46 protein-coding genes (1 of these 46 cut by a window edge) are annotated in these 57671 nt (G+C 59.6%); 24 read left to right on the top strand and 22 right to left on the bottom strand.

The window, feature by feature from the left end:
* Nucleotides 1-90: 90 nt before the first annotated feature.
* Both ppgK and B145_RS0123705 read right to left on the bottom strand, forming a co-directional pair.
* Nucleotides 91-834 carry a polyphosphate--glucose phosphotransferase gene (gene ppgK, locus B145_RS0123710; protein WP_026259445.1) on the bottom strand — a complete coding sequence of 248 codons (744 nt, stop codon included), beginning with the start codon at nt 832-834 and terminating at the stop codon, nt 91-93.
* Nucleotides 835-951: 117 nt separating this feature from the next.
* The gene (locus B145_RS0123705; protein WP_018610761.1) at nt 952-1224 is read right to left on the bottom strand and encodes an oxidative damage protection protein; all 273 of its coding nucleotides are present in this window, start codon (nt 1222-1224) and stop codon (nt 952-954) included.
* Nucleotides 1225-1420: 196 nt separating this feature from the next.
* Here B145_RS0123705 and B145_RS0123700 point away from each other — a divergent pair, with 196 nt between their 5' ends.
* Nucleotides 1421-2905, top strand: coding sequence for a glycoside hydrolase family 13 protein (locus tag B145_RS0123700; RefSeq protein WP_018610760.1), 1485 nt, complete (start codon nt 1421-1423; stop codon nt 2903-2905).
* A gap of 44 nt (nt 2906-2949) precedes the next feature.
* Here B145_RS0123700 and B145_RS0123695 read toward each other — a convergent pair whose 3' ends face one another.
* Nucleotides 2950-3366: a hypothetical protein gene (locus tag B145_RS0123695; RefSeq protein ID WP_018610759.1), complete on the bottom strand. Its 417-nt coding sequence runs from the start codon at nt 3364-3366 to the stop codon at nt 2950-2952.
* A gap of 112 nt (nt 3367-3478) precedes the next feature.
* Here B145_RS0123695 and B145_RS0123690 point away from each other — a divergent pair, with 112 nt between their 5' ends.
* The gene (locus tag B145_RS0123690) at nt 3479-3874 is read left to right on the top strand and encodes a hypothetical protein (RefSeq protein ID WP_018610758.1); all 396 of its coding nucleotides are present in this window, start codon (nt 3479-3481) and stop codon (nt 3872-3874) included.
* Nucleotides 3875-3972: 98 nt separating this feature from the next.
* Here B145_RS0123690 and pyk read toward each other — a convergent pair whose 3' ends face one another.
* From pyk to B145_RS0123655, 6 genes are all read right to left on the bottom strand, one after another.
* Nucleotides 3973-5403 carry a pyruvate kinase gene (gene pyk, locus B145_RS0123685; protein ID WP_018610757.1) on the bottom strand — a complete coding sequence of 477 codons (1431 nt, stop codon included), beginning with the start codon at nt 5401-5403 and terminating at the stop codon, nt 3973-3975.
* Between the two features lie 214 nt (nt 5404-5617).
* Nucleotides 5618-6802: a phosphoglycerate kinase gene (locus tag B145_RS0123680; RefSeq protein WP_018610756.1), complete on the bottom strand. Its 1185-nt coding sequence runs from the start codon at nt 6800-6802 to the stop codon at nt 5618-5620.
* Nucleotides 6803-6895: 93 nt separating this feature from the next.
* A complete protein-coding gene (gap, locus tag B145_RS0123675; RefSeq protein ID WP_018610755.1) occupies nt 6896-7897 on the bottom strand; it encodes a type I glyceraldehyde-3-phosphate dehydrogenase in 1002 nt (333 codons plus the stop codon).
* 128 nt (nt 7898-8025) lie between these two features.
* Nucleotides 8026-10041 (bottom strand): transketolase, encoded by a 2016-nt coding sequence (gene tkt, locus B145_RS0123670; RefSeq protein ID WP_018610754.1) that lies wholly within the window; start codon nt 10039-10041, stop codon nt 8026-8028.
* A gap of 529 nt (nt 10042-10570) precedes the next feature.
* Nucleotides 10571-11452 carry a phosphoribulokinase gene (locus B145_RS0123660; RefSeq protein WP_018610752.1) on the bottom strand — a complete coding sequence of 294 codons (882 nt, stop codon included), beginning with the start codon at nt 11450-11452 and terminating at the stop codon, nt 10571-10573.
* Between the two features lie 11 nt (nt 11453-11463).
* Nucleotides 11464-12261 (bottom strand): inositol monophosphatase family protein, encoded by a 798-nt coding sequence (locus B145_RS0123655; protein WP_026259442.1) that lies wholly within the window; start codon nt 12259-12261, stop codon nt 11464-11466.
* Between the two features lie 203 nt (nt 12262-12464).
* Here B145_RS0123655 and B145_RS0123650 point away from each other — a divergent pair, with 203 nt between their 5' ends.
* The 4 genes from B145_RS0123650 (at nt 12465) to yacG (ending at nt 16592) form a co-directional block, all read left to right on the top strand.
* Nucleotides 12465-13187, top strand: a complete 723-nt coding sequence (locus B145_RS0123650) for a 16S rRNA (uracil(1498)-N(3))-methyltransferase (RefSeq protein WP_018610750.1) — start codon at nt 12465-12467, stop codon at nt 13185-13187.
* Between the two features lie 89 nt (nt 13188-13276).
* Nucleotides 13277-14596, top strand: a complete 1320-nt coding sequence (gene argA, locus B145_RS0123645) for an amino-acid N-acetyltransferase (RefSeq protein WP_033408070.1) — start codon at nt 13277-13279, stop codon at nt 14594-14596.
* Between the two features lie 15 nt (nt 14597-14611).
* Nucleotides 14612-16405 (top strand): sensor domain-containing diguanylate cyclase, encoded by a 1794-nt coding sequence (locus B145_RS27945; RefSeq protein WP_018610748.1) that lies wholly within the window; start codon nt 14612-14614, stop codon nt 16403-16405.
* A complete protein-coding gene (gene yacG / locus B145_RS0123635) occupies nt 16398-16592 on the top strand; it encodes a DNA gyrase inhibitor YacG (protein WP_018610747.1) in 195 nt (64 codons plus the stop codon). Before B145_RS27945 ends, yacG begins: the two co-directional genes overlap by 8 nt.
* A gap of 22 nt (nt 16593-16614) precedes the next feature.
* On the opposite strand, the gene B145_RS0123630 is transcribed toward yacG, so the two are convergent.
* The 3 genes from B145_RS0123630 to B145_RS0123620 are packed head-to-tail and all read right to left on the bottom strand — an operon-like array spanning nt 16615 to nt 19165.
* Nucleotides 16615-17556, bottom strand: a complete 942-nt coding sequence (locus B145_RS0123630) for a Nudix family hydrolase (RefSeq protein ID WP_018610746.1) — start codon at nt 17554-17556, stop codon at nt 16615-16617.
* Nucleotides 17557-17576: 20 nt separating this feature from the next.
* On the bottom strand, nt 17577-18293 hold the full coding sequence (locus tag B145_RS26890; RefSeq protein WP_033408064.1) for a M15 family metallopeptidase: 717 nt from the start codon (nt 18291-18293) through the stop codon (nt 17577-17579).
* Between the two features lie 5 nt (nt 18294-18298).
* Nucleotides 18299-19165, bottom strand: coding sequence for an ATP-binding protein (locus B145_RS0123620; RefSeq protein ID WP_018610744.1), 867 nt, complete (start codon nt 19163-19165; stop codon nt 18299-18301).
* A 91-nt stretch (nt 19166-19256) separates the two neighbouring features.
* On the opposite strand from B145_RS0123620, the gene mltA reads away from it, so the two are divergent.
* Nucleotides 19257-20543, top strand: coding sequence for a murein transglycosylase A (gene mltA, locus B145_RS0123615; protein WP_157288602.1), 1287 nt, complete (start codon nt 19257-19259; stop codon nt 20541-20543).
* 78 nt (nt 20544-20621) lie between these two features.
* On the opposite strand, the gene pulA is transcribed toward mltA, so the two are convergent.
* Nucleotides 20622-23771 (bottom strand): pullulanase-type alpha-1,6-glucosidase, encoded by a 3150-nt coding sequence (pulA, locus tag B145_RS0123610; RefSeq protein WP_169558571.1) that lies wholly within the window; start codon nt 23769-23771, stop codon nt 20622-20624.
* 895 nt (nt 23772-24666) lie between these two features.
* Here pulA and B145_RS0123605 point away from each other — a divergent pair.
* Together B145_RS0123605 and B145_RS0123600 are read left to right on the top strand one after the other, a co-directional pair.
* Entirely contained in the window at nt 24667-25728 is a 1062-nt protein-coding gene (locus B145_RS0123605; protein ID WP_018610737.1) for a hypothetical protein, read from the top strand.
* 242 nt (nt 25729-25970) lie between these two features.
* Nucleotides 25971-26453, top strand: coding sequence for a DUF2846 domain-containing protein (locus B145_RS0123600; RefSeq protein ID WP_018610735.1), 483 nt, complete (start codon nt 25971-25973; stop codon nt 26451-26453).
* A gap of 103 nt (nt 26454-26556) precedes the next feature.
* Here the strand turns inward: B145_RS0123600 and B145_RS0123595 are convergent, their stop codons facing one another.
* From B145_RS0123595 to B145_RS0123585, 3 genes are all read right to left on the bottom strand, one after another.
* Complete coding sequence (locus B145_RS0123595) at nt 26557-28437, bottom strand: methyl-accepting chemotaxis protein (protein ID WP_018610733.1); 1881 nt, start codon at nt 28435-28437, stop codon at nt 26557-26559.
* A gap of 241 nt (nt 28438-28678) precedes the next feature.
* Nucleotides 28679-29860, bottom strand: a complete 1182-nt coding sequence (locus B145_RS0123590; RefSeq protein ID WP_018610731.1) for an MFS transporter — start codon at nt 29858-29860, stop codon at nt 28679-28681.
* Between the two features lie 94 nt (nt 29861-29954).
* Nucleotides 29955-30650, bottom strand: coding sequence for a Crp/Fnr family transcriptional regulator (locus B145_RS0123585; RefSeq protein WP_018610730.1), 696 nt, complete (start codon nt 30648-30650; stop codon nt 29955-29957).
* A 56-nt stretch (nt 30651-30706) separates the two neighbouring features.
* Between B145_RS0123585 and earP the strand changes: the two genes are divergently transcribed.
* The 4 genes from earP (at nt 30707) to B145_RS27940 (ending at nt 34506) form a co-directional block, all read left to right on the top strand.
* Nucleotides 30707-31855 (top strand): elongation factor P maturation arginine rhamnosyltransferase EarP, encoded by a 1149-nt coding sequence (gene earP / locus B145_RS0123580; RefSeq protein WP_018610728.1) that lies wholly within the window; start codon nt 30707-30709, stop codon nt 31853-31855.
* Between the two features lie 50 nt (nt 31856-31905).
* A complete protein-coding gene (gene efp, locus B145_RS0123575; protein WP_026259438.1) occupies nt 31906-32463 on the top strand; it encodes an elongation factor P in 558 nt (185 codons plus the stop codon).
* A gap of 221 nt (nt 32464-32684) precedes the next feature.
* Nucleotides 32685-33029 carry a hypothetical protein gene (locus B145_RS26885; RefSeq protein WP_018610724.1) on the top strand — a complete coding sequence of 115 codons (345 nt, stop codon included), beginning with the start codon at nt 32685-32687 and terminating at the stop codon, nt 33027-33029.
* Nucleotides 33030-33090: 61 nt separating this feature from the next.
* Complete coding sequence (locus tag B145_RS27940; protein ID WP_245541912.1) at nt 33091-34506, top strand: serine/threonine protein kinase; 1416 nt, start codon at nt 33091-33093, stop codon at nt 34504-34506.
* Nucleotides 34507-34518: 12 nt separating this feature from the next.
* Here the strand turns inward: B145_RS27940 and B145_RS0123560 are convergent, their stop codons facing one another.
* The gene (locus tag B145_RS0123560; RefSeq protein WP_018610721.1) at nt 34519-34755 is read right to left on the bottom strand and encodes a hypothetical protein; all 237 of its coding nucleotides are present in this window, start codon (nt 34753-34755) and stop codon (nt 34519-34521) included.
* Nucleotides 34756-34822: 67 nt separating this feature from the next.
* On the opposite strand from B145_RS0123560, the gene uvrA reads away from it, so the two are divergent.
* From uvrA to B145_RS0123525, 7 genes are all read left to right on the top strand, one after another.
* On the top strand, nt 34823-40456 hold the full coding sequence (gene uvrA, locus B145_RS0123555; RefSeq protein WP_018610720.1) for an excinuclease ABC subunit UvrA: 5634 nt from the start codon (nt 34823-34825) through the stop codon (nt 40454-40456).
* Nucleotides 40457-40597: 141 nt separating this feature from the next.
* Nucleotides 40598-41422, top strand: a complete 825-nt coding sequence (locus B145_RS0123550) for a BPSS1780 family membrane protein (protein ID WP_018610719.1) — start codon at nt 40598-40600, stop codon at nt 41420-41422.
* Nucleotides 41422-42198, top strand: a complete 777-nt coding sequence (locus tag B145_RS0123545) for a BPSS1780 family membrane protein (RefSeq protein ID WP_018610718.1) — start codon at nt 41422-41424, stop codon at nt 42196-42198. The genes B145_RS0123550 and B145_RS0123545 overlap by 1 nt, the downstream gene beginning before the upstream one ends.
* Nucleotides 42188-42847, top strand: coding sequence for a nicotinate-nucleotide adenylyltransferase (nadD, locus tag B145_RS0123540; protein WP_026259437.1), 660 nt, complete (start codon nt 42188-42190; stop codon nt 42845-42847). The genes B145_RS0123545 and nadD overlap by 11 nt, the downstream gene beginning before the upstream one ends.
* A 15-nt stretch (nt 42848-42862) precedes the next feature.
* Nucleotides 42863-43237, top strand: coding sequence for a ribosome silencing factor (gene rsfS, locus B145_RS0123535; RefSeq protein WP_018610716.1), 375 nt, complete (start codon nt 42863-42865; stop codon nt 43235-43237).
* Nucleotides 43234-43704, top strand: a complete 471-nt coding sequence (rlmH, locus tag B145_RS0123530; protein ID WP_026259436.1) for a 23S rRNA (pseudouridine(1915)-N(3))-methyltransferase RlmH — start codon at nt 43234-43236, stop codon at nt 43702-43704. The genes rsfS and rlmH overlap by 4 nt, the downstream gene beginning before the upstream one ends.
* Before the next feature lie 6 nt (nt 43705-43710).
* A complete protein-coding gene (locus B145_RS0123525; RefSeq protein WP_018610714.1) occupies nt 43711-44328 on the top strand; it encodes a Maf family protein in 618 nt (205 codons plus the stop codon).
* A gap of 7 nt (nt 44329-44335) precedes the next feature.
* Here B145_RS0123525 and B145_RS0123520 read toward each other — a convergent pair whose 3' ends face one another.
* From B145_RS0123520 to ubiB, 3 genes are all read right to left on the bottom strand, one after another.
* On the bottom strand, nt 44336-45427 hold the full coding sequence (locus B145_RS0123520; protein WP_018610713.1) for a VanZ family protein: 1092 nt from the start codon (nt 45425-45427) through the stop codon (nt 44336-44338).
* 54 nt (nt 45428-45481) lie between these two features.
* On the bottom strand, nt 45482-47011 hold the full coding sequence (locus tag B145_RS0123515) for a high affinity choline transporter 1 (protein WP_018610712.1): 1530 nt from the start codon (nt 47009-47011) through the stop codon (nt 45482-45484).
* Nucleotides 47012-47165: 154 nt separating this feature from the next.
* Nucleotides 47166-48728: a ubiquinone biosynthesis regulatory protein kinase UbiB gene (ubiB, locus tag B145_RS26875; RefSeq protein WP_051082656.1), complete on the bottom strand. Its 1563-nt coding sequence runs from the start codon at nt 48726-48728 to the stop codon at nt 47166-47168.
* A 160-nt stretch (nt 48729-48888) separates the two neighbouring features.
* On the opposite strand from ubiB, the gene hemE reads away from it, so the two are divergent.
* The 4 genes from hemE (at nt 48889) to B145_RS26870 (ending at nt 54711) form a co-directional block, all read left to right on the top strand.
* The gene (hemE, locus tag B145_RS0123505) at nt 48889-49965 is read left to right on the top strand and encodes a uroporphyrinogen decarboxylase (RefSeq protein WP_026259434.1); all 1077 of its coding nucleotides are present in this window, start codon (nt 48889-48891) and stop codon (nt 49963-49965) included.
* A 360-nt stretch (nt 49966-50325) separates the two neighbouring features.
* Entirely contained in the window at nt 50326-52512 is a 2187-nt protein-coding gene (locus B145_RS0123500; RefSeq protein WP_018610709.1) for a primosomal protein N', read from the top strand.
* Between the two features lie 301 nt (nt 52513-52813).
* A complete protein-coding gene (locus B145_RS0123495; protein WP_245541911.1) occupies nt 52814-53851 on the top strand; it encodes an asparaginase in 1038 nt (345 codons plus the stop codon).
* Between the two features lie 200 nt (nt 53852-54051).
* Entirely contained in the window at nt 54052-54711 is a 660-nt protein-coding gene (locus B145_RS26870; RefSeq protein WP_018610707.1) for a hypothetical protein, read from the top strand.
* A 48-nt stretch (nt 54712-54759) separates the two neighbouring features.
* Here the strand turns inward: B145_RS26870 and B145_RS0123485 are convergent, their stop codons facing one another.
* A complete protein-coding gene (locus B145_RS0123485; protein ID WP_018610706.1) occupies nt 54760-57114 on the bottom strand; it encodes a protein kinase domain-containing protein in 2355 nt (784 codons plus the stop codon).
* Nucleotides 57115-57119: 5 nt separating this feature from the next.
* Nucleotides 57120-57671, bottom strand: the 3' portion of a protein-coding gene (locus B145_RS0123480; protein WP_018610705.1) for a 4Fe-4S single cluster domain-containing protein. It continues 105 nt past the right edge of the window; the window shows 552 of its 657 coding nt (coding positions 106-657); its start codon lies off the right edge, out of view; it ends in the stop codon at nt 57120-57122.

The following is a 57671-nucleotide window of genomic DNA, read 5'->3' as shown; positions in this document are numbered from 1 at the left end:
CCGGCTATGAAAGCGCTGATTTTAAAGCAAAGTGACCACGCCCACAGGATAAATTATGGGTAAGCGTTGCCAAACCAGCGCTGGGAACACTCATCCCAACTGGCTTTGTGCATACAGTGCGGCCCCAACAATCCCTGCCTGATTGAGAAATTTGGCGGGCACCACCGGCGCCTTGATGGTGATCTGGGAGGCAAATTTCTCCATCTTCGAGCTTGCGCCACCGCCCAGGATGACCAAGTCCGGCCAGAGCAGGGCTTCCATCGCGCACAGGTAATGGTTGAAGCGGGTGCCCCACTGTTTCCACTTGAGGGCATCGGCATCCCGGGCGGCTTCCGAGGCAAAGCGCTCGGCCTCGATGCCGTTATCCAGGTAGATGTGCCCCAGCTCGGTGTTGGGCAGCAACTGGCCATTGGTAAACAAAGCAGTCCCCAGGCCCGTGCCAATCGTTACGATCAGGACCACGCCGTGGTGATCCTTGCCAGCACCAAAACGCATCTCGGCCAGGCCCGCCACATCGGCATCATTGGCTACATACACCGGGCAACCCGTTTGGGTAGAGAACAACTCGGAGACCGAGGTGCCGATAAACGCCTTGTCGATATTCGCAGCCGTGCGGGCAATCCCGTGCTGGATCGCGGCCGGAAAGCCGATTCCGATGGGCCCTGTCCAGCCATGCTGGCGGGCCAGTTCCTTGATGGTCAGCCCTACCGCCTCAGGCGTGGCGGGCTGCGGGGTTTCAATGCGGATGCGCTCGCTGACGAGATTCCCGCTGGTGGTGTCAACAATTGCCCCTTTGATGCCGGAGCCACCTACGTCAACGCCCAAAATGTTCACTTCATGCTCCCTGTGGCAACAGGCCTTCATCCCTGGTGGGCGACTGCCACACAATGGGGATGTGCCTTGTGATTGGATCTGATTTCATCTACTACGGCTGTAGCCGGGGCGCTTGCCTCAGGCGGAGGGCGGAACGTAGCCGCTGGCTGCCTCAGCACCTTCGCCGAAGAAGTGGCGTTCCAATTGCTCCGTCAGGTACTGGCGGGCTTTCGGGTCCATCAGATTCAGGCGGTTTTCATTGATCAACATGGTCTGGTGGCGAATCCATTGTTGCCATGCCTCCTTGGAGACGTTTTCCCAGATCTTCTTGCCCAGCGCGCCGGGCAGTGGTGGCAGATCGAGACCTTCGGCTTCGATACCGAGCTTGATGCATTTCACCATACGGGCCATGAATGTATTCCTAGTGCAAACTTGTTGGGAGTCTGTAATTGTAGGGGCTGGCGCGCTAAAGCAACAGAGCCGCAAGATGTCGATAGGGGAAAGTGGTTACTGCAAAAGTGCCCTAACAGGCTGGAATTGTTTGACTGTAAGCGGTTACAATGTGCTAAATGAGGTTTGAAACCGTATTTTCAGATAGCGAGAAATCATGGATCGTCGTGCCGAGGTGGTGTATCAAATCTTCCCTGAGCGCTTTGCCATCGGTGCTCCCCACACCAGTGCCAGCAAGCTGGCGCTGCCCATGTATCAAGCCAAGGGTAACGCTACGCGGGCCTGGCATGAGATGCCCGCCATGCGCCCGAAGGAGGCCCGCGACCGTGGCCATATCTTCTACGGCGGTGATCTGGCCGGGGTGATCGATAAACTCGATTACCTGCAGGATTTGGGGGTGACCACCCTGTACTTCACGCCGATCTTCAAGGCGCCCTCCAATCACAAATACGATGCGGTCGATTTCTTTACCGTTGACCCCATGTTTGGGGACGAGAAAACCCTGCGCCGCCTGATTGCCGAGCTGGATCGCCGGGGGATGGGGCTGATCCTGGATGCCGTACTCAACCATGTGAATTATCGTAACCCCTGGTTCCTGGCGGCCAAGCGCGGTGAGCTGCCCTATAAGGACTGGTTCAGCTTCGATGCCAAAGGGCGGCACGAATGCTGGTGGGGGAACGAGTATCTGGCCGAATTGAATCTCGAAAACGAGGCTTTGCAAGACATCCTCTTCAAAGGCCCCAAGAGTTTCCTCGCGCACTATCTGGAGATGGGCATCAAAGGCTGGCGCTTCGATACTGCGCAGGACCTGGGCCTGAAAACCGCTTGCCGGATTCATGACGCTATCATCCCGCGCTTTCCCGAATCCCAATTGCTGGGTGAGCTGATTACCTACGCCGGTGGCTGGCTGGATGGCAGCGGCTTTACCGGCATGATGAACTACTACTTCCGCGAAGCCATGCTGGCTTGGCTGGCGGGCGACATCAGCCACCGTCAGGCGGCGATGGCTATGCAGGACTACTACCAGGGCTATGGGCATGAAGGCGCGCTCAAATCCTGGCTGATGCTCTCTAGTCACGACACCATGCGGCTACGCACGGCGATTCCCGACCCCAAGCTGCGCCAACTGGCGATTGCTGCGCAATTCACCTTGCCGGGCATTCCGCTGATCTACTATGGCGAAGAGAATGGCATGGAAGGCGCGGACGACCCGGATTGCCGCCGCGCCATGATTTGGGATGAGGCCCAATGGGAAGTGCCCATGCGCGAATTTGTGCGCAAGATGGTTGAGCTGCGCCACGCGCTGCCCGCCCTGCAACACGGGAGCCTGACCATGCTGAGCGACCGCCAGGATAGTAACGCCCTGATCTTTGTGCGCCAAACAGATGTATTGGGGGAATTTGTTTTTGTGGTCATCAACCTGAGCCGCAAGCCGCTCAAGGAACTGGTGTTCGTCCCCTGCCCGCACCTATACAGCAGCGTGCCTTTGCGTGATCTGATGGACCCCGAGCGTGAAGCGGTGAAGATGGGCGGCGGCTGCGTCTGGCTCGAAGCGCCAGCCAGCGGCGTGGCGGTGTATGCGCCATTTGAGCCGTATGACAATTACCGTTTCTTCAAACCCCGCAATCAGGCAGGCGTTTGAGTTGGGTGGTATTGGGGGGCAGGGCGCCCCCTATTTTCACGGCCCTAGAAATGGCTACTGGTGTTGCGTAGCGAACGCAAAAACAGCCCCAGTCCACCCACGCACAGCACCAGGATCACCAGCAGATCAAATAATGACATCGCTCGTAGCGAGAACTGGATGTTTGACAGCACGCCAAAGATGATCGCCACCAACGCGCCTACAAACAGCAGCCAGCCCAAAGGATTGCGAGCATTGTAGAACACCATGCCGACGCCAAAGACCAGGGGAATCAGTAGCATGCCACTGGTGATGCTCATCCCGCCCATGGCTGACGCGTAATAGAGGGGCGCCCCCAGCGAGAAGGGAATGTAGATCATGATCGAGTGCAAGAGCAGATAGAAGCCCCCACACATCATCACAAGCCCCAGAAGAAAGCTGCCCACCCCGCCAGAAGTGCCGCCCGCTCCGGTGATTTTCATGGTTTCTCTCCAAGTCTGTTTGGGCAAAGTGTAACCCAGATGCCTTTATCCATGCCCCACCCCGCGCGGATCAGTAAAATTGCAGGCAGGTTTTCAGCTTGAAAGACAAAAAATGAGCAAAATCCCGATGCGGCGCATTGTGGTGGATGAGCAGACTTACCTGTGGCGCCGCCGTCACCACCATGCCGAATCTCCCGAGGGCGCCATGTGTGAGGAGATTTTGACCCTCTATGCACAGGGCTTTGGCAAAAGCGCCTTGCGCCTCGTCTTCAAGGGCGATGCAGAGTGGGGCGCGGGGGATTTTGACGCCGGGGTGATCTACGCCCGCCATGGTACGCTGAGCTACAACCTCAACCGCCCCGCCGTGGTCGCCGCCCTGATCCGCTACATGCTCCAGCAAGGCTGGCTGCCGCAACGCGAACGCACGCCACGCATTGAGGCACAGGCGATTCCTTTGCTGGAACTGTCACGCGCACCACTGGAAAGAGTGTCCGTTCGCAGAAGCTGATCTGTGCTGGGCGCAGGAAATACAAAAAGGGCCGCCCGAAGGCAGCCCTTTTCAATACTGCATCAGGCGCACAAGGCGCCAGATAGCGAACGCGAATATCAGTTCTGGCCGATACGCACGATCTTCAGGCTGTTGGTGCCGCCAGATTGGCCGAGCGGTTCGCCCACGGTGATTACCACGACGTCGCCCGGTTGCACCAGCTTGTTGCGCAGCAGGGTCATTTCTGCTTCGCGCATCAGGTGTTCGCGGTCATCGGTGATGCGGGGCATCATGATCGGGTGCACTTCGCGGTACAGGGCTACCTTGCTGACGGTCTCAGGCAGCGAGGTCAGGGCGTAGATAGGAATACCGGAGCGCATGCGGCTCATCCACAGTGCGGTGGAGCCGGATTCGGTCAGGGCGACGATGGCCTTGGCGCCCATGTGGTGGGCGGAGAACAAGGCAGCCATGGCGATGGACTGATCGATACGGGTGAAGGTGCGGTGCAGGAAATCCTGTTGCAGCGTGACCGGGTAGGACTTCTCGGCTTCTTCACAAACGCGGGCCATGGTTTCCACCACTTCAACCGGGTACTTGCCAGCAGCAGTTTCGGCGGAGAGCATCACGGCGTCGGTGCCGTCGAGCACGGCGTTGGCCACGTCGGACACTTCGGCACGGGTGGGCACCGGGCTGGTGATCATCGATTCCATCATCTGGGTGGCGGTGATCACAAGCTTGTTGGCTTCGCGGGAAGCGCGAATCATCTTCTTCTGCAGTGCGGGCACAGCGGCTTCGCCCACTTCAACAGCCAAGTCACCCCGGGCGACCATCAGGCCGTCGGAAGCTTCCAGGATTTCGCGCAGGGTGTTCGGTTCAACCGCTTCGGTACGTTCGATCTTGGCGATCGTCTGTGCATCGCTACCGGCAGCGCGCAACAGGGTGCGGGCCATGTACATGTCGGCAGCGGTCTTGGGGAAGGAGACGGCGACGTATTCGATGCCGATGGCGGCAGCGGTCTTGATGTCTTCCATGTCCTTGGCGGTGAGCGCCGGAGCGGTGAGGCCGCCACCCTTCTGGTTGATGCCCTTGTTGTTCGACAGCTCGCCGCCGAAACGCACGCGGGTGTGGATTTCCGCTCCGATCACCTTTTCAACGTCCAGCACGATGGCGCCGTCGTTGAGCAGCAGGATGGTGCCGGGCTTCACATCGCGGGGCAGATCCTTGTAGTCCAGGCCGACACGTTCGTCGTTACCCAGTTCGCATGCTGCGTCCAGAATGAAGGCTTGGCCTTTTTCCAGGAAGGTTTTGCCGTTGGCAAACTTGCCGACGCGGATCTTCGGGCCTTGCAGGTCGGCCAGGATGGCGACGGGCTTGCCGACGCGCTTGGCGGCTTCACGCACCATCTGGGCGCGGGCCATGTGGTCTTCGGCCTTGCCGTGCGAGAAGTTCAGGCGGACAACATCAACCCCTGCGCGGATCATGCGTTCCAGGGTTTCGGGATCGTTTGAGGACGGTCCCAGGGTTGCCACGATCTTGGTATGGCGTTGCATAAATACTCCTTCAATGGGTGCTGTAATAGCGGGATCAGGTTCGACTACCGGCGTGGATACTGGCGCAGTGTTCTTGGCACTGGCAGGTGCACGTCGGGTTGCCGTAGTTTTTTTCGAGGGCTGTTTTGCAGCCTGGCCTTCAGACTTTTTCATCGGGCGTGAGCAGGAAAGTAAAAGAGAAATCGGAGTGTCTGTTGGCCGAGTGTCATAGGGATCAATTGTCAGCTCGTTTGCATAATGCGTCGACCGCTGGCAGGGTCTTGCCTTCCAGGAATTCCAAGAAGGCGCCACCGGCGGTCGAGATATAGCTGATCTTGTGGGCCACGCCGAACTTGGCAATGGCCGCAATGGTGTCACCACCACCCGCCAGCGACATGGCATGCGACTGGGCAATGGCTTCGCTGAGTGCCTTGGTGCCGTGGGCAAAGTGGTCGAATTCAAAGACCCCCATTGGCCCATTCCAAACGATGGTCTTGGCGGTCTTGAGTTGCGTGGTCAGCGCCTTGGCCGTCTCTGGCCCAATGTCCAGGATCATCTCATCATCGGCCACCGCGTCTGCGGCCTTGGTGATGGCGGGTGCGTGGGCGGAAAATTCCTTGGCGACCACCACATCGGTGGGCAGTGGCACGGAGGCGCCACGGGCCGCCATCTTTTCAATGATGCGGCGGGCTTCCGGCACCAGATCAGCCTCAACCAGGGATTTGCCGACATTCAGACCGGCTGCCAGCATGAAGGTGTTGGCGATGCCGCCGCCGACGATCAATTGATCGACCTTGTCAGACAGGCTGTCCAGAATGGTGAGCTTGGTCGAAACCTTGGAGCCCCCCACGACAGCCACCAACGGGTGTTGCGGCTCAAGCAGCGCTTGGGACAGTGCTTCCAGCTCTGCGGCGAGCAGGGGGCCGGCGCAGGCGATCGGTGCGGCCAGTGCTAATGCGTGAGTGGTGGCCTCGGTACGGTGCGAGGTGGCGAAAGCGTCATTGACATACACATCGCAGAGCTTGGCCATGCGTTCGGCCAGCTCCGGGCTGTCTTTCTTTTCGCCTACATTGACCCGGCAGTTTTCCAGCACGGCGACTTCGCCGGGTTTGACCTCAAATCGGCCGTCGACCCAATTCTGGATCAGACGCACGGGTTTGTTCAGGAGTTCGGCCAGACGCGCGGCCATGGGGGCCAACGTGTCTTCGCGTTGAAAATCACCTTCGGTGGGGCGTCCCAGATGCGAGGTCACCAGCACCGCCGCGCCCTTTTCCAGCGCCAGCTTGATGCAGGGAACCGAAGCACGAATGCGGGTATCGTCGGTGATGGCACCGGAGTCATCTTGCGGCACGTTCAGGTCGGCGCGGATGAAAACACGTTTGCCTTTGACGTCCAGCTCGGTCAGTTTCTTGAATCGCATGGTTGCCATCGAAAGTGAAAAAACAGGTGGAACAAACGAAAAACCGGCGGGCTGCGCCGGAAAAACCGTGCAGCCCGCCGACTCAGCCAAAAACTACTTGGCGATAACGCGAACCATCTCCAGAACCTTGTTGGAGTAGCCCCATTCGTTGTCGTACCAGGACACCAGCTTGACGAAGGTGCCGTCCAGAGCGATACCGGCTTCAGCATCGAACACGGAGGTTTGAGCTTCGCCACGGAAATCGGTGGAAACCACCTTGTCAGCGGTGTAGCCCAGCACGCCCTTCATCGGGCCTTCGGAAGCGGCCTTGACGGCAGCGCAGATCTGCTCGTAGCTGGCTTCCTTGTTCAGTTCAACGGTCAGGTCAACCACGGACACGTCAGAAGTCGGCACGCGGAAGGCCATACCGGTCAGCTTCTTGTTCAGTTCGGGGATAACCTTGCCCACTGCCTTGGCAGCACCGGTGGAAGACGGGATGATGTTTTCCAGGATGCCACGACCACCGCGCCAATCCTTGTTGGACGGGCCGTCAACGGTCTTCTGGGTGGCGGTAGCAGCGTGCACCGTGGTCATCAGGCCGCGCTTGATGCCGAAGGTGTCGTTGATGACCTTGGCCAGAGGAGCCAGACAGTTGGTGGTGCAGGAAGCGTTGGAGATGATGGTTTGACCAGCGTAGGTCTTGTCGTTCACGCCGTAGACGAACATCGGGGTGTCGTCCTTGGAGGGAGCGGACATGATCACCTTCTTGGCGCCAGCAGCGATGTGCTTTTCTGCGGTTTCCTTGGTCAGGAACAGGCCGGTGGATTCGACGACGATATCAGCGCCGACTTCGTTCCACTTCAGCTCTGCCGGATCCTTGACGGCGGTCAGGCGGATCTTCTTGCCGTTGATGATCAGGGTGTTGCCTTCAACTGCCACGGTGCCCTTGAAGCGGCCATGCACGGAGTCGTAGGTCAGCATGTATGCCAGGTAGTCCGGCTCCAGCAGGTCATTGATACCAACGATTTCGATGTCGTTGGAGAAGTTTTGCACAGCTGCGCGGAACACCATACGGCCGATGCGGCCGAAGCCGTTAATACCGACTTTGATTGCCATTTGTTAATACTCCATTTATCAAAGGGTTAAAAAATCCACCTTCAACGCGTGCCGCCAATTACGCGAGCTTCACCTGACCGGGGGAAAGCCAGATACGCGGGAACGAATCAACAGTAAAACCTAGAATCCTAGAGCAGCCGCGTGACAACTTCGACTACCTTCTCGGGCGTAAACCCGAAATGCTTGAACAGCGCGCCGCCGGGGCCGGATTCGCCAAAGCGGTCCAGGCCGATCACGGCACCCTTGCCACCCACGTACTTGTACCAGGCATCCGACACACCCGCCTCAATGGCCACACGCGGCAGATCGCCACCCAGCACTTCGGCGCGATAGGCAGCATCCTGCTGATCAAACAGGCGGTTGCAGGGCATCGAGACCACACGTACCGGCACGCCGGTTTCCGCCAGCTGCTTTTGCGCAGCCAGGGCTGCACCCACTTCGGAGCCGGTGGCGATCAGCACGGCACGGGCTGCACCCACTGCTTCAGACACAATGTAGCCACCCTTGCGGATCTTTGCCAGATGCGAATCATCGCGTTGTACCACGGCGAGGTTCTGGCGGGTGAGAATCAATGCGGAGGGGCCATCTTTGCGCTCAATGGCGTTGATCCAGGCCACCGCCGTTTCAGCCGGGTCGCAGGGGCGCCAGACGTGCAGATTCGGGATCAGGCGCAGCGAAGCGGTGTGCTCAATCGGCTGGTGGGTCGGGCCGTCTTCACCCACACCGATGGAGTCGTGTGTGAACACCATGACCTGACGCACGCCCATCAAAGAAGCCATGCGGATTGCGGAACGGCAGTAGTCCGAGAACACCAGGAAGGTCGAGGTGTAGGGGATGTAGCCACCGTGCAGGGCAATGCCATTGGCGATGGACACTTCGGCAAACTCCCGCACGCCGTAGTTGATGTAGTTGGCGTCCGCTACGCCGGGCAAAAATTCCTTGGTGCCACTCCAGTGGGTCAGGTTCGAGCCAGCCAAGTCAGCGGAACCGCCGAGCAGCTCGGGCAGGGAACCCGCCAGTGCCTGGATGGATTGTTGCGAAGCCTTGCGGGTAGCCACGCTATCGGTACGGACGATGGCCGCCTTTTCAAAGGCTGCGGCAGCCTGCTTGAAGGATTCGGGCAGTTCGCCCGACAGGCGACGCTTGAGTTCGGCCGCCAGTTCCGGGAAAGCCTTGGCGTAAGCTGCAAAGGCATTGTTCCACGCGGTTTCGGCGGAGGCGCCAGCAGCCTTGGCATTCCACGCGGCGTAGATGTCAGCGGGAACTTCAAACGAAGCATGCTCCCAGCCAATGGCCTTGCGCACACCCGCGATTTCGTCCGCACCCAACGGGGCGCCGTGGGAGTCACACGTGCCAGCCTTGGTTGGCGCGCCCTTGCCGATGGTGGTACGGCAGATGATCAGTGCCGGACGTTGCGTATCGGCAATCGCTTCCTTCGTGGCGGCTTCCAGTGCGGCAGCGTTATGGCCATCAATCGGGCCGATCACTTGCCAGCCGTAGGCTTCAAAGCGTTTCTTGGTGTCGTCGGTGAACCAGCCGGTGACGTGACCATCAATGGAGATGCCGTTATCGTCGTAATAGGCGGTCAGCTTGCCAAGCTTCCAGGTGCCCGCCAGCGAAGAGACTTCGTGGCTGATGCCTTCCATTAGGCAGCCATCGCCCAGGAAGACCCAGGTGCGGTGATCCACCACATCGTGGCCGGGGCGGTTGAATTTTGCGGCGAGCATCTGCTCAGCGAGCGCAAAACCAACGGCATTGGCCAAACCCTGGCCCAGTGGCCCGGTAGTGGTGTCCACGCCGGGGGTCATGCCGACTTCGGGGTGGCCGGGGGTCTTGGAGCCAAGCTGGCGGAAATTCTTGAGTTCTTCGATCGGCAGATCGTAGCCGGTCAGGTGCAGCAGCGCGTACAGCAGCATGGAGCCGTGGCCGTTGGAGAGCACGAAGCGGTCACGGTTGGCCCACAGTGGGTTGGCTGGGTTGTGGCGCAGGTGATGGCGCCATACCACTTCGGCGATTTCGGTCATGCCCAACGGCATGCCGGGGTGGCCGGAATTGGCTTTTTGCACTGCATCCATCACCAAGGCGCGCAGGGCGTTGGTGACGGGGGTGTAGATCGCGGAGTCGTCTTTTTGCGTATTCTGCATGGTAGTCGCGGGCTGGCGCCTTGATGTTTGTTAGGACAAGGTTGCAATTATCTCGCAAAACCCGTCAGAGAGCGACTCATGAAATCAGTCTCATGATTGCTCTGTTCCTATCATCTCAAGATTCGCAATCAAATATTACTATTGCGAAGGGCTAAACGTGCTTGACGGAGCGCAAGAAAGCCTCGCCAAATTACATTTTGCCGGCCTGTGCCTCCTTTCGAAACCCTGAGAACATCACGCTTGGCACCAAATTTGTGCCAAGCGGGCTATGCGAATTGGTTTTTTTGGACTTTGTCTGACCAAGCATGGACTGCATTATGGTCGAAACTGCTTTATTTCACGATGCGGTAAAGCCTGTATTTTGATTTAAAATCGAACTAATTTGTTTTGTGTGCAATAGCACAATTCAATGAAGCCATAAGAGTGGCTTCTGGATTGGTTTTCAAGGTTGCTATATTGAAAATTGCTGCAATGCAGAATTGTGTATTTACAACGCTGCTGGGGCAAAAAACCGGGTATCTGCCTCTCTTTATGCCTGCAAGGCTTGGCGCCGACGTTCAACCAGCCCCGTGATCAAGGGGGTGAGGATGACCTGGAAGGCCATGTCGCGGTACGCGCCGGGCACCACCAGGGTGTTGATCCGACTCATCCAGGCGCCGGGCAGGGTGGCCAGCAGGTAGGGGAAGTCCACCTGATGCGGTTCGCGGAAGTGGATCACCACCAGGGTCTCGTCATCCGTTGGGATACCGTGGGCGGAAAAAGGATTGGCCGTGTCGACAACCGGCACGCGCTGGAAGTTGATATGGGTGCGTGAGAACTGCGGCACCATGTAGTGCACGTAGTCATCCATGCGATGCAGGATGATCTCGGTGACTGCCTGTTGCGAATAGCCCCGCTCCTGGGTATCGCGGATGGTTTTCTGAATCCATTCCAGGTTGATGGTGGGCACTACGCCAATCAGCAGATCCACGTGCCGGGTCAGATCCACTTCGCTGGAGATCACGCCGCCGTGCAAGCCTTCGTAGAACAGCAGGTCCGTATCGGAGGGCAGGGGCTTCCAGTCGGTGAAGGTGCCCGAGGGGCGACCGTGGAGCGCCGCCGTTGCGTCATCGTGCAGATAGTGACGCGACTGGCCCGAGCCCCGGGCCGCGTATTCGCAGAACAGAGCCTCCAACTCGACGAACAGATTGGCTTCCGGCCCGAAATGGCTGGGTGCGCGTATGCCTTGTTGTTCGGCCTGGGCGATGACCTGCCGCATGGCTGCGCGGTCGTAGCGGTGGAAGGCGTCCCCTTCCACGTAGGCGGCACGGATCTTTTCGCGCTGGAAAATCCAGTCAAAGGTTCGTGAGACGGTTGTTGTCCCGGCGCCCGATGAGCCGGTGACAGCAATGATGGGGTGGAGTACCGACACGGCCTGTCTGCTCAGCGGTGCGATTGCAGCCAAGCCAGCCACTCTGCGTAGAGCACCGGGTTGGAGGCCAGTACCACGGCGCGTTTGGGCAGCGGGGCGGCCACCAGCGGCCCACCATCGAGCACGCCATAGGCGCCCCCGGCTTCTTCCAGGATCAGGCGTCCAGCCGCGTAATCCCACAGGGCTTGGCCGCCGTGCAGGTAGATATCCAGCCGACCTGCTGCTACAAAGCACCATTCCAGGGCGCTGGAGCCGAAATTGCGCTGTGAATAGTAGGGTGGGCGAGTGATCAATTCGGTCGCCAGCCGGTCGGAAATCCGTTTGAAATCAATGCCTGCCACCGATAGTCTGAGTTGCGGGCTGGAGGGACGCAGTGGCAGGCGCCGTCCATTGAGCCAGGCGCCACAGCCACGGGCAGCGTAGAAGGCTTCGTCCGTGGTGGGGTTGTAGATCACACCATACTGGGTCTCGCCCTCCACCATGTAGGCAACCGACACGGCAAACAACGGCACGCCGTTGGCAAAGTTGGTCGTGCCATCAATCGGGTCGATGCACCAGATTCCCTGCCCACCTGTCTCCCAGCACGCGAGTTGCTCCTGAGTACTCATTTCCTCGCTTAGTATGGGCGCCTCTTCCAGTTCTGGCAGTTTCTCCAGCAGGGCCTGCTGGGACGCCAGATCAGCCTGGGTGAGCGAGCTTCCATCGGTCTTGTGCTCGCGGACGGCGTTGAGGAAATACGGCATGATCGCATCACGGGCAACGTCACGGATGATCGATTCGAGCGCGCGGGCACGGGCAAGCAGCGGCATGATGGATGTCCAGGGCAAGAGGGGTGTCCCAATGATAGAGCCTTCGCCCATCTGCAGGCTAGTGGCTTGACCAGATCGCCTTTTTGGGAGGCCCATTGTGCTGCTCGAAAGTGCAAAGTGCTCAAATTACTGAAACCTCCATTTACAATAATCCCCATCCTCGGATAGGGTGTTCCGTTTGCTACCTGGGATATCCTGTCACCATGCCTTCCCGTTTCTATTGTCCCCCACCGCTGAGTGCGCCTGCACAGTTGCCCTTGCCTGGCGAGGTCGCCCACCATGCGTTGCGTGTACTGCGCCTGCGTTATGGTGAAACCGTCATCCTGTTCGACGGTGTGGGGGGCGAGTTCGTGGGGGAATTGGTGGAGCTGGATGGCCAGCCGGGGGTCGCATTAAGCGCACAGCTGGAGGTGCAGCGTGAAGCACCGCTTGCCATCACCCTGGTGCAAGCCCTGGCCGTGGCTGACAAGATGGATTGGATTGTGCAAAAGGCGGTGGAACTGGGGGCGGTGGCGATACAGCCGATCGAAGCCGAGCGCTCCGTGTTGAAGCTCACGGGGGATCGTGCCGCCAAACGCGTGGCGCACTGGCGGCAGATTGCGGTGGGTGCTGCCGAGCAGTGCGGGCGTAGCCAGTTGAGTGCGGTGGGCGAGGTGGAACGCCTGTCCCGCTGGCTGGCACAGCCTTTTGCCGGAGAACGTTGGATACTGGCGCCAGAAGGCGGGGCGCGGCTCTCAAGCATGCCTCGGCCAAGTGCGCCGGTTGCATTATTGATCGGGCCGGAAGGCGGGTGGAGCGAAGCCGAGCTTGCCCAGGCCCAGGCGGCAGGGTGTAAGCCTGTGGCGTTGGGCCCCCGCATCCTGCGCACCGAAACGGCGGGGATGGCGGCAATGGCCGCGATGATGGCCCTTTGGGGCGATTTTTGAACTTTTGAGTCGGGCCCTATGGGCCAAAGAAAGAGATGAGCAATAAGGAAAGCCGGGTATTCAGCGAGAATCTGTCCGCCGCCGTCCGCATGGGCGACGAAGAGGCCATCCGTTTCGTCGATTGGGTGCGCGATGCCGCGCCCTACTTCCATACCTTTCGCGGCAAGACTTTCGTGCTGGCCTTCGGCGGCGAAGTTGCACAGGGTGAGCGGATGGAAGACCTCTGCCATGACTGCAACCTGTTGGCCGCGCTGGGCGTGCGACTGGTGCTAGTGCATGGCTCACGCCCGCAGATCGAGGCCGAGGTCGCCCGCCGTGGCCTGCAATCGCACTACCACCGTGGCTTGCGGGTGACGGATGCGCGGGCGCTGGAATGCGTCAAGGCCGCAGTCGGGGTGACGCGTATCGAGATCGAGGCGCGGCTCTCGCAGGGTCTGCCCAACACGCCGATGGCGGGTGCCTTCATGCGTGTGACCGGGGGCAACTTCATCACAGCCCGTTCAATTGGCGTGGTCGATGGCATCGACTATCAATTCACAGGTACGGTGCGGCGGGTGATTGCCGATGAAATCGCGGCGGACCTGGATCAGCAAAACGTGGTGCTGATCTCCAACCTGGGGGTGTCGCCCGCCGGGGAAATTTTCAATCTGGCTATGGAAGAAGTGGCCGAGCAGGTCGCCATCGCGCTCAATGCCGAAAAGCTCATCTACCTGTGCGATGCACCGGGGCTCCTGGATGGGCATGGCCGTCTGATTGACGCCATCACCGCCGAAGAGGCTGAACGCATGTTCAACGCCGGGGTGGGGCTCACGGAAGACCTGCACCTCTTCCTGCCGCGTGCCATCAAGGCCGTGCGCAACGGCGTGGCCCGCGCCCACTTGATTGACCGGGACAAGGACGGCGCCCTGCTGCTCGAATTCTTCACCCGCCAGGGGGTGGGTACCATGGTGGCGCGCGATCCGCTGCATCGGCTGCGGCAGGCCTCGACCGAAGATGTCGGGGCGCTGCTGCAACTGCTCGCGCCCTTGGAGGCCGATGGCACCCTGGTGCGGCGTGGGCGTGAGCTGATTGAAATGGAGATCGGACGCTTCACGCTGGTGGACCACGACGGCGTAGTGGTGGGCTGTGCGGCGCTCTACCCCTTCCCTGAAGATGGCATGGCCGAGATGGCCTGTCTGGTGGTCAACCCCGAATACCGGCGCGCCGGGTTGGGGGAACGCCTGTTGCAACATATTGCCAGTGAGGCACGCACACGCGGTTTCAAGGAACTCTTCGTGCTGACGACCCGCACCGAAGACTGGTTCCGTGAGCGTGGCTTCCGCGAAGAATCCATGGAAGCCCTGCCCGAGCGCAAACGCGACCTGTACAACTTTCAACGTCGTTCCAAGGTGTTCATCAAGACTTTATAGGAGACCTCTACTGCTGTGCGACTCCGCGCCCAACTCTCCGAACCCAGTGGCGTATTGCGTGCCTGGCTGATCCGCCGGAGCATGTATGCACTGCTGTGTGGGGTGTTGGCGGGGGTGGTGTGCTGGGCGACAGCGTATTTCCAACTTGGGCTCGCCTGGGAGTTGAGTGGAGCGCTGTTTGTCTGCCTGTCCGTCGTGGTCGTGATCCATGCCGGGTTTGCAATGGGCAAACGCACCTCGACTGCCATCATGACGCGCTTTGCCACCCAGGTGGAAGACTGCGCCCAGGGGTGGAATGCCCTGCACATCCCGCGCATGGGTTGGGCGCCTTACGACCGCATGGCCGAGGCTGTTGAAGCCCTGGCCGCCTACCGTCTGCAAGGCTACGAAGACACCTGTGCGGCCTTGCAGCGTTACCGGCAGTTGGCCGACGAGGCGCCGGGCCTGGAAGTATTCCTTGATCTCAATGGCATGGTGCAGTGGATGAATGCCATGGGCACGCATCGCCTGAATGCGGGTGGCAAGGCACCCCAAAGCATTCAGGGCTTGCTTGAGGATTGGGTGCATCCCAAGGATCGTGCGACCTTGCTTGAGCACATCGACAAAGCCATCCAGGGCGTGGTGCGTGAGCGCATCGAGGTACGCCTGATGCAGGCGGACAATAGCTTCTTCTGGGGGCAATGCCGCCTGATGCCCCGGCTTGACCCCGCCGGGCAGGTTGCCGGGGTGCGCCTGTCGGTGCAGGACATCCAAAGCCGTAAAGACGCTGAAACCCGCCTCATTGAAATGGTGGCCGCCCTGCAACGCACCCAGGCACTCAAAGAGCATTATCTTGGCCGCAGCAATGACGAGCGAATGCGCCTGTCGGCCCTGCTGGATATTGTGCGATTTGGCATCCTGTTCATCGACCGCGATCACCGGATCATGTACATCAATCAAGCCGCTGCGCTGACGCTGAATCTGAATAATCGCAAGGAAGTTGTCGGCATGCGCGATGACGTGCTGCTTGAGCTGAGCAAAGACCTGCGCGTGAATGATGAGGCCTATCGTGAGCATCTGGCAGCCGTCATGCAGCAGAACCACCGAAGTGAGCCGTATGACATACAGCTTTTTGACGGACGGGTGATCCGGGAACAATCCTCCCCCGTGGCGGGTTCAGACGACAGCCACCCCATCGGGCGGGTGTGGATTTTCGAAGATGTGACCGAAACCCTGAAAAACCAGCGTCACCTGACTGAAATGGCTGAATGCGATCCCTTGACGGGCCTGCTCAATCGGCGGCGTTTTCGGCATGAACTTGGGCGCCATATTGCGGAGTCCTTGCGGCGCGGAACCAGTCTGGCGCTGGTCAGTTTCGATTTTGATGGCTTCAAGAACATCAATGATCGCTTTGGTCATCAGGCTGGCGACGAAGTGCTGATCCGCGTCCCCCAGGCTTTGCAGGCGGTGATCCGGCGCAATGAATTATTCTTCCGCCTCGGCGGCGACGAGTTTGCCATCCTGGTCCCACATGCTCAGCGTGAGAGCGTGCAGCGGCTGGCCCAACGCATCATTGAAAAAGCCAGCCAGATTGAATTCGTTTTTGCCGAGATGCCTGTGCGAATCACCTTGAGCCTGGGTGTCGCATTTGTCCCCGATCACTCCAGTGATGCAGAGGAACTCGTGATTGCCGCAGATCGTGCCTTGTATCATGCCAAGGCAAATGGTAAAAACTGCTGGCACATGGCTGAAGAGCGCGGCTGGAATCCGGTGGATTCCAGCATGGAACTTCTGCTGCTGGATAAATATTCTGGAAATCGTAATGACTAAGCAGACTGTGCGGGTTGTAGCCTGCCCGCAATGCGGCACCAATGTTGAATGGCGCCCGGAGAGCCGGTATCGGCCATTTTGTTCGGAACGCTGCAAGCTGATCGATATCGGCGCCTGGGCCAGCGAAACCTACCGGGTTGCCGGGCAGGAGGAACCGCTGTCAGACGAGGTGCCCGAGCAGCACTGAAGCATTCTGGGTGGCGCCGCCTTCAGGTGCCTTGCCACGCACCTTGGATCATCGCAAGCCCGTGTGCCCCCCGTTCGCGGGCCGAAATCATGTCATTGGAATTAAGTCCGCCAATGAGTAGTACCGGGATGGGGAGCTGGGCCATCAGTCGGGCCGCTTCATCCCACCCGAGCCCTGGGCGCCCAGGGTGTGAGGCGGTTTCCTTGACATTCCCCAGCAGGGCGTAGTCCAGGCCGAGTTTGGCCGCGTGCTCAAGTTCCGCACGGGTGTGGCAGGACGCCCCCACCCATTCAAAATCCGGCCTGCTCTGGCAGCCCGCCAAAATCCGGGCAGAAAGATGTATGCCGCTGGCGTTCATCTGTCTGGCATGCTCTGGGGTGGTGTTGAGCACTGCGATGGCTCCGGCATTCTGGCAACGCGCCAGCGCCTCGCGGATGAATGTGTCGTGTTCAGCCTCCGGCAAGCCGCTTTCTCGGATCTGGACTAATTTCAGCCCGGCTGCCAGGGCCGTGTCCAGCGCGGCAAGCTGGGCCGCAGTGCCGATGCGCCAAGCATGGGTCACGGCCATGCAACGCGGCAGGCTCAGCGCCTTGAGAATCGGGCCGTTCGCAGGCAGCATGGGCGACACACTGCTTGCCCCCGCCTGTTGCCAGATCAGCGCGCTATGCACATGGTCTCTGGGCTCGCCGCGCCATTGTGGCACCTCGAAAAAATGCAGGCTCACATGGGCGTGTTCGTATTCATGCTCGCGGGTCAGCCAGGGCCAAGCGGCATCCACGGTGATGCCCAATTCCTCTTCCAGCTCACGGATCAGCGCGTCTCTCGGGGTTTCGCCAGCTTCCACCTTGCCACCAGGAAATTCCCAGTAACCGGGGTAGAAAGTATCCGGGGCACGCTGGCCGAGTAGGAATGTGCCGTCTGGCCGGGTGATGACGGCAGCGGCAACGTGAACGATTTTTCTCATCTTTTGGGGCTCAAAAATTTTCAGATTGTCGGTGGGGCGGGCAAGGCAAACGCTGGCGAAGCGACCCGGCAGACATGGCGGGCGTAGATGCTCTCCAGCTTGGCAAGAATGGCCTCCTTGCCTGCCAGATCGGCGCCGGTGATGCATTCGCGCAGCACATCAGGGCTCAGTGCGGCCAGCGCAGGGACTGACAAGGGTGCCCACGACAGATGCCAGGGCTCCGGGTGCACGCCACCGCGTTCGATATCGTAGGGGCGAAAGAAACCGAAGCGGGCCATGTTCGCGTCCAGCCAAGCTGTGAGCGCTGCAAAGATGCCATCAGAGGCGTATTCCGATGGAATGAGTTGCAGCTCGTAGTCCGATGGCATGGCTGCGCGGTCATAGATGTCAAACTCGCAACCCCAGTGGTGGCGGCTGGCGCCGGGCAGTGCCGACCACTCCAGAATGGTTTCCACCAATGCATCCGGGGCGAGGCAGGCGTGGTCTATCGGCCGGCACTGTGCGTCCAGCAATATCCGTTCGCCATGCCATTTGCGTTGCCAGATGCGGGCCTGATCCTCAAAGCTGCGGTAGGCGCTGGCGATGGCAAGCTCAATGCCCTCTGCATGGGCAGCCGCCTTGAGTGCGAGCAAGGCTTCGCCCGCCTGGGCATGGGCCAGGAAATGGCTGCCATCCGGCAGCACGAATTCCTGCACATGGCTGCGGCTGCGCCCGGTCAGGGCCTGTGCGTCAAGCATCTGATTCACAAACTGGCCCTGCCTGCGTAATCGCGGGCGAACTGCCACGCGACCCGGCCATTGCGTGAGCCGCGCGAGAGCGCCCATTGCAGCGCTTCGGTGCGGATCGTCTCCCAGTCTTGCAGCGCGACGCCAAACTCCTGCAGCCAGTGCTGCACGATGGCCAGATATTCATCCTGGCTGAAGGGGTAGAAGCTCACCCACAGGCCAAAGCGTTCCGACAAGGAAATCTTTTCTTCCACTGCCTCGGCGGGATGAACCTCTTCGCCCACATGCTTGGTGCGGGCATTTTCCTCGAAGTATTCCGGCAGCAGGTGGCGGCGGTTGGAGGTGGCGTAGATCAGCACATTGTCGGGCACGGCGGCAAAGCTGCCATCCAGCACGCTCTTGAGGGCCTTGTAGCTCAGTTCTCCTTCGTCGAAGGAGAGATCGTCGCAGAACAGGATGAAGCGTTCCTCACGTGCGGCAACCAGATCCACGATATGGGGCAAGTCAATCAGATCACTCTTGTCGACTTCGATCACCCGCAAGCCTTCTGCTGCGTATTCGGTCAATAGCGCCCGGATCAGTGAGCTTTTGCCCGTGCCGCGCGCACCCGTCAGCAACACATTGTTGGCGCGCTGGCCGCGCAAAAATTGCAGCGTATTGATCTGCACGCGGCTCTTCTGGTTGTCGATATCCTGCAGGTCGGCAAGGTGAATGGTTTGCAGGTGGTGGATCGGTTCCAGCCAGCCGCGACCCTGGCGGGTACGCCAGCGGTGGGCTACGGCGTTCCAGTCTGGCGCAGGCGGGGCAGGGGGCAGATTGGCTTCCACGCGGGCCAGAAGACGCTCGGCACGGTCGATCAGGTGTTCGAACTCGGACAAACTCATCAGTAAAATCCTTGTCGCAATCGGGCAAATTGCCCGCTGCCTGACAGTATACTTTCGCTCTTAGGGTTTCGACCAAGAGAGAATGAGCGAAATGGACCAAATCAATTCGCGTCAGGCATGGCGCCCAAGTGTGTTGTGTGCGATGGGGGTGGCGCTTGCGCTGATGTTGGGCGGCTGTGTCACCACCCAGGTGACAGAAACACCCACAGCGCCCACTGCGGTGGGAACGGACAAACCCTGCCCTGTCACACCCGTCTGTCCGGCCTGCCCCAAGTGCCCCGGCACGCCGGAGGCGGGCGCGTCGCAACCGGCTGCGGCCCCGTTTCGTGAAGCCGCCTGGACAGACCTGCCCGATTGGCAGCGTGATGAGCTGAATCAGGCCTTCCCCGGCATGCTGGCTTCCTGCAAGGCCATGCGTCAGCCGGAGGTCAAGGCGGCCTGGATCGGGTTTTGCGAAGCAGCCCAGGCTCTGGGGCCCAAGCCTGCCAGCGCGCAGGTGCGTAGTTTGTTTGAACAGTGGCTCGCGCCCTGGCAGATCGTCAATCCCGATGGCAGCATTGAGGGGATGATGACCGGCTATTACGAGCCTCTGATCCGTGCCAGCCGCTGGAAAAGCGCCAAGTTTTCCGTGCCGGTGTTCGGTGTGCCCGATGATCTGCTCAATATCGACATGAGCGAGGTCTACCCGGAAACCAAGTCGATGCGCCTGCGTGGGCGCCTTGAAGGTCGCAAGGTGCTGCCGTATTGGTCGCGCGCGCAGATTGATGCGCAGGGCGAGCATTTCCCGGCCAAGGTCCTGGTCTGGACCGCAGACCCGCTGGAACTACTATTCCTGCAGGTGCAGGGCTCCGGGCAGGCCGAGCTGTCGGACGGCAGCCGCGTCCGCCTTGCCTATGCCGATCAGAATGGCCACCCCTACAAGTCGATTGGCCGCTGGCTGGCGGACAAGGGGGAAATGCGCGCCGATCAGGCCAGCATGCAGGGCATCCAGAACTGGGTACATGCCAATCCGGCGCGCCTGAATGAATTGCTCAACGCCAACCCCAGCTATGTGTTTTTCCGTGAAGAGGCAGCCAACAACGAGGGGCCGAAAGGCTCTTTGGGGGTGCCGCTGATGGCAGGCCGGGCAGTGGCGGTTGATCCGCGTACCGTACCCTTGGGGGCGGCGCTGTTCCTGGCAACCACACGGCCCGATGGCGCCCCGATGAACCGCCTTGTGATGGCGCAGGATACCGGCGGGGCGATCCGTGGCCGGGTGCGGGCCGACTTTTTCTGGGGCTTTGGCCCTGAGGCCGGGGCGCAAGCCGGGCGGATGCGCTCGCAAGGCAAGCTCTGGCTGCTCTGGCCCAAGGGCGCCAATCTGCCCAAGGGCGAGTGAAAAAACGCCGCCGGAATCGCAGATTCGGGCGGCGCAATGGAGACTCCGGTGAGCCCTAAAGCTCACCGGGATGAAACGCTAGTTCTGCACAAAAACAGCCGTGGTGCGTGCCGGTACGCTGAAGGTGCCAGTGCCAGCGGTGAATGTCGCGGTCTTGACAACAGCATCATGCCCCGCTGACTGCACCGGATGCAGCGCCACCGTGCCCGCGCCCGCAAAGGCTGGCAGCTTGTAGCTCTGGGCGGCGCTGTTGGCGTTGATCAGAACGATGATGTTCTTGTACTTCTGATCACCACAACCGGCTGCCCCTGATATCTGCATGACAATCAAGCCGTGCACCTGGCCGATGTTCTGGTCAGGGAAGCTCACGCATTGCTTGACGGTTTGCGTGGTCTTCAGGCGGAACATGCTGGTGTCCTTGCGCAGTTTGAGGAAATCTTCAAATGCCGCTTCACTGTTGGCAATATCCGCCACGCTCGGCGCATTGATCTGGGCGAGCGCTGCGCTGGCCACCGTGGTGTTGCTCCAGGTGCCGACAGCTTCGATTGGCAGGCCAACCGCCCAATTATTGCTGGCTCCCGTCCAGTCGATGCGGTTGAAGTAATCGCCGGAGTTATAGCTGTTGCCATCTGCCGACTTGGAGCGCAGGAACTCGTCACCCGCATGGAAGAAAGGCACGCCTTGCGCCAGCGCAACCGTAGATAGCCCCACCACATGGGCGCGGGCACGGTCTGCCGTACTGGTGGCCACCGGGTGCTTGTACTGGCTGATGTCCCACAGGGTTTCGTTGTCATGCACCGAAACGTAGGCAATATTGTCTTGCGGGACAATGGCATAACCCGCCGGGCTGCCGAAGTAATCCACGCCAGCGCCGGTGGTGCTGGCGTTAAGCGGGAAGTCCGCCAGATTGCCTGCCAGCGAAACACTGATGCGGTTCTGGATCGGCCAGGCTGCATCCTTGCTGCTGCCATCGCAGGTTGCCGTGTTGGTGATGCCGTTGAGCAAGGCGCCGCTACCGTAGCACAGACCCGAGATAAAGCCCTGATTGGCCACCAGTGAATTGCCACTATCGAATGGCCCGCCGCCGCGTACTGCGTCGCGCAGGCGATCGTTGAAGGTGCCAATCCCTGTGCCCGCCATGGCAGATTGTTGCGCGCCAGCGAAGCTCAGGTTCTGCTGCGACCAGCCTTCGCCATACATCAGGAAGGCGGGTGAGTTGCTGGTGCGTCGCCCATCGGCCAGTGCCACGCCATTGAGCATGCTTTGGGCATCAGTCATGGCTTGCTTGGGAATCAGGCCCATGATGTCGAAGCGGAAGCCATCTACCTTGTACTGGTTGGCCCACACCTTGAGGGTGTCTTGCATCAGTTTGTTCATCATAGTGTTTTCGGTGGCGGTATCCGAACAGCATGATGCGTTGCGTACCGAGCCGCTGGCATCCAGGCGCTGGTAGTATCCTGGAACAATCTTGTCGAGCACCGAATTCTTGTCCTGCCCGCTGGATGTTGTATGGTTATAGACCACATCCATCACCACGCGCAGGCCAATGGCATGCAGCCCCTGCACCATCTGGCGGAATTCGCGCACGCGGGCCAGCCCGTCATCCGGGTTGCTCGAATAGCTGCCAGCGGGAGCCCCGTAGTGGCGCGGATCGTAGCCCCAGTTGAAGCAGTCGGTTTCTGCGGCGGCAGCGGCAGCCGTGGCTGCAGCCAGATCGGCACCGGTAGAAGCCGGAATGCTGGGGTTGGCACAAGTGCTGTCATTGACGCTGGAAAAATCGAAGGCGGGCATGATGTGCACATGGGTCAGCCCTGCGGTGGCGAGTGCCTGCAGATGCTTCATGCCATTGGTGACGCCTGCGTTGGCAGCGGCAAAAGCGCCAAACTTGCCGCGCTGGGCGCTGACTACGCTGCTGTCATTGGCCGAGAAATCCCGCACATGCAATTCATACAGGCTGCTGTCGACCGGGTCGAGCATAGCTGGCAAACCGCTTGCCACATGGCTGGCCCAGCCGCTGGGAGCGGTGGTGGCGTCTGCAAGGTTGATGACCATGCCGCGCACGCCATTGGCATTGAGCGAGAGTGCATAGGGGTCACTCACGTCCGTGTTCGTCACCAATGCACCTGCGCCACTATTGGCCGCACGGCTGTAGACCTGCACCGTGTAGGTGTAATAGGCGCTGTTGGTCCAACTGGCGTCCGCTGCGGTATAGCTCCACACGCCAGAGGCCGCATCATGCTGCATGGTGTAGGTGCTGGGCGTGGTGGCCGTGGCGCTGGCATACACATTCAGCGTGACGGATTTTGCCGTGGGTGCCCACAGGCGGAAGGTCGGTACGTCACTGGCATTGAAGCTCAGCCCCATGGTCTGGGTGCTGGCTGCACTGCCATAGAGTGCATCCAATACCGGGGCGAGTTGTACCTGCGTGCCATCAACAACCTTGCCTGCGCTGTCCGAGGCCAGTACCGCCACCTCATCGGTGAGCAGGCTCTGTACCGTGGACGTGCTGACCGAGGCGGGTAGCGTCAGTACAACAGCATTGCTCGCGTATTGCGGGAACTTGCTCGCCAGATTGCTGGGCAGCGCGCTGGCAACAGTCAGCGCCAGGCTGGCATCTGCATTGGCCACTCCGCTGCTGGTGGCGGCCAGAGTTCCCTGAGCCGAGTAAGCCAGCGAATAGGTGTTGCCCGCGCTCGCCCCCGGCCAGACCAGCGTGCTGGCATCCAGCCAGATCGCCTTGGCCGAGCCCAGGTTCACCGCACCCGGCAGGGTGGTGTAGGCCGTGCAATCGTTGGCCTTGAACCACACTTCCTGGCCGACCGTGGCGATGTTGCTGGCAAAGCTGACGTTCTGGTCACTGCCGCAATTTTTGTTGCCCGCACCATCGGTGAGGAGGAAAGACATGGCCGTCTGTGCCTTGTCGACCGGCATGTCGACATAGACGCCGTAGCTGTCTTTGCTATTGAAGGGCGTATTGGCGGGCCAACTCGGCGTGCTCAGGGTGGAGCCTTGCCAGGAATAAACGCCCCAGCCCGTGTAGGCGCCATCCGGGCGGGCGTAGTGCACCCGCAGGGTGAGCGCTGCTACCGAACTGCCCGTATTGGAAGGTGTCGTAGAAGAAGAGTCACTTCCCCCACCTCCACCACCGCAGCCTGCCAAGAGCAGTACCGCTGCGCCAACCATACCCCAGTGCATGCACTGGCGTTGAATGCCACGTGTGAATTGCATGATCTCAACCATCCTCCTTTTTGGGGCGCCCAGTGGAATACCGGACGCCGTGGAACCACCTGGAGCCTTGGGCTCTTCTGTCTGCGACCCGCAACCTCTTTACGGAGGTGTAAGGCCAGTCTGCTTGTGGTTTGATCCTGGATGCTTTTGTCAGGTCGGCGAGCTTACGGTGCTGACACAACAAATTTTTATTATTCAGATACTTATTGTTTGTAATCGGTTACAAAGTCACCCTCTCTTCAGTTCCTCATGCACACGTCACTGCACTTTTGGCCTTCGCTTCTTGGCATTATAAGGAACAAAAAAAAGCGAATCCAGGTGCAAGGTGTGCCAGGGGAGACTGGAGAAAGGGTAGTTGTGTAAGCGGTTACAGTTTAGTTTTACGCCAATGCTTATGCAAGAGACTTACGTATAGGGAGATATCCTGATCTGCCATGCCGCACGCCCAGAAAAACGGAAAATCTGGCGGCCGTGTGGGAGTGTTTTAATACCCTCGCTCCGCGCCTTGATGACTTACGAGGTGTTGATGGAGCAAGGAAGGACTGAGATTGGTTACGAGCGGACGGTCAATGACGGGAGACGAAAGCGGCCATTCGTAGGGGCTGCAGGGAACTATTAGCGCAGCGTCAATTCACGAAGTGAATGGCACCGGAGGCTTTGGGCTTATCCTCGTAATAGACGGCATGGTAATTGGGTTGTCCATGTGGCGCAGTTCGCTTCGCTCAGAGCGCCCTACTTCTTGGGTGATGCCACGATTGCGCCGTACGTGGTGCGTCAGATGGAGTGGTTATGCCAATCGAATTACATGTAAAGATATGTTACTATCCCCACTCTGCGAATAGGCCATGACGCACAGCGCTGGCCCACGTCGAGCCCGTCTTTCACTGGAGTTGAGATGCGATTCATCTTTTCTGTGCTTGGCCTGCTGCTGCTTGTCTCCGGTTGCGCAACCGCACCGATCCCCTTGGCGCCACAATCCGAAGCATTGCTCAAAGGCAAGCAAATCAAGCTTGTGGAACACAAAAAGGAAGAGATGGCCTTCAGCACGCTGACCCCAGGTGGCGCAGCCTTCGGCATGATCGGTGCTGCCATATCGTCCAACAACGGCAAGCAGGCCATTGCGAAGTTCGGTCTGCTCGATCCAGCAGCCGAAATCGCTCAAGGGCTCGCCCAGGGCCTCGCAAACCGATATTCCGCGCGCATTGCCACAGATCTCATTCCGCTGGGGGAGTTGAACCCGGAGGAGCTCGCTCGCAAGCAAAGCGCCGATACGCTCTTGCTGGATGTCGGCCCCAGCGGCACGATGGTCGTCTATTACCCGACCAACTGGGGCAAATACCGCGTGATGTATGGCGTCCCCGTCAAACTGTTTGAGGGCAAGAGTGGTCAGATCCTCGCCCAGGGTAGTTGCAGTTATGTGCCGGACGATCTGCCCCACGCCCCTTCATATGACGAATTATTCGGTGGGCAAGGTGAAGTTCTGAAAGCCCACATCAAGACCGGCCAGACCATTTGCGACAGCAAGATCCGTAAGGAATTGTTCCGTCTCCCGGCACAGCCCGATGTCGCGGCGCAAGCCTTACCCATGGCTGTGCCCACTGCACCGGTGCGAGTCCCCAGCGCAATGGCCGCACAGCTGCTTCTGGTGACGCCACAAAACGGCTACGCGCAAATCAACGAGATCGACAAGTTCCCGATGAGCGCAAAATACCGGAGCAGCTACGAGGCCTATTTGGCCAGCCCCAAGCAAACCAAGATGCTCGTCGCAGGTTCAAAGGGGGGCTTCTACTCCACCAAAAATGCATCGTTGGAACAAGCCCACGCCCTCTTTGACCGCTGCCTTGCCCAACACCCGGAATGCTGGGTGTACGCACTGAACGACGAAGTAGTCTGGAGTGAGGATAAGGCTTTGCGGATCAGCCGCGACAAACTCAAGCCGCTGACCAGCCAACCCTGACCCAGCCACGTAGTGTGGGTTGGCTTTATCAACCCGCGAGGGTAGGCAAATCGCCAACAAGAAAATGCACGGGTTACGGTTTCGCCTAACCCTCCCTACACGGCTGGGTCGAGCGTGCCATGTTAGGGAGCACGCGCCAATGTTATTCAGCAAAACAGCCCCCTATAACAAGTTAGGCTGACCGACTCTGTCGGTCCATAGTTTTCGTTCACGACTGTTTATAGATACCTAGGGGGTTATGCATGCGTTTCTTGCAAAAAATTTGTGTTTTCCTTGCTGCACTAGCCATTACAGGCTGCGTAAGCGTTCCACCACAAATTCAAGGAACGAAAGCCACGTCGAAACAAGATTCATATGCCAAGACATTTCCAAAGCGCGCGGACAAAGCGACTGTTTACATCTATCGAGCCAACTACGTTGGCAAGATATTTTTCCTAACCGTTAGCGCAAATGACATTCAAGTGGGGGGTATTCCAGGCTATGGTTTTTTTGCACTTGAGTTGCCCTCTGGCAGCTATACACTAAAAACGAAAGCAGACAAAGATGCGGAGCTAAAGATCGATGTCGCAGCTGGGAATAGCTATTACATTTGGCTTGATATGTCATTTGGTATGCTGATGGGGAACCCAGATTTTAGGATTGTGAATGAGAAGGAAGCGCAACCCGTCATTCTGGATGAATGTTCAATGGTGACGTCTTCCACATTCCCTAATGTTGCACCTTAATGCCTCCACGCTAGCCCGGTAGATACCGTCTTGCTTTAAATAAAAAATGCCCGCCAATTCGGCGGGCATTTTTACATCTACGGTCCAGCCTCGGTTGGGGCTTTTAGAGTTTGAAACGCGCCACCAATCCACGCAGCATGTCGGCTGCTGCATTCAGTTCGGCGACGGTGCCCGCGACCGACTGGATGGCCTGATCCGTTTCCATCGCGGCGCGGTTGCCCAGTTCTGCGGCCTTGGCCATCTCGGAGGTGGCGGCGGATTGCTCGCGGGTGGCGTCGGCAATGTCGCGGATGGCTTGAACCACGCGGTCGATCTGTTGCTGGATGCTGCTCATGCGGTCGGCCACGCGGTGAGAATCTGCCACGCCGGAGGCCACTGATTCGCGCGTATGCTCCATGCCTGCGATGGCTTGGGTGATGTCGCTGTCGGTCTGACCGATCAGGTCGGCGATTTCCACGGTGGCTTTGCCGGTGCGTTCGGCGAGCTTGCGTACTTCATCGGCCACCACGGCAAAACCGCGCCCCTGTTCGCCTGCGCGGGCGGCTTCGATGGCGGCGTTCAGGGCCAGCAGATTGGTCTGGTCGGCAATATCCTTGATCACGCCGACGATGCTGTTGATCTGCCCGGAGCGTTTGCCGAGTGCCCCCAGCGTGTCGGCCAGTTGCCCGACCTTGGTGGAGATGCCGTCAATGCCCTTTGCGAGCGCGGCCACTTCGACGGCGGAGGTGGTGGATACTTCGCCGCTTTCGTGTGCGATGGCCTCAGCATCCTTGGCGCTGTCGGCGATCACGTTGATGCTCACGGTGATCTCTTCGATGGTGGCGGCCGTTGCTGCAGACACATCGGCTTGCTTGCGCGAGTCATCCGAGATGAGCTTCATGACCCGTGACAGATTGCCGACGTTGCCACCCAATTCCTCCGATTTGCCGCGTACTTCGCTGAACATGTCACGCAGGCTGACTACAAAGCGGTTGAAGGCGTGAGCCGTCAGCCCGACTTCGTCCTTGGCCTGGATCGACAGGCGATGAGTCAGATCACCATCGCCGGAGGCTATTTCGTTGAGTGCGTCGTGCAGGCGCCGCAGGTTGGCCAGCAGGCGCGTCAGCCCCACATTGGCGACCAACACTGCGATGCCGCCCAGGATCAGGCCGGTCGCCAGTAGGGTCAGGATCATGTGGTTGAGCGGGGCCAGGATGCGCTCACGATCTACCACGGTGCCCAGCAGCCATTCCGAGCCGGGGACCGGCATCACGGAGACGAAACTGGTGCGGCCATTGACGGTGGCTTCCTGCACGGTGTCTTCTTTGGCAAGTTGTTGCAGGCGGTCGGCATTGAGGCCGGGCATGATTTCGTCGACGGCCTTGAGGGTTGATTCCGCTGCCGGGTGGGCGACGATTTTGCCGTCCCGGGTGACGAGGAAGGCGTAGCCATCGGCACGCAGCTTGATGGCTTGAATCTGGGCGATAACGTCTTCCAGGGTTACATCCCCACCGACAACGCCTTGCACTTCACCGTTGATGATGACGGGCGAGCCAAAGGTGACCCCCAGCTTTTTGGTGCTGGCGAACACATAAGGGGCGACCAGAGTGCTGGCTTTTTCACCCGCTGCCTTGGCATACCAGGGGCGGGAGGCGGGTACATAACCTTCGGGCGGTTTTTTGTCCGGGTTGTTGTAGATCATACGTTGATCGGCAAAACCGGCGAAGGTCTGCTCAAATCCGCCTGCATCCTTGGCTACCCCTAAAGCGGGCAGGATGTCCGGTTGGGTAGCCACCCGGCTGGCGACTGCATCCACTGCACTGCGCTTGGCCTGCACCCAGCGTGCCAGGGCTGCATCGTTGCCGATGATGGTTGCCTTGATTTCATTGCGCACGCCGCTGATGATTTCATTGCTCATGTTGTGATAGGCCACAGCAGAGAGCAATACGATCGAGAGCGCCAGCAGTGCGACGACGAACAGTAGCAACTTTCGTTTGAGATTCATTGCGTTCTTTCTTTGTGATATCAGAATTCGGTTGCCATGCCGATGTTATGCACAGGGCCGTGCAGAAGCGCCGCCTTAATGTGGGCATAGCCGAGCTGCTTGGTAAAACCAAGTGACAAAACGTCTATTCGGCCTTACAGGCAGGGAACTTGAGCAGTTTATGTGCCTGCTATTGCAAACATGCGTAGATATGTGTGAACCAAAATACAGGCGCTGGTCGCGCAGTGTCTGTGCCTGGATGTCACGAAGCCTTCAGGCTCAGGCGGAATCCCTTGCGGGCTTGCCAACTCGATAGTGCGGTGATGCTGCCAATGGTTACAAACACAGGTAGCGCACCGAACATGCCCGCTACTGCACCATAGATTGAGGGGCCTGCCAGCCCCATGCTGTTGCCCATCATGGCGCGCAGGCCCGCACCCTCTCCGGCCTTGTCGGCGGGCATGGCACGGTAGATCAGGCTCAATATGCTGGGTTGCCCCACCCCGGCCGCCAAGCCCAGAATCAGCCCCAGGGTCGCGTGAACATAGCCATTCACAGCAAAGGGCAACAGCAGGAAGACCGTGGTGGTGGTAGCAAAGGCAAAGCTGAGCATCCGCCATTCCGGCAGATGACGCGACAACCAGGGCAGCAGGGCGCGCACAGCAAAGGTGCCGACGGCAAAGCAGGAGAGAATCAAGCCGATGGTGGTCGCCGAGAAGCCGCGTTCCTGACCTAATACCGGAGTCATGAACGAGAAGCCGTCGTAAGACATCGAGACCACCATCGCCAGCAGATAGATGCGAAGCAGGCGCGGGTCGGAGAACACCATCTTGACCACGCTATCCCCATTCCGCCGGGCGCCTTTGTGTCCGCCCACACCACCCGGCACATCCACGCAGAACGAGGTGATGAGGCTGCAGACTACAATCAGGGCCAGCGTGGTATAGGCGGCACGAAAGCCAAAATGGTCGATCACGATCCCGGCAATCGATGGCCCTGCCACGGCAGAGACCGAGTTCCCCATCTGCAGCCAGCCGATCATGCCCACGCGTTCGTTTTCCTGCGCAAAAGGCATGAGCCCAACGGCCACATTGGCCGCCAGCATATAGCTGCCAAAACCGAAGCCCCCGACTGCGGCAGCCAGCAAAACCGTGGTTATATGCGGAAAGACGACCGGCAGGAGCAAGCCTGCGATCATGATGATCTGGCTGGTGCGCATCACCCGGCGCGGCCCCACCTTGTCGATCCACCTGCCCATGTGCAGCGAAAGTATTGCGGGCAACAGGCTGTAAGCGCTATAGGCGACCCCGGCCAGTGTTTCTGAGCCTTGTTGCTTGAGTGCGAAGAGGGAGGCCGCCACCCGCCCGCCGCCCATCGTGACGTGGGCGAGGATCGATACGGCGATGAGCGAGAAAACCTGGATCTGGTTGCGTGAGAGCTGCATGCCCGGATTTTAACATTGTCAGACAACTAATGGTGTGTCGGCATGTATCTTTATGAGGGCGAATCATCTGCAAAAACAGGTGCTTGCCGATATATCAGGCGTCAAAATCACGCAGTTTGGCGACATCGGGCACGCGGATCGTCTTACCTTCCACTTCCAGCAGGTCGTGACTGCTGAGGTTATGCAAAATGCGTGAAAAGGTTTCAGGCGTGACTGACAGGCGGGACGCCAGCACCTGTTTGCTGATCGGCAGGTCAATCTCCAGCGAGCCTTGCGCCAGCCCGCCGTCGCCCGCTTCGCGCAGCAGGTAGCCGATCAGGCGTTGGGTGGAGGAGCGCAGCGCGTAGCCCTCCACATCCTGTACCAGCGTGTGCAGGCGCATTGACAGGCCCGCCAGCATCTTGCGGGCGAACAACTTGTTATTGTCGATCAGATCTTGCACTGGTTCGCGTGGGATAAACAGCACCAGGGAATCGGTAAGCGCCTCGGCGGTGACGGGGAAGGGGCGCTCCAAGAACATCACCGCTTCGCCAAAGCTCATGTGCGCGGGAATCAGTTCCAGCACCTTCTCGTTGCCATTGGGCGCGCTGACCGCCAGCTTGATCTGCCCATGCACCACCACATAGAAACCAGTACAGGGCGAGCCCTGGCGGAACAGAACCTCACCACGGGCCAAGCGGTGTTCGCCTGCGGCCGCGGCGATCAGATCAAGCGAGTCGGCATCGACGGCGGCAAACAGCGGCAGGCGACCAAGCAGGCCACGGATATCGGCTTTGAGTTGTTTTTCCATTGCGGTGCAAGTGCTGCGAAAATGAAGGGGTAACCCACATTCTGGCTAAAGTATTCATGTCCGTCACGCGCTGCGATATTTTCTGCAAAGTCATCGATAACTATGGGGATATCGGGGTGTGCTGGCGCCTGGCCCGGCAACTGGCCGGAGAGCATGGGCTCGCGGTACGCCTGTGGGTGGATGATCTGGCAAGCTTCCAGCGTTTGGCGCCTGCCATTGATCCGCAGCGGGGTGAGCAGATGCTTGCCGGGGTTAGCGTGTGCCCTTGGGATGTGCGTACTGCGGTGGCCCAGCCTGCCGAGATCGTGATTGAGGCGTTTGCCTGCGATCCGCCCGACGCCTACATTGCCGCCATGGCCGCACTGCCTCGCAAGCCCGCGTGGATCAATCTTGAATACCTCAGTGCCGAAGACTGGGTGGAGGGCTGCCATGCCATGCCTTCGCCACACCCCCGCCTACCACTCACGCGCCACTTCTTCTTCCCCGGTTTTACGCCGCGTACCGGGGGGCTGTTGCGCGAAGCGGCCTTATTGCCGCGTCTGCAAGCGTTTCGGGCGGATGCGCAGGCGCAGGCCGGGTTTTGGCGCAAGCTGGGGGTGCCGTCTCCCGCCACGGAGGCACTGAAAGTTTCTTTGTTCGCCTATGAGAATGCTGCGGTAGGCGACTTGCTGACGGCCTGGAGCCAGGGAGATCGGGAGATATTCTGTGCCTTGCCCGAAGGGCGCATTCTGCCCCAGGTGCGGGCATGGGCACAGGGGCTGCCATCGGGGGCAGGTGGACCTGTTTGGCACAGCGGCAGGCTGACTGTCGCTGTACTTCCCTTTATGCCCCAGGACGACTACGACCTGCTGTTGGCCGCGTGTGACCTGAACTTTGTGCGGGGCGAGGATTCCTTTGTGCGTGCGCAGTGGGCGGCCCATCCCTTCGTCTGGCACATCTACCAGCAGGAGGATGCGGCCCATCTGCCCAAGCTGGCCGCATTCCTGGGGCACTACACCCGGCGTATGGATGAGGCCAGCCGCCAAGCCCTGGACGCGTTTTGGCAAGCCTGGGAGGGGGGGCAAGGGGCCGCACAGGCTTGGCCGGATCTGCTTGCCGCGTTGCCAGATTTGCAGGCCGCCGCCGAGGCATGGCAGAAATATCTTGAAGAAAATGGTGATTTGGCTGCCAAGCTGCTGATTTTTTGCGAGGATTTGTTAGAATGATCGGCTTTGTAAACTTGTAAGGCGCTCGTGGGCGCCGCTTAGGGTGTCCTATGAAAACCGCTCAAGAACTCCGCTCTGGTAATGTCGTGATGGTCGGCGCTGAAGCGCTGGTGGTGCAAAAGGCTGAATACAGCAAGGGTGGCCGTAACGCTGCTGTGGTCAAGATGAAGTTCAAGAACCTGCTCACCGGCGCCGGTTCCGAATTCGTCTACAAGGCTGACGACAAGTTTGAACTCGTCCAGCTCGACCGTAAGGAAGTGACCTACTCCTACTTCGCCGATCCCATGTATGTGTTCATGGATGCTGACTACAATCAGTATGAGATCGAAGCTGAAAACATGACCGATGCGCTCAAGTACCTGGAAGATGGCTTGGTGTGCGAAGTTGTGTTCTATAACGAAAAGGCCATCTCGGTTGAATTGCCCAACTCCGTGGTGCGTGAAGTGATCTACACCGAACCCGCTGTGAAGGGCGATACCTCTGGCAAGGTGATGAAGCCTGCCCGTCTGGCCACCGGCTTCGAACTGCCTGTGCCGGCTTTCGTTGAAATCGGCGACAAGATCGAAATCGACACGCGTACCGACGAATATCGCAACCGCGTGAAGTAATTTACGTGCATCAAGGGGCCTGGTTTTTTAACCACGTGACCCAAATGATTGTTACGTCTGTCTGTCAAAAAGGGGCCTGTGGGCTCCTTTTTGCTATTGTGATGTCGAATTGCCTGAGTAATTAAATAAATAAAGAAAAGCGTGAAATTTTGTGATATCCGGTGGGGCTGTCTTGAGGTATCGTTATGCACACATTTTTTCGCATTCTTATAGGAAGTCTGATGCTGTCAGGGCTGTGCGTCACTCCGGTGATGGCACAGACGGCTGACGCCCAGGAAGAGACCACCCCGGCCAGCTCATCCAGCAATGTGGTCGAGGAAGTTGGCGATGGCGTCAAAACCGCTAGCAGTGCCGTGGCAGGGGCAGCAAAAACTGTTGCGCATGGCGCCGTGGATGCCGCCAAGGATGTAGCGACCGTGGCCAAGAAGGTCTACCGCGGCGCGGCCCGGGCAGGCCGGGCTGTGGGCCATAAAGCCGCCGAAGTCGGCAAGGATGCCGGGCACAAGGCAGCGGAAATCGGTCGTGAAACAGGTCAGAAAGCCAAAGAGGCTTTTGGTGGCAAATAACCGCTATTTGGGAGTATAGGGTGGGGTGCAATGTTGAGAAGTCTGCAAGGAGATGGCTGTCGTGACCAATAGCGCCACACAGGCGGATATCGCTCCGTTGCATGCGCACACCACCCCGCACACGCCCAATGCGTTGCCAATTGGCGCCCGCATGGGTGAATTCGAGATCGTCGGCCTGATCGGCGAAGGTGGCTTCGGCATTGTCTATCTTGCCTATGACCATTCGCTGCATCGTCAGGTCGCGCTCAAGGAATACATCCCGGTCAGTCTGGCCGGGCGTAACCCGGATGGCTCCGTCTCGGTGCGTACGCCCGAATACGAGGAAGCCTTTGCCGCCGGGCGTTCCAGCTTTGTGAATGAAGCCCGCCTGCTGGCGCAGTTTGATCACCCCGCACTGGTGAAGGTATTCCGTTTCTGGCAGGCCAATGGCACGGCCTACATGGTCATGCCCTACTACGTGGGCAAGACCCTGCGCCAAGTGATGCAGGAGCGCCCCACGCTGGATGAAACGTGGATCAAGCGCTTTCTCTCCCCCGTACTGGATGCGCTGGAAGTCATCCACCGTGAGAACTGCTTCCACCGTGACATTTCGCCAGACAATATCATTGTGTTGCCCAACGACCGCCCTGTGCTGCTGGATTTTGGCGCTGCACGCCGGGTGATCAGCGGCCTGACCCAGACGCAATCTTTGACGGTGTTCGTCAAGCACAGTTATGCGCCCGTTGAGCAATACGGTGAAGTGCCGAATCTGAACCAGGGCGCGTGGACCGATATCTACACCCTGGGGGTGATGCTGTACTTCATGATCACCCGTAAGCTGCCGCCCCCTTCGGTCAGCCGGGTGGTGGAAGACCGCTATGAGCCGCTGGTGACTGTGGCCGCTGGGCGCTACAGCGAGGCATTCCTGAGCGGTGTGGATCTATGCCTGCGGGTGCGCCCCGAGCAGCGTCCGCAGAACATCTCGGAAATGCGTCTGCTGCTGGGTATTCGCAGCAAGCGCAGCAAATCTTCCCGGCACAGCTCTCGTGAGAGCCACGATACAGACTCTCAGGCAACAAAGACGTCCTCCGGCAAGCACGACAGTCCCTTGAGTCGTTTGGCCTCCCAGCGCATGCCGCTGGGGGCGGCGCTGGGGGTCGTGCTGGTTCTGGTGGGGGTTGCCTACTATGTCGGGATGCATGTGTCGGAGTCTGATGAGGCCGCTCTGCAGCCCGGCGTGGCTGCATCGCAAGCTGTTGTGACAACATCTTCTCATCCCGTGGTGGCTGAAAGCGCGCCCGTCGTGGTGGCACCTGCAACCACCAGCACACCTGCTGCCAAACCGGTCAGCAAGCCCTCTACGAAGTCGTCGGGCTCACACGCGAGCAAGCGGGAAAGCAACGACGGTGTTGCCGGTGCGGCCAAGCACATCACCAAGGGGGCCAAAACCATGGTCAATGGGGTGACGAACTGGGCCAAACGCACGTTTGGCAAATAGGCCGGAGCCGGGTCAATCTAGCAGTTCGCTCTCCAGCTTTGCCAATTCATCGGCCACGGTGCCACGGTGGTCAAAGTCGCGCTGGGCACGGCTGTACCAGTGCCGGGCGTTGTCCAGATCGTTCTCCTCAATGTGCACAATGCCATGAAGCCATGCGCCCAGCAGCGAATCGTCTGCCTGTACCTGTTGATGGACTTCCTCCCACTGGCCACGTCGGGCAAATGTCAGCAGAGATCGAAGATTCACCATTGTGGTCTCCTCCAAAGGGTCGGTTCCTGAGACAATTCTGGCACAACACAGACAGATTGCTCTCCCCATGTCACATCCCTACATCCGTATCCGTGGCGCACGCCAGAACAACCTCAAGAATCTGAGCCTGGACATCCCGACCGGTGAGCTGGTCGTGGTCACAGGGCCTTCCGGCTCGGGTAAAAGTTCGCTGGTTTTCGACACGCTCTATGCCGAAGGCCAGCGTCGCTACGTGGAAACTTTTTCGCCCTATGCGCGGCAGTTTCTCGATCGCATGGATAAACCGCAGGTCGACGCCATCGAAGGCGTGCCGCCTGCGATTGCCATCGACCAGACCAACCCGGTGCGCACCTCGCGCAGCACCGTGGGGACGATGACGGAGATCAACGACCACCTCAAGCTGCTGTTTGCCCGTTGCGCCAAGCTCTACTGCCACAAATGCGGGCAGGAAGTGCGACGGGATACGCCCGCGAGCATCGCTCAGGCCATCCATACGCGGGCGGATCAGGCAAGTGATCCGCGTCTGCAGGTACAGGCCGCGATTGCGATTCCCGATAATTTCAGCGAAGAGGAAGTCCGCGCTGCGCTCCAGGCTCAGGGTTATACCCGCGTTGAAGCCGAGCCCAGCAAAGCCAAAAGCCTCATCGTCACGGTCGACCGCTTCCGCGCCGGAAATGTGGAAGAGGCCCGTTTGCAGGAGGCGCTTGAAGCCGCCTTGCGGCTGGGCAACGGGCAGGTGCGTGTGCAGGCCGAGGAGGCGCAATGGCGTTTCTCGGCGGATTTTCACTGTGCGGATTGCGATATTCATTACTCCGATCCGATGCCTGCGCATTTCTCCTTCAATAGTGCGGTCGGTGCCTGCGAGGATTGCCGGGGCTTTGGCCGGGTGATCGGGGTGGATGCCGGGCTGGTGATCCCCGACGAATCCAAAACCCTGGCTGAAGGCGCCATCAAGCCGTGGCAGACGGAAAGCTACCGCGAATGTCTGGACGATCTGGTCAAGCAAGCCAAACGCCAGGGCGTGGCCATGGATGTGCCGTGGCGCGATCTGCCGGAAGAACACCGGCATTGGGTGTTTGAGGGCGACCCGCGCTGGGTGAGCTGGGAAAAGAGCGGTACGCGCTATTGGTATGGCGTGCGGCACTTCTTTGACTGGCTGGAAACCAAAGCCTACAAGATGCACATCCGTGTGCTGCTCTCCCGCTACCGCGCCTATACGCCTTGCAAAACCTGCGAAGGCGCACGCCTGAAAATGGAATCCCTGCTCTGGCGGGTCGGCAAGGAAACGCCTTTGCCCGCCGGGCAGCGTTTCCGCCCGCGTGGCATGCGCATGCCAGAGGCATCGTTCAAGGCACTGCCGGGGCTGAATCTGCATGAAGTGATGTTGCTGCCGATTGAGCGCCTGCGCGAATTTATCATGCAAATGGAATTGCCTGCGCCACTGGATCAGGCCACCGATTTGCTGATGGGCGAACTCAAAAGCCGCCTCGGTTATCTGTGCGATGTGGGGCTGGGTTATCTGACCCTGGATCGGCAAAGCCGCACCCTCTCCGGCGGTGAAGTGCAGCGGATCAACCTGACCACTGCTTTGGGGACTTCGCTGGTCAAAACTCTGTTCGTGCTGGATGAGCCTTCCATCGGCCTGCATCCGCGTGACATGGCACGCATCAATGGCGTGATGCGGCGTCTGCGCGATGCAGGCAACTCGCTTGTGGTGGTGGAGCACGACCCGGCTGTCATGTTTGCGGCCGATCACATTCTGGACATCGGCCCCGGCCCCGGCAAACAGGGTGGGGAAATCGTGTTCTGGGGCACGCCGGACGAGTTACGCGAACGGGATGACACTCTGACGGCGCGCTACCTTAGCGGTTCGATGCGTGTTGATGCTGGCTTGAAGCGGCGTGAGGTTGCCAAGGGAACGTCCCGCCTGAGCCTCTTGGGCGCCCGTCAGCACAATCTGCGGGATGTGGATTTGCAGTTGCCGCTGCATCGTTTTGTGGCGCTGACTGGGGTATCTGGATCGGGTAAGAGTACCTTGATTCAGGATGTGCTATACCCCGCCTTGCAAAAGCATTTCGGCGAGCCGACTGAAGCACCAGGCAGCTATCGCAGCCTTAAAGGCATTGACGGATTAACTGGCGTGGTGATGGTCGATCAGTCACCCATCGGTAAAACTGCGCGCTCCAATCCCGCGAGTTATGTCGGCGCTTGGGACGCCATCCGCAAGCGTTTCGCTGCCGTGCCGGAAGCCGCCCAGCGTGGCTATACTGCGGGCACATTCTCCTTTAACGCAGGCGATGGCCGCTGCCCGACCTGTGGGGGCTCAGGCTTTGAGCATGTGGAGATGCAGTTCCTCTCCGACGTGTATCTGCGCTGCCCGGATTGCGATGGTAAGCGCTTCCGCCCCGAAGTGCTGGAAGTGCGCCTGCGCGGCAAATCCGTGGCGGATATGCTGGAGATGACCGTGCGCGAAGCGCTCGACTTCTTCGCAGGCGAAGTTGATCTGGCGCGCGCGCTGCAACCCCTGGTGGATGTGGGGCTAGATTACCTCACCCTCGGTCAGCCGGTGCCTACCTTGTCGGGGGGCGAGGCGCAGCGCCTCAAACTCGCCGGGCATCTGGCCGCCACGGCAGAAAAGCTCGGTCGCAAAGCCAGCAAGGCGGGAAAAGACAGGCCTGCGGATTCGCTGCTGTTCCTGTTCGATGAGCCCACCACCGGGCTGCACTTTGACGATGTGGCCAAGTTGCTGCGGGCGCTGTCGAGACTGGTGGATGCCGGGCATTCGGTACTGGTAATTGAGCATAATCTGGATGTCATTGCAGCAGCGGACTGGGTGATTGACCTGGGGCCGGAAGGGGGGGATGCAGGCGGGCAGATCGTGGTGCAAGGCACTCCTGAAGAGGTGATGGCTTGTGCGCCCTCGTATACCGGGGTGGCCCTGGCCGAATACCTCAAGGCGATTGGCAAGCCCGCCAAACGCAGCAAGAAATCCGCTGCCCTGCAGGTGGCGGAAGCCCGCGTCAAATATCGCCCGGTCAACGATGTGGTGAGCATCGTGCGGGCGCGCGAGCACAACCTCAAGAATGTATCGGTGGATATCCCGCACAATCGCTTTACCGTGATAACAGGGGTATCGGGTTCCGGTAAAAGTACATTGGCATTTGATATCCTGTTTGCCGAAGGGCAGCGGCGCTATCTTGAATCGCTCAATGCCTATGCCCGTCAATTTGTGCAGCCTGCCGCCAAGCCGGATGTGGATGCGATTTTCGGCATTCCACCCACCGTCGCCATTGAGCAGCGTACCAGCCGGGGTGGTCGCAAGAGTACGGTGGGCACGCTCACCGAAGTGCATCATTTCCTGCGCCTGCTGTTCGTCAAGCTCGGTACGCAATATTGCCCGGATCACCACATCGCCATCGAGCCGCAAAGCGCCGACGCCATTGCAGCCCGCATCCTGCGCGATTGGAAGGGCAAGGAAGTGACCTTGGCATCCCCCTTGATTGTGGGGCGCAAGGGCTTGTATACCGATCTTGCCAAGTGGGCGGCCAGCAAAGGCTATAGCCATTTGCGCGTGGATGGCGAACTGATCGCCACCAAGCCCTGGCCGCGTCTGGACCGATTCAAGGAACACAACATTGATTTGCCGGTGGCAACACTCAAGCCTAATCCGCGTGAAGAAGCCAAGCTGCGTGATGCGATTGGCGTGGCGCTGGAACATGGCAAGGGGGTATTGCATCTGGTTGATGCGGCGGGCGAGGTGATCGTGTTCTCCACGCTACGGGCTTGCCCAACTTGCGGCGAGAGCTTCCCGGAACTTGACCCGCGCCTGTTCTCCTACAACTCCAAGCATGGTTGGTGTGAGGAATGCTGCGGCACTGGGGTGAAGCTGGCGAACTGGCTCAAAGACCCCGAACTCGATCAGACCGAGATGGAATTTGCCGGGCTGAATTACGAGCAGAACGACGAAGATGCCCACGAGGAAACCTGCCCGACATGCGCAGGCTTGCGCCTGAATCCGACTGCGCTGGCGGTGCAATTTAAAACGCATAACATCGCGGAATACAGTGCGCTGTCGGTGGGCGACATGCTTGACTGGGTACGCAAGCTCAAACTCAAAGGGCGTGAGGGCGAGATCGGGCGTGATATTCTTGCCGAGTTGGAAGGACGTTTATCCTTCCTGCATGATGTGGGCTTGACCTATTTGACCCTGGATCGCGCCGCACCCACGCTCTCGGGCGGTGAGGCGCAACGGATTCGCTTGGCCTCGCAGCTCGGCACCAATCTGCGTGGTGTGTGTTACGTGCTGGATGAACCTTCCATCGGCCTGCATCCCCGCGACAACCAGATGTTGCTCGATACCCTGCATGCCTTGCAGGAAAAAGGTAACACCGTGGTGGTCGTGGAGCATGACGAAGACACGATCCGCCGTGCCGATCATGTGATTGACCTCGGCCCCGGCGCGGGGACGCGTGGCGGGCTGATCGTGGCCCAAGGCACGGCAGCCCAGTTGGCGAAAGTGAAGGAATCCATCACCGGGCGTTGCCTGCGTAATCCGCTGCGCCACCCTGTGCAGCCGCCGCGCCTCGTGGATGCGCAAACCCCGGCGATTGTGGTCAAGGGGGCGGATCTGCATAACCTCAAGCAACTGGAAGCCCGCCTGCCGTTGGGCCGTCTGACAGTCGTGACCGGGGTGTCCGGCTCCGGTAAATCGACGCTCGCGCGGGATGTGCTGCATGCCAGCCTCAGGCGGCTGGTGCATGCTGAAAATGCCCCGGCTGAAACGGGCAAAACCAAAGCGGCACGCGCAACCGGCACGGTTCGTAAAACCGGTGCCGCGATCCGGGGCTGCGCCTCGATTGAAGGCTGGGAACAGGTGGGGCGTGTGCTGGAAGTGGATCAGACTCCCATCGGCAAAACGCCGCGATCCTGCCCGGCCACCTATATCGGCTTCTGGGATGCGATCCGCAAGCTGTATGCCGATTCCGAAACCGCCAAGCTGCGCGGTTGGGCGCCGGGGCGCTTCTCCTTCAATACCGCAGGCGGGCGTTGTGAAGCCTGTGAGGGGCAGGGCATGAAGACGGTGGAAATGAACTTCCTGCCCGATGTGAAAGTACCTTGTGATGTCTGCGATGGCAAACGCTTCAATGCCGAAACGCTCACCGCCACCTGGCGGAGCAAGTCGATTGCCGATGTGCTGGCGATGGAAGTGGATGAGGCAGTCGAGTTCTTTGCTGCCCACCCAAGCATAGCCCACCCGCTCAAGCTCTTGCAGGACGTGGGGCTGGGTTATCTCACCCTCGGCCAGCCATCGCCCACGCTGTCTGGCGGCGAGGCGCAGCGGATCAAGCTGGTGACCGAACTCGTCAAGGTGCGCCCGGATGGCGCCACGCGTGGCCGTGCGCGCACCCCGCATACCCTGTACGTGCTGGATGAGCCGACCGTGGGCCTGCACATGGCCGACGTGGAAAAGCTCATCATCGTGCTGCACCGGCTGGTGGATGCGGGCAATTCGGTGCTGGTCATTGAGCATGATCTGGACATGATGGCTGAAGCCGACTGGATCATCGATCTGGGGCCGGAAGGGGGCGAGGCAGGGGGCAAGATCGTTTTTGCCGGGCCGGTGGCGGCGTGTGTGAAGGCGCCTACCCATACGGGCAAGGCACTGCGACATTTCCTGAGCCGTGAGTCAATACAGGCGTGAGTGGGGGCGCAATCTGTGTTAACCTCTTGATTGTACGCAGGCTTGGTGCGTACCTTACTTCCATCTTTCGTGATGCAAACAGAGCAAAAACAAACAACCCCCTGGGTGTCCGGCAGACATCGCCCCCCTAGCATTCGCCGGGTGCCCGCCACCCGCGCCCTGACCTGGCTGGGCAAAGGCTGGTCCTTGTTCATCGGGCAGCCAGGGTTTTGGCTGCGGGTGTCGGCAGGGGTCTTCGTCATCCTGGTCATTTCCCTGTTCTGTACGGTGATTCCCGTCATCGGGCCGATGGTGCCCTTGCTGATGCTCACCCTCATGCTTGGTGGGATGATGTTTGCTGTGCGGCGCCAAGGGGAAGGACGCCCCCTGCGGTTTGCGATGTTGTTCGAAGGCTTCCGCCTCCACCCTGGCAACCTGAGCCTGCTTGCGGTCTTTTATGCTTTGCCTCTGGTGTTGATGCACCTCTTGACCATGCTCGCCTTGGGCGGCTCCCTGATGGTGGGGCTGCTGGGCTGGTCGGTGGGTACGGCGGTGAGTACCGTGGCGGCTGATATCATCAGCTTCCTGGCTGGGCTGGGGGTGCTGTGGATACTCTTCCTGTTGGTGTGGGGGGTCTTGCTGCTGGCGCTGTTGTTTGCTCCGGTCCTGGTGATGCTGGACAACTACCCTCCGCTGGACGCCATGCGCTATTCGCTGAAAGCCAGCTTGCGCAGCCTGGGCTCCATTGTCCTGCTGGCGGTGTGCTTTTACGTGATCTTTGTGGTGGTGCTGATTCCGCCGATGTCGCTGGCCTGGGTGTATCTGCCGGTGCAGTATCTGGCCATTCTGGTGCTGGTGTTGGGGCCATTGAGCCTGCTCGGGGTGCTGATCTATATCCCCGTGATGGTGGGTTCCATCTATGCCGCCTATGGCGATCTATTGGCCGATCAAAACCGTGTAACCGCTCCTACCCCGACTGTTGACTGATGCAAGCCAACAAACTTCGTCCCATTCGCGGCTGGTATTGGATTGCCGAAGGCTTCACCCTGGTCCGGCGCATGCCGATGGCGTTTTTTTCGGCCGCCTCCACGGTGGCGATGCTGGTCTTGCTGTTCGGTTTTGTGCCAGTAATCGGGCAAACCGCGTTGATCCTGGTGCTGCCACCGTTGGAAATCGGCATGTTCCTCATCAGCCGTGAGGTGGCCGAGGGCAACCGCATCCATCCCGCGCTGCTGTTTGCCGGGTTCCGCATGAAGCTGCGCCCCTTGTTTGCGATTGGCGGCGTCCGCCTGATCGGCAATCTGGTAGCACTCTGGCTGGCTGTGCTGATTAGTGGCATTGCGGGGGTACGGCTCATGGCGTTTGTGGAAAGCGGCAAGCAGTTGCCGCCCGAGCTTCTCAATAGCTATCTCAAGATGCTGGCGCTGTTCTTTTTTATCCGCCTGCCTATCGAGATGGCTACATGGTACGCCGCGCCCTGCGTCGGGTTGCGCGGGCTGACTGCCATCAAGGCGCTGTTTTTCAGCTTTGTGGCCTACTGGCGCAATTTCTGGGTGTTGGCCGTATATACCTTGTCATTCTCGCTGCTATCGGGGTTTCTGACCTCGGCGCTGATGTCTGTCACAGGGGGGAGCACCATGCTCTCGATGGTGGTGATGGCGTTCTGCGTCGTCTTCTGGATGGCGCTGTACTACGCCGCGTTCTATCGAAGCGCCTGTGATGTGTTTGGTGAGTGGCCTCACCCGTGGACCCATGAAATCTAAGGATGGCGTACTGGGCGTAATGGGGGGGACGTTCGACCCCATCCATTTCGGCCATCTGCGCCTTGCAGAGGAAGCGCGACAGGCACTGGGGCTGTCCCGGGTGCGGGTTGTACCAGCCGGGCATCCACGGCATCGTGATCAACCCTGTACCAGTGCAGAAGATCGGCTGGCCATGGTGCAGTTGGCACTGGGTGATCTGCCGCAATTCGAGCTGGACGATAGCGAAGTGCGAGCAGACCTGCCCAGCTATACGGTGCCCACCCTGGAGCGTCTGCGCAGCGAACTGGGGAGTCAGCACGCCCTTGTGCTGTTGCTCGGGGTGGATGCCTTCCTGGGGCTGCCTTCGTGGTATCGTTGGCGCGAGCTGTTCGAACTGGCGCATATTGCCGTGGCAACGCGCCCCGGTTATTCCCTGAATGAGCAGCACATGGGTGAAGCACTGCGTTCAGAGTTCCATCATCGGGCCTGCGCCCGCCCGGAGCGGCTTGCCAAGCGCCCTGCGGGTATGGTGGCCAGTTTTGCAATGACACCGTTGGCAATCTCGGCGACTTCCATTCGTGCCATCCTGGCGCAGGGTGGGAGTCCACGTTTTTTGCTACCTGACGCAGTCCTCGACTATATTCAACAACATCACCTCTACGGAAATTAATTCCCTACTTATTACATGGATATTCGCAAGCTGCAAAAGATCGTGGTTGACGCCCTTGAAGACGTCAAGGCCGTCGATATCGAAGTGATCAATACCACCAAGCTCACCTCTTTGTTTGACCGGGTGATCGTAGCCAGTGGTACCTCCAACCGCCAGACCCGTGCGCTGGCCAAGCATGTGCAGGAAAAGGTGAAGGCCGCAGGCGGTGAGATCATCGGCGTGGAAGGTGAGGAAACCGGCGAATGGGTGCTGGTTGATTTAGGCGATGCCATCGTCCACCTCATGCAGCCCGCCGTGCGTAGTTATTACAACCTTGAGGAACTGTGGGCCACCACGCCGGCACGCAAGCGCAAGCTGCTGGTCGATAGCGAGACCGCCGCGCTGGAATGAGGCTCATCGTTGCCGCTGTCGGCACGCGTATGCCCGGCTGGGTGGAAGAGGGCTTTCGTGAATTTGCCAAGCGGCTGCCCCGTGATTGCCCGCTGGAACTGGTCGAAGTCAAGGCCGAGCCCCGCACCACAGGCAAAACCCCCGCTGCCATGATGGCGGCGGAGGCGGAGCGCCTGCGTGCCGCGCTGCCCACGCGGCGGCGCTTGGTGGTGCTTGATGAACGAGGCGACGATATCTCTACCCGTCAGCTTTCCCAGCGTTTAGCACGCTGGAAAGAGACGGGGGACGATGTTGCCTTTGTCATTGGCGGGCCGGATGGGTTGGACCCCGCCTTCAAGGATGAGGCGCACGAAAAGCTGCGCCTCTCCAGTCTGACCCTGCCCCATGCGATGGTTCGTCCCCTGCTGGCCGAGGCGCTATACCGTGCCTGGAGCCTCTTGAACAATCATCCTTATCATCGTGAGTGAGCGCCCATGCTGTTGAATTCCCGCCGCATCTATCTGGCTTCACGTAGTCCCCGGCGTCGTGAGCTGTTACATCAGATTGGCATCGATTTCGACACCCTGTTGTTTCGTGCCCCGCCGCGCGAAGATGAGGAAGTCAACGAAGCAAGCCTGCCGGATGAGGATGTCGAGACCTATGTCGTTCGCGTCGCACTTGCCAAGGCTGAAGGTGGCTTGCGCCGGGTGGCTTGGCGCGGTCTGCGACGGCAGGCGGTGCTGTCCGCCGATACCACGCTGGAGTTTGAAGGCGAGATCATCGGCAAGCCACGTGATACACAACACGCCGAGGAAATCCTGTGCCGCCTCTCTGGCCAGGAACACCATGTGCTGACCGCCGTGGCGGTCGCCCATGAGGATCGGCTTGAATATCGCTTGAGCCGCAGTTGTGTGCGTTTCCGCCCCCTGGATGTGCATGAAATCCGTCGCTACATCACCACGGGCGAACCCATGGACAAGGCCGGGGCTTACGGTATCCAGGGATATGCGGCCACCTTTATCTCTGAAATCAAGGGGTCATATTCAGGCATCATGGGCCTGCCGCTGTTTGAAACATCCGAACTGCTGCGCGCCTTCAAGTTGATGGACTGAGTAGGCCCTAACGGCGTGAGGATGTAAAAGCCAGCCAGCTCAAGGCGCAGAAGGGCCAGAGCAGGGCAAAATCCAGCGTCAGGCTGCGAAAACCGATGAAGTGACCGCTGCGGATCAAGTGTTGTGAGGCTTCTTCAAACGGGTTGCCGGGCGCCAGATTGATCAGCACCGTGGCCAGCAGAAGAGCCAGGTTGGCCAGCGCCAGACGTACCGATGGGCGCAGACGCCAGCATACCGCGAGTGCCACGGCTCCCAATCCCATCCCCCACAAGGCGCCTGGGGAGGCCCACAACAGTGGGTCAGGAGGAATCACGAACCAACTGGTGGCGATGGTCTTGATGGCAGCCCCGATCAATACCAACAGCCCGAGCAGCCACGCGCTGGCCCCCTTCAGGCCGCAGCGGATAAAGAGGCCGAAAGCAAGCAGGCTGAACGCTACCCCGGCCGCTTCAAACCATACAAAGCGCCGCACAGAAAAACTGATGGGGGCAAGCAGATCGAACACGGGGCGCAGATCGCCATTGCTGAAAAGCGGGGCCAGCGGCTCGCTTTGGGTCAGCCACCAAGCCAATACCAGCAGCATGCCGATTTCACCACGGTGCCCCGCAGGCAGGCGGCGCATCCGCCACGCATGAAACCAGCCTCCGGGCAGCAGGATGTGCCGCCAGCGCAGGCCCGCCAGGGCGCCAATCAAAGCCCCGAGCGAGTTGCAGGTCAGATCGAGGTTTGAGGCGACCCGGCTGACCAGATAGTTCTGGCAGAACTCCAGGCTGAAGCTGTAGAGCGTGCAGACCAGAAAGCTTGTAATAACAGCGTTGCTGCGCGAGGTGATGGTACGGCGGGCGGCGACAACGAGAAATCCCAGTGGAATAAACCCCAGAATGTTGACGATGAAGTCGGAGAGAATGAAATAACGCGGCCAGCCCTGAAAGAGAAATTCCAATGGGCTGCCGGATATGCTGCGGTAATCGTCAAATGGCCATAGGCAGGCGTAGGCCGTCAGGCACAGGTAGGTAAAGCCCAAATAGCGGGACAGGCGGTGGGTATCCTTGTTGGAGCCTGCCAGCAGGATGGTGGTGACGGCCTGATCGGTATTCATGCGCGGCCCGGTATCCTCATGTCATCCCGCATCCTGGGCGCGGATGTCTGCGCCTCAGGGCTTGTGGCTGGCATGGTGGGTAAGTGTGGCGGCGTGCACAGGATGATGGTGGTCATGGCTGAGTGCACCCGGCACCGGAATGGGCGGGGTGGTCACAAGCTGTGGCAAGAGGGAGAACAGCATAAAGCTACCCAAGGAAACAAGGAAGCCCACGAAATGCGGTAGCCATACCTGTGTCCAGGCCGGGGCGTTGGCACTGGCGGCGAGAATCTCTAAAGCCACCCAACTGATCAGCCCCAGGAGCATCGACATGATTGCCCCCTGAGTGGTGGCGCGCTTCCAGTACACCCCCAGGGCCAGCGGTACGATAGCTGCCACCAGGGTGACCTTGTAGGCGTTTTCGACCAGGCCGTAGATCGAGAGCTTGGAGTTGACCGCGATGCCTGTGACCACGGCGGTGAAGACCAGCACCACGATCTGCATCCAGCGCAGGAAAAGCCGGTCGGTCATGTCTGGCCAGAATTTGAGCAGAATCGGGCGGAGCAGGTTTTCCGAGAAGGTGACCGAGGGCGCCAGCAAGGTGGCCGAAGCACAGCTCTTGATGGCTGAGAGCAGGGCACCGAAGAACATGATCTGGGCAAACAAGGGGGCCTTTTCCAACACCAGCTTGGGCAGGATCAACTGCGAATCGGTATCGATATACTTGGCCACCAGATCCGGCGCAATCATGACCGCACAGTAGGCCAGGAACATCGGAACGAAGGCGAAGATGAAATACAGCGAGCCGCCCAGCACGGTGGCCCATACGGCAGTCTTTTCGGTAGAGGATGATTGCACGCGCTGGAAGACATCCTGCTGCGGAATCGAGCCGAACATCATGGTGATCCAGGTGCCGACGAACATTACAATGGCATCGATCTTGAATTCCGGGAAGAAGTGGAACTTGCCTTCCGCGCTGGCATGCGCCACGACCGCACTGACGCCCCCGGCGGAAGAGCCCACGTCCCAGCCGATGTAGAGCATGCCGATCACGATCACGATCATCTGGATGAAGTCGGTGATGGCCACCGACCACATCCCGCCAAAGAGCGTGTAGATCAGGACCGAGGCCGAACCCAGCCACATCCCCAGTTCCTGTGAGACGGCGCCATCGGAGAGCACGAAGAACACCAGCCCCAGCGCCTTGATCTGAGCCGCAACCCAGCCCAGGTAAGAGATCACGATGCAGCAGGTGGTCATCAGCTCAATCGTGCGCCCAAAGCGCAGCCGATAGTAGTCGCCGATGGTCATCAGGTTCAGCCTGTAGAGCGGCTTGGCAAAGAACAGGCCAACCAGAATCAGGCACATGGAGGCACCAAACGGGTCTGCCACCACGCCATGCAGGTCTTCCTTGAGGAAGGTGGCAGGGATGCCAAGCACCGTTTCGGAGCCAAACCAGGTGGCAAACACCGTGGCGGTGACGATATGGAAGGGCAGGGCCCGGCTGGCGACGGCATAGTCCTTGGTGTTATGCACGCGCAAGGCCGCATACAGGCCAATGGCAATGGAAATCAGCCAATACAAAATCACAAAGGTTAGTAACATAGGACCTAGCCCTTGAGCCAATGGCAGGCTCGCACCTGATCAAACACAGACAACGGCCCCATGTCTTGCTGAACATGAGGCCGTCGCTTCCCGGCCTGATTATACCCAGTCAGGCGTCTGCCTTGCGTTCAAATCCCACAACATACGAGTTGGATCAGGGTTTTGACACGGCATGGCTGTACGTAGGCGCCGCTTTTTCGTAATGAAAATACAGTTCGCTGGCAAGCAAGGCGAAGATGCCCAACACCAATGCTGCCAGCAGGCGGTTTTGCCTGCGCTGGGTGGTGAGCAACTGTGCCTGCTGTCGAAGCTGTTCCTGCTGCGCATCGTTGTTTAGCATCTTGTGTGCCAAGCGTGGCAATTGCGGCAGGGTGGCCGCCCAGCCAGGGGCTTCCTCCTTCACATGGCGGAGTAGTGCCCGCCAGCCCAGTTGCTCGCTCATCCAGCGTTCAAGGAAAGGCTTGGCGGTCTGCCACAGGTCCAGCTCCGGGTCCAGATCACGCCCCAGCCCTTCGATGTTGAGGAGGGTTTTTTGCAGCATCGCCAGCTGCGGTTGAACCTCCATCTGGTAGCGCCGTGCCGTCTGGAACAGGCGCAGCAGCGTCTTGCCAAAGGAAATGTCTTTGAGCGGGCGGTCGAAGATTGGCTCGCACACCGCACGGATGGCGCTTTCGAATTCCTCTACGCGGGTATCGGCAGGCACCCAGCCCGCTTCGATGTGGGCCTGGGCTACGCGCTTGTAGTCCCGCCGGAAGAACGCCAGGAAGTTCTGCGCCAGATAGGCCTTGTCGCGTTCGTTGAGCGTGCCCATGATGCCGAAATCCAGTGCAATGTACTGTCCGGTGGGGGAGACGAAGATATTGCCCGGGTGCATGTCGGCGTGGAAAAAGCCATCACGGAACACCTGGGTGAAGAAGATTTCCACCCCCGCACGCGACAGTGCCTTCAAATCCACGCCCTGGCTGACCAGCGCGGGGATTTGCGAAATCGGGGTGCCGCGCATGCGCTGCATCACCATGACTGAGCGCCCGCAATAATCCCAATACACCTCCGGCACCACCAGCAAGGGTGAATCCTTGAAATTGCGCCGCAACTGCGAACAGTTTGCCGCCTCACGCATCATATCCAGTTCATCGTAGAGGTGGCGCGCATATTCGGCGACCAGCTCACGCGGTTTGAGGCGGCGGCCATCCACCCACAGCTTTTCGATCAGCGTGGCGGCCGTATCCAGCAGTGCCAGATCGTGGCTAATGAGCGATTCGATACCAGGGCGTAAAATCTTGACCGCCACTTCGGTGCCGTCAGGCAACTCGGCAAAGTGCACCTGGGCCATGGAGGCGGAGGCCACCGGGGTACGCTCGAATTTGTTCAATACCTCGTCGATGGGGCGACCAAATTCAGCTTCCAGGCAGGCAACGGCTTGTTCGGAAGCAAACGGCGGCACCTTGTCCTGCAGTTTGGCCAATTCTTCGGCAATATCGTTGGCCAAGAGGTCACGGCGGGTGGAGAGCAGTTGGCCGAATTTGACGAAGATCGGCCCCAGGGTTTCCAGGGCACGCCGCAGGCGCACGGCACGGGGTTCGCTAAAGGTGCGCCGTGGCAGGATGCGCCTGATCCACTCCCCCACCCGCGTGGTGGAGGCACGATCCAGGATCATTTGGTCGAGGCCGAAGCGCAGGCTGACCGAAGCAATTTTGGCAAGGCGAAAGAGACGCACGACAGGTGCCCGATGTTTTTCACATGAAGCTGCGATGGTAGCAGTTTGGCGCACTTCCCGTTACTTTCAGGGGCTCGCTGCGGTGTGTATAAAGATTGTCACCAGCCGGACGGACGAAGGATAGAATAGACGCTCTCAGAGAGAATTTATGACCGATAACATGTCAAACCAAATCCAGAACGATTGTTTTTTGCGTGCCCTGTTGTGTGAGCCGACTGACTACACACCGGTCTGGCTGATGCGTCAGGCCGGGCGTTATCTGCCGGAATACCGGGCGACCCGGGCGCACGCAGGCAGCTTCATGGATTTGTGCCGGAATGCCGCATTCGCCACCGAGGTGACGCTGCAACCCCTGGCACGTTTCGCGCTGGATGCGGCGATCCTGTTCTCCGATATCCTCACCGTGCCGGACGCCATGGGCCTGGGCCTGTCGTTTGCCGAAGGCGAGGGGCCGCGCTTTGCCCATCCGCTGCGGGATGAAACTGCGATCCGCGCGCTGGCGGTGCCGCCGATGGAGCGGCTGCAATATGTGTTTGACGCGGTGGGCGAAATCCGCCGCGCCCTCAAGGGAAGTGTGCCGCTGATTGGTTTTTCCGGCAGCCCCTTCACCCTGGCCTGCTACATGGTGGAAGGCGCGGGGTCGGATGATTTCCGTCACATCAAGGCGCTGATGTACAGCCGCCCTGATCTGCTGCACCACATCCTGCAAGTCAATGCGCAAACGGTGACGAGCTACCTCAACACCCAGATCGAAAGCGGCGCCCAAGCCGTGATGGTGTTCGATACCTGGGGCGGCGTACTCAGCACGCCTGCGTACCGGGAATTTTCACTCGCCTATATGCGCCAGATCGTGGTCGGGCTCAAGCGCGAGCACGATGGGCGACGCGTGCCGGTAGTGCTGTTCACCAAGGGCGGGGGGCTGTGGTTGGAGGATTTGGTCCAGACCGGCTGCGATGCGGTGGGGCTGGACTGGTGTGTCGATCCGGCTCAGGCGCGTGTCCGCACAGGCGGCAAGGTCGCCTTGCAGGGCAATCTTGACCCCGGTGTGCTGATGGGCTCCGCCCAGCATGTGGCCGCCGAGACGCGCCGCGTGCTTGATGGCTTCGGGCCACAGCCCGGCCACGTCTTCAACCTCGGCCACGGCATCTCGCAACACGCGCCGCATGACAATGTACGGGTGCTGGTGGAAACCGTGCATGCATACAGCCGTGAGCAGCGTGCGGCCATGGCGGTTTGATCCACTATTTTTCCGGAATGTTTTCTTGGGCAAGGTGCAAGAGATCCGCACAAGTATCTTGACTTATGCACAAAGAGCGTGTCCAAGGCGCAAAGCGGCACGGTTGTTACAGTATTTTGACGTCAATTCCTATCTTCTTGATTTTAAAAGAATTTATTTTTATGACGACGATCTAGCATGAAACAAGCGGCGTTTGCAAGTCCACCCAGGGGATTCATTCGGGCAGGATACTCACATTTTTATCCACAGATGCTGTGGATAAAGGCAAACGTAATGAAATTGCAAAGTCTTGCAGCCGTATTCATCTAAACCACTTCAGTTTTTCTTCCTAACACACTGAAGTAGAAAATAAATTTATATATGGATAAGCTGGCTTTGTCGCGTATCGTCCGTATAGCCCTCCCACTCCCCCGGCCCCAGCTCTTTGACTATCTGGCGGCAGATGATGCGCTGGCCGTGGGCCTATGTGTCCGGGTACCCTTTGGTCCGGGGGAAAAGACCGGGGTGATCATCGAACTTGATCCTGCCGATCCGCCCCCCGTTAGTAAGCTCAAACCGGTATTGGAAGTCCTGGCGGATGTGCCGCCATTGCCCGCACAGTGGCTGGCGCTGACCCAGTTCGCGGCCCGCTACTACCAGCATCCCTTGGGCGAGGTGATTTCCGCTGCGCTGCCCCCGGGCATCCGCCGGGCCGTGCGCCTGCCCCGCGAGGAGGACCCCTGGCTCGCCACCACGCCAGCGGGGCGAATTGCTTTGGGCGAGGCACGGAAACTCACCCGTGCCTTGTCGGCCGTGCTAGCCGTGCAATCTGCTGGGGCGCGGCGACGCAGCCAGTTGCTGGGGGACTTGGAAGGCGACGCAGGTGCCGCCATCCGGGAGGCGCGCAACAAAGGCTGGTTGGAGACGGTGGCACGCGCAGGTGAGCGTGAGCCGATCGGTGCCCTCACGCTCAACGCCGCACAAAGCGAAGCGGTTGAGCGCATCGGCGCCGCCCTGGGGCGATTTGAAGCCTTTCTGCTCTTTGGCGTGACCGGCAGCGGCAAGACCGAGGTGTACCTGCACCTGATTGCCCAAGCGCTTGTTCAGGGGCGACAAGTCTTGATGCTGGTCCCGGAGATCGGCTTGACGCCCCAACTGCTCGAACGTGTGGCCAGCCGCTTCCCCGGCGCCAATCTGGTGAGCCTGCACAGCGGCCTGGCTGATGGCGCCCGCTCACTCGGCTTCGCCCAGGCATTGCGGGGTGAGGCAGATATCGTGCTGGGCACGCGCCTGTCGATCTTTGTTCCGCTGCCGCGCCTTGGGCTGATCGTGATTGATGAGGAGCATGACACTTCCTTCAAACAGCAGGATGGTCTGCGCTATTCAGCGCGGGATCTGGCGGTCTGGCGGGCGCATCACGAGAACGTGCCGGTGGTGCTGGGTTCAGCCACCCCCGCGCTGGAAACATGGCTTCATGCGCAGAGCGGGCGCTACACGCGTATTGATCTGCCTGCGCCTGCCGTGGCCGAACGCCCGCCCACGTTGCGGCGTATCGACACCCGTAGGGTCAAGCTCGACAATGGCCTCTCGCCCATGTTCATTGATGCCATCCGTGCCCGCCTGGAACGTGGCGAGCAGAGCCTGTTCTTTCTTAATCGTCGGGGATATGCTCCTGTCGTGGCGTGCCCGAGTTGCAACTGGGTGAGCGCCTGTATGCATTGCTCGGCCAATATGGTGTTTCATGCTGCGGATGGCTTGTTGCGGTGCCATCATTGCGGCGCGGAAACCTGCGTGCCGAAAGCCTGCCCCGAGTGCGGCAGCCAGGATTTGCACGCCTTCGGGCGTGGCACGCAGCGTCTGGAAGAACGCCTGAACGAATACTTTCCCATGGCACGGATTGAGCGCGTTGACCGCGATGCGGTACGCACCCCAGGCCAATGGGAAGATGTACGCAACCGCATTGCCAGTGGAGAGATCGATATCCTTGTCGGCACGCAGATGCTTGCCAAGGGGCACGATTTTCCCAATCTCACCTTGGTGGGAATCGTGGGGGCGGACGCGGGTTTGTTCTCTGCCGACTATCGGGCGCCCGAACGCCTGTTCCAGCAGCTCATGCAGGTCGCCGGGCGCAGCGGGCGAGGCGATCTGCCCGGCGAAGTGCTGGTGCAGACCGAATTCCCCGACCATCCGCTCTACGAACATCTGGCCCGCCGCGATTATGTGGGGTTCGCCCAACGGGAACTGGATGATCGCCGCGCCGCAGGGTTTCCGCCGTATGGTTATCACGCGGTGCTGCGCGCCGAGGCGCCCGAGCTGGAGCAGGCCATCGCTTTTCTCAAACAGGCCCGCGAGGTGGCGCAGGCCTTGCAGACGGCTGTCATGCTCTACGATGTGGTGCCCATGCGGCTGGTGCGCCGCGCCCGCCTGGAACGCGCCCAACTGGTGTTGGAATCCGACCAGCGGGCAAGCCTGCAGAGTATGCTATCAGCGTTAATGCCCCTGCTGTATTCCGTTAAAATAAAGAAAGATGTGCGCTGGCACATTGATGTGGACCCTGCCGAACTGTAAGCTTGCCTCCATTCCAGACGTATTCCGAGTGTCTGATTTGCACCACGTTGGTGCTTTCCCTGTAGCGCAGTTTCTGGATCACAAGCATACTGAAAAGGTGCCTTACGCCTTGCATGGGCAGGGCGGTAAGGCTCTTTCACAAGAATCAGGTGTTGTATGGCACAGCACTTGCTGATGGTGCGGACGGTGCAGCAAGGTCTGCGCTTCTTGACATAACCTCTGTGTGCTGCGCAGATACACAGGTGTCTTACCTCAGAAGAAAGGGAAAAGAATGCTCAAACAACGGAGTATGGGAAAATTTTTGGCATTGTTCATCTTGGCTGCGGCAGCCTTGCAGGCGCACGCAGCAGATCGCGCCCATGTGGTGGTGCTCGCCACGGGCGGCACGATTGCCGGTGCTGGGGCTGATGCCGCCAACAGTGCAACCTACCAAGCCGCCAAGGTGCCGGTCGACAAGCTGATCGCTGGTATCCCTGAATTGGCGAAGATTGCCGATGTGAGTGGCGAGCAAGTATTCCAGATCGCCTCCGAGAGTTTCACCAACGATAATCTGCTGGTGCTGGCACGCCGGGTCTCCGCCCTGCTCAAGGATAAAACCGTGGATGGCGTGGTCGTGACCCACGGCACTGACACCCTGGAAGAAACCGCCTACTTCCTCAATCTCGTGATCCATAGCGACAAGCCGATCGTCGTGGTGGGCTCGATGCGTCCTGGCACCGCCCTGTCTGCCGACGGCGCGTTGAACCTGCTGGATGCCGTGAGTGTGGCCGCCAACCCCGAGTCGCGTGGCCGTGGCTCCCTGGTGGTGATGAATGACGAAATCCATTCTGGCCGTGATGTCACCAAGACCATCAACATCAAGACCAATGCCTTCGTGAGCCAATGGGGTCCGCTGGGGATGATTGTTGAAGGCCGCGCCTACTGGTTCCGCAAGCTCGACAAGAAGCACACCATCAATTCCGAATTCGATATCGACCGCATCAAGGATCTACCCCGCGTCGACATCGCCTACAACTATGGCACGGTAGGCAAAGAGGCCTATGAGGCTTTTGCCGCTGCAGGCGCCAAGGCTGTGATCCACGCTGGCACGGGTAACGGCTCTGTGGCCGGCCGCATGGTGCCCGTGCTGCAGGATCTGCAATCGCGTGGCATCCAGATCATTCGCTCCTCCCGCGTGTGGGGCGGCTTCGTGGTGCGCAATGCCGAGCAGCCGGATGACCAATACGGTTGGGTGGTGGCCCATGACCTGAACCCGCAAAAGGCGCGTATCCTGGCTTCGGTAGCACTTGCCAGCGGCATGGATGCCAAGGCGCTGCAAAAAGCCTATTGGGAATATTGATCGTTGATTTGAATGTTGGATGCTGTCCAAAGGAGCATAGGCTGCGGCTTGTGCTCCTTTTGATTTGCGCCGTGTGCCATGCGTTCAAAGGTCTGTAGGTCATGGAGAGGTAAAGATCTTCTGCTAAAAAACCTTATTACAGCACCGCGAAAATTTGTCCCACAAACACCAGGCTCCTTTTTCATCAAGGATCAAGCATCATGCTGAAAAAAACACTTCTGGCCGCATTGTTCATGCTCACTTCCAGCGCGGCTTTTGCACAGGTTGGCGGTGGCGTTCAGGTTGGCACAACCGGGGTCGGGGTGGATTTCGGCTACCAGTTCTCCGATTCCCTGGGTGGGCGCATCGGATACTCAGGCTTCAACTACTCACGCAAGACCCACACGTCCGATGTCGACTATGATGCCAAGCTCAAGCTCTCATCGCTGCGCCTGCTGGCCGACTGGGAATTGGGCGCTGGCTTCCGTGTGTCGGGTGGTGTGGTGTATAACAACAACAAAGTGGATGTGACCGGGCAGGCCGCCAATGGGACCTATACCCTGAATGGCAATACCTATCAGGCATCCGACATCGGCAACTTTACCGGGCGGGTCAAGCTGGGTGATGGGTTTGCGCCGTACCTGGGGATCGGCTATGGCATGATCGCCAAGAAGGGGCTGGGCCTGTACGCTGATCTGGGCGTCATGTACCAGGGCAAGGCCAAAACCTCTTTGAATGTAACGTGTGGCGCGGCATTGAGCAGTAGCCAGTGCACACAATTGCAAAACGACGCTGATGTGGAACGCCAGAAGGTGCAAGACAAACTCAACGGTTATAGCTGGTATCCGGTGGTGAGTGTCGGCGTGTCATACGCGTTCTGATGGAGCTGTGTCTTGTGGATGCTGCGGCCCGGTGGTCGCAGTTTTGCCTTAAATCTGCTCAATCAAGGCACGAACCTTCCGCATGATCAGGAAGGCGGGGGCCAACCGCCATAAGGCAATTGCCACGCATGCTGCTAGCATCATGAGAAGGACGCTGCCGCCGATCAGGATCGGCAGTACAATGATTGCCAGCAGCACAAAGGCTGCACTATCCAGGCTCAACCAGCCCGCCGTGATGAGTTGCCGCTCCCCGTAGCGATCAATATGCTGGCGCAGGCGGATGGCGATGGGCTCGATGCGCGCCAGGCGCTTGCGCAAATCTTGTTCCTTGGCATCACTGCCGCCGTGGCTGCGCACCCCGGCGAGAATGCGATCGAACTCATCCAGCTCTTCACGCAAAACATCGCAGAATTCATTGCTCATCATCCGGGCGTCTACATGGCGGCGCAAACGCCCCTGAATGAAGCCTGCCGCTTCGGCCAGCGCGTGGAATTCTTCCGCCAGGGTCTCACGCCGTGCCTTTTCTGCGGCCTCAATGCGTGCGGCAGCCTTGCGGGCTTCCGGCAAGAGGGCATCGATCACCAGCAGCATTTCTGCTTCCATGCTGGCTGGGTTACCCAGCTTGGCAAGCCAGGGGGAACTGACGAGCAGCGGTGCCATCTTTGCGCTGATGTGCTGGCGCAAGTGAGCTGTCCATTTGCGGTCATAGCTCAGGGCCAGCAGATTTGGCAGCAAGGCTTGCATGGGTGGGTGTTGCAAGTGCATGTTTCCATACATGGCTTGTTCAAAACGTCGGGGTTCCTGAGGGTCGCCTGCCGTATCAGTCTGCTGGAGTAACTCGATATGCATTTTCCATAGCGCGGCAAACTGGTCGCAGGCGCCATACCAGCGCTCCACCAGTTCTGCCATTTCAACGTTACCGGCTTCAGCGTAGGCCTGTGGGACGCGGGCCTCGTAAATGCGGAACAGCCATTGTGTGGCAGAGGCATCCCCTTTCAGCGCCTGGGCCGCATGGTGCAGGATGGCACGGGGCTCTACGCTCTGCCCGCGCCATACCGGTGGAATGCCGGGGGCCAGGTGCAGGATCAGGCGCAGCAATTGCATGTCCGGCGGCAGCGGGTGCTCATGCTTGTTTTCGATCAGCAATCGTACCGTGTTGTGATCTTTCTGCATATCCCGAAACCATGCCTGCAATTGCCCATTCTGGATATCACTGACACCCGCCTGCCAGTTCCGGGCCAGGGCCACCGCGAGCTGTTCCGGGCTGTGGCAGATATCCGCGCCGATGCGGTAGGAATGCGCGTCCGCAAAGGTGCCATGCTCCACGGGTTCGGTCAGGGTAATGTCATTGGCAAGCCAGCGGGCCAACTCCTCCGCTCCCCAGCGTTGCTTCGGGTTGCGCAGGAGCAGCCCGTGCAGCAACATGCGCAGCCGTATGTCCGCCACTGCGGAAAGGTCCATGCTGCGCGTGCACAGTGCATGCAGGATGACTGTGTCGGATAGCCCTGCAAAGGGGTGTTGCCCCAAGGCGCATTCAAGCAGGATCATGCCCAGCGACCAGTAATCGGCCTTGGTGTCGAGCACCCCGGCGAGGCTCTCCGGCGCGGCATACATCAGGGTGCGGGCCATGCCGGTAAAGCACTGGCTGGCCGCTAGTACCGAGGCGATGCCGAAATCGGTGAGTACCAGATCCAGCGGTGTTTCACTGCGGATCAGGATGTTTTCCGGCTTGATGTCGCGGTGGACGATGTTGTTGGCATGTGTGTCCGCCAGGGCCATGCCCATCTGCTCGATAATCGCCTTGATCTGGCTGGCGGCCATCGGCGTGCCCGGCATGCGCTCGCGCAAGGAGCCGTGGGCACAGTATTCCATGATCTCATAGGCATGGCCTGAGGTCTGCCCGCTGGCCAGCACCTGGATGCAGCTTCGCGGATTGATCTGGGCGAGAAGGGCCTGGATTTCCGGTTTCGGGAGAATGCCAGATCGATACAGCTTGAGCACGACTGGCTGCGCGGTGCCAAGTGCTTCCAGCACAAACAATTCGGCTTCTGCGCCACGCGTGGGCAAGGGGCGTAGAATGCGGTAATGCTCTGCGAGTGAGGCCGGTAACTGGATCAGTGAGGATGTTTCCTCTTCGACGCGTGTTAGTGGTCGATTGCAGTACACACACGTGTCGCCGCCTGCGGGATTGTCTTGTGCGCAGTCCTCATAGGGGCAGCGGATGACCCCGGTTTCTGTGACGGGTGGGGCGATGATGGTGTCTGGAGATGGAGCAGGCTCCATGCATACCAGGTCGACTCCGTTGAGCAGGGTGCCGCATGCACAGCGTAAAACCTGGGGCGCATTGGATTGGCCGCAGCCAGGGCAGATACGGTGGTACTGTGGAGCGCTGCTTGCGGCCATGGACGCTACTGTCTCCAGGATACATCAGAGAAACGCACGCCCTGTTCGGCACAGCGCTTTTCCAGCGCTTCCATGTCGCCCCGGTCCGGGATGCCGATATACCACACGCGTCCTTGCTCCACGCTGGCCTGGATGCGTTTGCCAACGGCATGAGCCGGGGCGTCTACGTACTGTGTGTAGCGTCTGCGCCCACGCGCCGAAAGCAGGACCAGCTTCTGGTTGAGCGAGCCGCGCCACATATTTCCAAGCGGTAGGGCATCGGCATAGGGCTCCGGGATCAGCGCATCCAGTTTGCTCAGGATGCCGTGGTGGCGGCTTTGCAGGGTGGCCAATGGATAACCGCTGTAGCACAGGATGTCAAAATCCAGGCCGGAACGGTTACGCCATTGCAATAATTCGTCGAGCAGTGCAGACAAGGCTTGGGGCTGGTCAAAAGGCTCGCCGCCGGAAATCGTGATGCCGTTGAAACCGTTTTGTGCAACCTGACGGCACCAGTCCAGTAGTTGGTCGATTTCCATTTCACGGTTCGGGTCCGCCTCCCAGGTGTCTTGTGAGAT

It is taken from the genome of Uliginosibacterium gangwonense DSM 18521, assembly GCF_000373965.1.
Lineage (GTDB): Bacteria > Pseudomonadota > Gammaproteobacteria > Burkholderiales > Rhodocyclaceae > Uliginosibacterium > Uliginosibacterium gangwonense.
This window is presented reverse-complemented; position numbering and strand designations above follow the sequence as displayed.

Coding starts and splice junctions, on each gene's coding strand:
- B145_RS0123705 (WP_018610761.1), bottom strand. CDS start 1,224: ATGGCCCGTATGGTGAAATGCATCAAGCTCGGTATCGAAGCCGAAGGT.
- B145_RS0123700 (WP_018610760.1), top strand. CDS start 1,421: ATGGATCGTCGTGCCGAGGTGGTGTATCAAATCTTCCCTGAGCGCTTT.
- B145_RS0123695 (WP_018610759.1), bottom strand. CDS start 3,366: ATGAAAATCACCGGAGCGGGCGGCACTTCTGGCGGGGTGGGCAGCTTT.
- B145_RS0123690 (WP_018610758.1), top strand. CDS start 3,479: ATGAGCAAAATCCCGATGCGGCGCATTGTGGTGGATGAGCAGACTTAC.
- pyk (WP_018610757.1), bottom strand. CDS start 5,403: ATGCAACGCCATACCAAGATCGTGGCAACCCTGGGACCGTCCTCAAAC.
- B145_RS0123680 (WP_018610756.1), bottom strand. CDS start 6,802: ATGCGATTCAAGAAACTGACCGAGCTGGACGTCAAAGGCAAACGTGTT.
- gap (WP_018610755.1), bottom strand. CDS start 7,897: ATGGCAATCAAAGTCGGTATTAACGGCTTCGGCCGCATCGGCCGTATG.
- tkt (WP_018610754.1), bottom strand. CDS start 10,041: ATGCAGAATACGCAAAAAGACGACTCCGCGATCTACACCCCCGTCACC.
- B145_RS0123655 (WP_026259442.1), bottom strand. CDS start 12,261: ATGCCGCTGCTTGCCCGTGCCCGCGCGCTCGAATCGATCATCCGTGAC.
- B145_RS0123650 (WP_018610750.1), top strand. CDS start 12,465: ATGCCTTCCCGTTTCTATTGTCCCCCACCGCTGAGTGCGCCTGCACAG.
- argA (WP_033408070.1), top strand. CDS start 13,277: ATGGGCGACGAAGAGGCCATCCGTTTCGTCGATTGGGTGCGCGATGCC.
- yacG (WP_018610747.1), top strand. CDS start 16,398: ATGACTAAGCAGACTGTGCGGGTTGTAGCCTGCCCGCAATGCGGCACC.
- B145_RS0123630 (WP_018610746.1), bottom strand. CDS start 17,556: ATGAGAAAAATCGTTCACGTTGCCGCTGCCGTCATCACCCGGCCAGAC.
- B145_RS26890 (WP_033408064.1), bottom strand. CDS start 18,293: ATGCTTGACGCACAGGCCCTGACCGGGCGCAGCCGCAGCCATGTGCAG.
- B145_RS0123620 (WP_018610744.1), bottom strand. CDS start 19,165: ATGAGTTTGTCCGAGTTCGAACACCTGATCGACCGTGCCGAGCGTCTT.
- mltA (WP_157288602.1), top strand. CDS start 19,257: ATGGACCAAATCAATTCGCGTCAGGCATGGCGCCCAAGTGTGTTGTGT.
- pulA (WP_169558571.1), bottom strand. CDS start 23,771: ATGCAATTCACACGTGGCATTCAACGCCAGTGCATGCACTGGGGTATG.
- B145_RS0123605 (WP_018610737.1), top strand. CDS start 24,667: ATGCGATTCATCTTTTCTGTGCTTGGCCTGCTGCTGCTTGTCTCCGGT.
- B145_RS0123600 (WP_018610735.1), top strand. CDS start 25,971: ATGCGTTTCTTGCAAAAAATTTGTGTTTTCCTTGCTGCACTAGCCATT.
- B145_RS0123595 (WP_018610733.1), bottom strand. CDS start 28,437: ATGAATCTCAAACGAAAGTTGCTACTGTTCGTCGTCGCACTGCTGGCG.
- B145_RS0123590 (WP_018610731.1), bottom strand. CDS start 29,860: ATGCAGCTCTCACGCAACCAGATCCAGGTTTTCTCGCTCATCGCCGTA.
- B145_RS0123585 (WP_018610730.1), bottom strand. CDS start 30,650: ATGGAAAAACAACTCAAAGCCGATATCCGTGGCCTGCTTGGTCGCCTG.
- earP (WP_018610728.1), top strand. CDS start 30,707: ATGTCCGTCACGCGCTGCGATATTTTCTGCAAAGTCATCGATAACTAT.
- efp (WP_026259438.1), top strand. CDS start 31,906: ATGAAAACCGCTCAAGAACTCCGCTCTGGTAATGTCGTGATGGTCGGC.
- B145_RS26885 (WP_018610724.1), top strand. CDS start 32,685: ATGCTGTCAGGGCTGTGCGTCACTCCGGTGATGGCACAGACGGCTGAC.
- B145_RS0123560 (WP_018610721.1), bottom strand. CDS start 34,755: ATGGTGAATCTTCGATCTCTGCTGACATTTGCCCGACGTGGCCAGTGG.
- uvrA (WP_018610720.1), top strand. CDS start 34,823: ATGTCACATCCCTACATCCGTATCCGTGGCGCACGCCAGAACAACCTC.
- B145_RS0123545 (WP_018610718.1), top strand. CDS start 41,422: ATGCAAGCCAACAAACTTCGTCCCATTCGCGGCTGGTATTGGATTGCC.
- nadD (WP_026259437.1), top strand. CDS start 42,188: ATGAAATCTAAGGATGGCGTACTGGGCGTAATGGGGGGGACGTTCGAC.
- rsfS (WP_018610716.1), top strand. CDS start 42,863: ATGGATATTCGCAAGCTGCAAAAGATCGTGGTTGACGCCCTTGAAGAC.
- rlmH (WP_026259436.1), top strand. CDS start 43,234: ATGAGGCTCATCGTTGCCGCTGTCGGCACGCGTATGCCCGGCTGGGTG.
- B145_RS0123525 (WP_018610714.1), top strand. CDS start 43,711: ATGCTGTTGAATTCCCGCCGCATCTATCTGGCTTCACGTAGTCCCCGG.
- B145_RS0123520 (WP_018610713.1), bottom strand. CDS start 45,427: ATGAATACCGATCAGGCCGTCACCACCATCCTGCTGGCAGGCTCCAAC.
- B145_RS0123515 (WP_018610712.1), bottom strand. CDS start 47,011: ATGTTACTAACCTTTGTGATTTTGTATTGGCTGATTTCCATTGCCATT.
- hemE (WP_026259434.1), top strand. CDS start 48,889: ATGTCAAACCAAATCCAGAACGATTGTTTTTTGCGTGCCCTGTTGTGT.
- B145_RS0123500 (WP_018610709.1), top strand. CDS start 50,326: ATGGATAAGCTGGCTTTGTCGCGTATCGTCCGTATAGCCCTCCCACTC.
- B145_RS26870 (WP_018610707.1), top strand. CDS start 54,052: ATGCTGAAAAAAACACTTCTGGCCGCATTGTTCATGCTCACTTCCAGC.
- B145_RS0123485 (WP_018610706.1), bottom strand. CDS start 57,114: ATGGCCGCAAGCAGCGCTCCACAGTACCACCGTATCTGCCCTGGCTGC.